The organism is Mesorhizobium sp. STM 4661, assembly GCF_000359125.1.
Lineage (GTDB): Bacteria > Pseudomonadota > Alphaproteobacteria > Rhizobiales > Rhizobiaceae > Mesorhizobium.
Genome location: NZ_CAAF010000081.1, coordinates 1 through 55,243 on the forward strand (window position 1 = coordinate 1; position 55,243 = coordinate 55,243).

Below are 55,243 nucleotides of genomic sequence, written 5' to 3' on the forward strand. Positions count from 1 at the left end.
AGGTCGGTTTGCCCATGCCGCGGCCATATTTTCCGACTTACATGACGCCATGTCGTCCCTTATAGAATCGGCCTGGCATGCGGTGGCGCTTCCGTGCCTGGCCGCGCTTTCGATAATGCAATCGCCCACGGCCAGGTGATGAGGCGCAAACTTACGCTCCCAAAGACGCTGCTGCTAGCCGGCGCTGTGCTTCTGATGGCGATGCTGCCGACGGCGCTGCCGGCCAGGGCCCAGGAGGCGCAGATCGTCTCCATCGTGACAGGTCTTGCTCCGGGCGATCTGCTGAACATCCGCGCCACGCCGTCGGCGGTCGGCAAGATCGAGGCACGCCTGCCCAATGGGTCGAGCCTGAACAATCTCGGCTGCAACGACGTCAACGGCCATCAATGGTGCAAGGTCGCGGAGATCGACAACCCGCAAATGAGCGGATGGGCGCCCGCGCGCTACCTCAGTTCCATCAATCCCCAGCCAGTGGCCGACATGGAAACGACCGGCGAAGGCGCGACCACGGCTGCCCGGGTCGCAAACCCCGCTGCGCCGCTGCCCGACCTGACGGAACGCCTGGGGGGGACCAGTGCCGAAACCCCGCCGACTCCCGCCGAGGCAATCGGCAAGGCCGCCATCGAGGATGCTTACCGCCTGGCGCTTTCGGCCAATGAAGACCCGTCGACCGGCGAGACGGATGCGCCCGCGGCGGACGCCGTCCAGAATCTCGCGGTCAATGCGGCGCCTCCGGCCGATGCACAAACCGTTGCGCGGCTGCAGCCGCCAGGGCCGCCAGCCGCTGGCGCCAAAAACAAGATTCCTTGCGCGCGCTATGTCGGCCAGCCGATGACCAGTTGCGAAGTAAGCATCGTGCGCCCGGGCGACGGCAAAGTCGCCGTCACCGTGACCTGGCCCGACGGCGGCACGCGCGTCATCAGCTTCGCTGCCGGCCTGCCGGCCAGTTCCGATGCAACAGACGAATTCCGCTTCACCCGCGAGGGCACCCTGAACATGATCCGCGTCGGCGTTTCCGAACGCTTTGAAATCCCTGATGCTTTGGCGACCGGAGGCTAGGTGGATTCGGAACGCTGGCGGGACAGCGCCCCCCTCTGTCCTGCCGGACATCTCCCCCACGAGGGGGGAGATTGGCTGTTTCGCCGACAGCGCCTCTTTTTTCGAGGTTGGCGATTGGCGAAATCGAAGATGAAGGCCGATCTCCCCCCTCGTGGGGGAGATGCCCGGCAGGGCAGAGGGGGGCGCGACGGAATGAGACGCCTGTTTGCTCAGGCAGCCCCACACAACCCGCATTTTAGGGGGTTACATCGGGCAAAACTCTTCCCTATAAGGCCCTCCTAGCCTGATACCAGAATCGCGAGCACAACCGGCCGGGTCTTCCCGTCCCGGCTTTTCGTGCAAGCCGCCCGCCGAACGGAACGCCCGAGACATGCCAAGACGCACCGACATCAAGTCGATCCTGATCATCGGGGCCGGCCCCATTGTCATCGGTCAGGCCTGCGAGTTCGACTATTCCGGCACCCAGGCCTGCAAGGCGCTGAAGGAAGAGGGTTTCCGCGTCATCCTGGTCAATTCCAACCCGGCCACCATCATGACCGACCCGGAACTGGCTGACGCCACCTATATCGAGCCGATCACGCCCGAAGTCGTGGCCAAGATCATCGCCAAGGAGCGGCCGGACGCGCTGCTGCCGACCATGGGCGGCCAGACCGCGCTGAACACCGCGCTCTCACTGCGCCGCATGGGCGTGCTCGAGCGCTACAATGTCGAGATGATCGGCGCCGACGCGCACGCCATCGACAAGGCCGAGGACCGCGCTTTGTTTCGCGAGGCGATGCACAAGATCGGCCTGGAAACGCCAAAGTCGATGCTGGCCAACGCCACCGACGTCAAGAACGCCGACCGCAAGACGCATGAGGCCGAGCGCGCCGCGCTGAAGGCCGAGAAGCCGGCCGATCTCGACTCAGCGCTCGACGCGCTGGAAACCCGCTGGAACCTCGGCGAAGGCGACCGCAAGCAGCGCTATATCAGCCATGGCATGGCGATCGCCGCCCAGGCGCTCGACCATGTCGGCCTGCCCGCCATCATCCGCCCGTCCTTCACCATGGGCGGCACCGGCGGCGGCATCGCCTACAACCGCGCCGAATTCTACGAGATCGTCCAGTCCGGCCTCGACGCCTCGCCGACCACCGAAGTGCTGATCGAGGAGAGCGTGCTCGGCTGGAAGGAGTATGAGATGGAGGTTGTCCGCGACAAGGCCGACAACTGCATCATCGTCTGCTCGATCGAGAACATCGACCCGATGGGCGTGCATACGGGGGACTCGATCACCGTCGCCCCTGCCCTGACCTTGACCGACAAAGAGTATCAGATGATGCGCAACGCCTCGATCGCGGTGCTGCGCGAGATCGGCGTCGAGACCGGCGGCTCCAACGTGCAGTTCGCCGTCAACCCGGCCGACGGCCGCCTGGTGGTCATCGAGATGAACCCGCGCGTCTCGCGCTCGTCTGCGCTCGCTTCGAAGGCGACCGGCTTCCCCATCGCCAAGATCGCCGCAAAACTCGCCGTCGGCTACACGCTGGACGAACTGGAGAACGATATCACCGGCGGTGCGACGCCGGCCTCGTTCGAGCCGAGCATCGACTATGTCGTCACAAAAATCCCGCGCTTCGCCTTCGAGAAATTCCCCGGCGCCGAGCCGGTGCTGACCACCGCGATGAAGTCGGTCGGCGAGGTCATGGCCATCGGCCGCACCTTCCAGGAATCGCTGCAGAAGGCTTTGCGTGGACTGGAAACCGGCCTGACCGGTCTGGACGAGATCGAGATCCCCGGCCTCGGCCACGGCAGCGCGCCGGCCAGCCATGTCGACGACCGCAACGCCATCCGCGCCGCACTCGGCACGCCGACCCCCGATCGGCTGCGCATGGTGGCGCAGGCGATCCGCATGGGCACCTCGCTGGAGGACGTGCACGCCATGTGCAAGATCGACCCGTGGTTCCTCGAACAGATCGCCGGCATCCTGGCGATGGAAGCCCGCATCCGCGAGCACGGCATTCCCGAGGACGCCGCCAATCTGCGCATGCTGAAGGCGATGGGCTTTTCCGACGCCCGCCTCGCGTCCCTGGTCAGGAAAGACGCGGAAGAGATTCAGAAGATTCGCGAAAAGCTCGACGTTCATCCGGTTTACAAACGCATCGACACCTGCGCCGCCGAGTTCGCCTCGCCCACCGCCTATATGTACTCGACCTATGAAGTGCCCTTCGCCGGCGCGCTCGCCAACGAGGCGCAGGTGTCAGCGCGCAAAAAGGTGGTCATCCTCGGCGGCGGCCCGAACCGCATCGGCCAGGGCATCGAGTTCGACTATTGCTGCTGCCATGCAGCCTTCGCGCTGCGCGACGCTGGCTATGAAGCGATCATGATCAACTGCAATCCCGAGACCGTGTCGACCGACTACGACACATCGGACCGGCTCTATTTCGAGCCGCTGACGGCCGAGGACGTGCTGGAGATCCTGCGCGCCGAACAGGCCTCGGGCGAGCTGGTCGGCGTCATCGTCCAGTTCGGCGGCCAGACGCCGCTGAAGCTGGCGGATGCGCTGGAGAAGGCGGGCATCCCGATCCTCGGCACCTCGCCCGACATGATCGATCTCGCCGAGGACCGCGACCGCTTCCAGAAGCTCTTGCACAAGCTCGGCCTCAGCCAGCCGAAGAACGGCATCGCCTATTCGGTCGAGCAGGCCCGCCTCGTCGCCGGCGAGCTTGGCTTCCCGCTGGTGGTGCGCCCGTCCTACGTGCTCGGCGGCCGCGCCATGCAGATCATCCATGACGAGGGCATGCTGCAATCCTATCTGCTCGACACGGTGCCCGGCCTGGTGCCGGAGGACATCAAGCAGAAATACCCCAACGACAAGACCGGCCAGATCAACACGCTGCTGGGCAAGAACCCGCTGCTGTTCGACACCTATCTCTCGGGCGCCATCGAGGTCGATGTCGACTGCCTCTGCGACGGCAAGTCGACCTTCGTCTCCGGCATTCTGGAACACATCGAGGAGGCCGGCATCCATTCGGGCGACAGTGCCTGCTCGCTGCCGGTGCACTCGCTGCCTTCGGAGCTCGTCGACGAGCTGGAACGCCAGACGGCCGCCCTCGCCCGCGCGCTCAATGTCGGCGGGTTGATGAACGTGCAGTACGCGATCAAGGACGGCACGGTCTATGTGCTGGAGGTCAACCCGCGGGCGTCACGCACCGTGCCCTTCGTCGCCAAGACCATCGGCCGGCCCATAGCCAAGATCGCCGCCCGCATCATGGCCGGCGAGAAGCTGGAAGACGCCTTCGCCCATTACGGCGCCATGCCCGACCCCAGGAACCCCGGCCACATCGCGGTCAAGGAAGCCGTCTTCCCCTTCGCCCGCTTCCCCGGCGTCGACATCTTGCTCGGCCCGGAAATGCGCTCGACCGGCGAGGTCATGGGCCTCGACCGCGACTTCGCGCTCGCCTTCGCCAAGAGCCAGCTCGGGGCGGGAGTTGATCTCCCCCGCGCGGGCACGCTGTTCGTCTCGGTGCGCGACGAGGACAAGAAAGGCATCTTGCCGGCGGTCAAGCGCCTCGCCGGCCAGGGCTTCAAGGTGCTGGCGACCTCGGGCACGCAGCGTTTCCTCGCCGAGAACGGCGTCGACGCGCAGAAGATAAACAAGGTGCTGGAAGGCCGCCCCCACATCGAGGACGCCATCCGCAACCGCCAGGTGCAGATCGTCTTCAACACCACGGACGGCCAGAAGGCGGTGTCGGACTCGAAGTCGCTGCGCAGGGCGACGCTGATGCAGAAAGTGCCGTATTACACGACGCTGTCAGGCGCGGCCGCGGTGGCGGAAGCGATTGCAGCGCTGCGGGCGGGGAGTTTGGAAGTGAGGCCGCTGCAGGAGTATTTTGCCTAACTTTTCTCCCCGCTGGGACTGCCTGGGGGAAGCCGAGAAGATGAGGATTGTGCGTTTACTTTATAGCATAGATCGTTAGCGCTAAACCAATAATGCTCGCGATGCTGGCAAAAAAAGCAACAAGTTTGTTTTCAAGAACCCAAGAAGCCATAGTTCGAATGCGGCCACCATGCATCTCCCAGCGTGTAGTATTGGTCTTAAGAGAACGATCCCTCACCAATGTTGCAATATTTGCGAGGATATCCGCTTTTCGCAATGTGGACTGATGAAGACCACTAAAATTACGCTCCTCGAACGCCGCCGCTTCCTGCGGCCCAGTCATAAAATCCAAAGGTCTGATCTTGTTTTTTTCAATTAAGGATTCCATCCGCGGATGAGAGATGTATCCTTTTCCGTAAATATTTATAATAATCCTCGACAAGTCATGCTTTCGTTCGTCGTCAATTATAACAGGAGTACCGCTGAGAACTGTATACCTATGTTCTATTGCTGCGAAGCCATAGTTCGCATCGCGCATATTCCAATGCAAAAAATGACTGTTCCGGTAAGAGCCCACAAATGAAAAGAACGCGTCCAGCATGAGGCGTTCCAATCGATCATAGTGCTGGTCAATCTCCCCAAATGCCACGCCTTGGCGCTCAGCAATTTGATGGATGGAAAAAGAATGCGTCTGCGCATCGCTCAACTTACGAACTGCGATAGACGTAACCCTAGGCGAACGTCCCTCGGCTCGGTCATAAAAACTTTCGCAGGAGTAATGAATCACCCACGTGTTTTTTGCGTCTGAAAAAATACTGTCAATCTCTCGCCACGCTTCCTTCTGTCGCGTCGCGTCCGGGGCGCTCATTGGATACCAAACCTGTTGGGAGTAATTTGTTTGCAACAATAGGGCTTGTGAGCTATCGTTGCTAGGCCTGCATTTAACGGGCAAAGAGGGCCGCTGGACATCGGCTTTGGACGCCGAGCCAGCGGCTCCCGTGGTCTCAGCTGGGCTGAGCTAATTTCCCATTTGGACTGGGAAACTATTCTGTAGACGCCATCGCCCGTATCACATTCGCAATCTTGTTCGCTTCCGCAGGCGTCAGATCATAGGGAAGCCCCTGGATATGGACGACTAGCTCCGGTCTTATAGGAATCGGCAAGATCGAGACAGACGCTGGTGGCGGACTAGACACGCTGGCTGTCGGGCGGGATATAGATCGGTCAGCCGCGGTCTCCCCTTGCCCAACTCTCGAGCGCTCAGTGACCTTTCGCCCGTTTGACTGTATCGAAGGGCGGAAAGCCATTGGATTGTTCTGGTAATTTTTGAAATCCTCAATCGCCGCCTTCAAGCGCCCCCTGTAGACATTAAGACTTTCGGGCTTATATTTCGAGCCCGCAAGGTTGGCATATCTGGCAAAAAGCTGATCGATGTCGATGATCGTGACATCCTCGGCCTCATTACTATCTAAGATGCTTAGCACTGTATTTGCTGCAGCCTTGCGGGCGTTAGCTGTGGCCTTGTTCATTAAGCCTTTTTTTGCGAGGTAGTCGAGGAATTCCAGCAACGCCTCGCGAGATCGCTTTCCGTCCATGTGGCACCATCCTTTAGATGATACGTACCACAGTTCCGGCGGCATGCAACAGATATTTGTCTAACAGACTATTTTTATGTCTATCAGACAATGCGCTTTTTTCTGGCTGCCGGCGCGTTAGCCCGGCGCAGACAAGATGCTAGTTAAGAAACCCAATAAATCGTCCGGCGAACAGCACGGCCGTCCACAGCACCAACGAAAGCCCCGCCAGCATAGCGGCGCCCCCACCAGCCGCCTCCTCACCGCCCCTTGCTCGGCACAACCGCACAAACGCGAGAAAATTAACCCCAGCGAGCAGGATAAGCCCCATCTTGGCGAGGAAAACCGGCATCGCCGCATACTCCCTCGCCCGGACCGAAAACAGTAGCGCCCCGGTGAAAAGCGCCCCAGTGAACGCGCTCAACGCCACCCGGCGCAACAGCGTGACGAACGCCGCCTGCGGCAGCGCGCGGAAGGCGCCGATGACCCTGAGGTCCATCAGCATGACGCTGGTCAGCAGCGCGCCGATCGACATTATGTGCAGCGCGTTGACGATGGGGTAGGCGACGAAGGAGGCCTTCAGCCCCTTGACGAGAGCGAGTTGCTCGATGCCGGCCAGCAGCCCGTCCATTCAGGCCGGCGGCACACGGTCGGGATAGACATCGTAGGTCTTGCCGCCGACGATGATGCGCACCGCTTTCATGCGCTTTTCCTTCTCGTCGAGCGAGCGGTTGCCGATCGCGGTCACCTCGTCGCCGACCTTGGCGACCTCCTCGGTGAATCCGGCGGCGATCGTGCGCGACGGCGGCGCCATCTCCACGCGCCAGGCCTCGCCTTCCGCGTCGACATCCAGCGTGGCGTGCGGATTGCCGATATAGATGGCCGTGATCTTGCCCCGGAGTTCGAAAAACCCGTCCTGCGTCCACGACCAGCCGTGGTGGGCGTAAGCCGCGGTGCCGCCGGCGAGCATCACCGCCGCTGCCAGTGCGGCCCTGCGAATCCCGTTGAAAGGCGACTGCATCGCTCGTCTCCTGGGTTCATCCCCTTGGAGAGTAGGCCACGCCACGGCAACGTCAAATCACATCGGGACAAGAGCCCTCGGCGAAGCTGCCGATCTCCCCCCTTGCGACCCCACGAGGAGGGAGATCGGATGACGCTTCGGCTTTCGCCAACCACCAACGCTGGAAGGCACGGCGATGAGGATCGGCGCCAACCTAAAGCGATTGCCCACCGGCATGAACGCTTGCTTATGACGTCCATGCACGCCATGCTTGGTCTCACCAGCCGCTCTCCCCGGATGAAGGTCGGAGACTCAACCCCCGAACGAGGCAAACCATGAGCAGTATGAGAGACCGTCAGGAAGGCTTCGAAAAGAAGTATGCGATGGACGAGGAAACCAAGTTCAAGGCCATGGCGCGCCGCAACAAGCTGCTTGGCCTGTGGGCCGCCGAAAAGCTCGGCAAATCAGGCGCGGACGCCGACGCCTATGCCAAAGAGGTGGTGCGGGCGGACTTCGAAGAGGCCGGCGACGAGGATGTGTTCCGCAAGGTACGCGGCGATTTCGACGCGGCCGGCGTCGCCCAGACGGATATTCAGATTCGCGGCGCCATGGCCGAACTCCTGATAACCGCGGTCGAGCAGATCAAAACGAGCTGAGCACCGCTCGGTCCGGCTCGGCGCCGACACGCCGGTAGGTAGAGGCCGCGTTTCGTCGCGCCCCCCTCTGTCCTGCCGGACATCTCCCCCACGAGGGGGGAGATCGGCAGCTTCTGCGGCAACTCTCACTTGTGAACGTCAGCGATTGGCGAGAGCCGTCGTGACAGCCGATCTCCCCCCTCGTGGGGGAGATGTCCGGCAGGACAGAGGGGGGCGCCGTAGACCGCCAACCTTCCCTTTCCCACAAGGAGCCCTCGTGGGGAGGGGTTAGGGGTACTCCCCTATGCGATTGCCCCCCAAATCAAACCATACTATTGCGCCGGCACCGGGCAGTTCGCATCGCCTTCCTGGCAGTTGAGGTAGCCCTGGAAATCCTTCAGCCGGTCGTCGGTGACGGCCTCCTGGCAGCCAGCGACGACCATTGGATACATGCTGCCGGCGCCCTCGCGCGGGCCACCCTGGAAGGCGCATTCGGCATCGCGGAAGGCGACCCAGGCGCGTTGCGCATCGACCAGCAGTTTCTTGCCCGCTGCATCGTCCTTCAGCCGGCCCTCGATCTGCTTGTAGGCGTCGTTGAGCTTCTTGTCGGCCGCGGCGAACGACTTGCCGGCGCATTCGTTCATGGTCGCCTGATCCATCGCATTGGCGCAATCGTCGGCGGCCCGCGCTGTGTTGGCGAATATCGGAACGGCTAGGATCAAGGTGGCGAGGCCGGTTTTGGAAAGCCGCATCGTGTTTCTCCGGTTTTCGAGAGCCCCCGCTGTAACAAAGCTTAACCGCGGGACGAATACAGGCAAGATGCAGTCTGTCGCCTTGGTGGACAGTTCCTTTCAGACCGGCTCCGACGGCTGCGAAGCAATAGCGTTGCGGAACGGGATGCATCTCACCGCATTCTTCGTTCAGGACCAGAAGTCCATATCGGGGAAAAATTATGCGCGAAGCCGACAATGACGAAATCGACCTGCGCTGCCCGCGGACCGTCGCCGACAACGCCGCCAGGGGCCTCAGGCTGCGCGGCATATTTGGCCGCGGCGGCACCGAGGTCGGGGTTGCGCGGGCGACCGAGCTCAAGAACCGCGATAAGCTTTCGCCCTCCACCATCCAGCGCATGGTCAGCTATTTCGCCCGCCATGAGGTCGACAAGAAGGGCCGCAACTACGGCAATGAGGCAAACCCATCGGCAGGCTACATCGCCTGGCTTTTATGGGGCGGCGACGAAGGCCGCGCCTGGGCGCTCGACCTCAAGCAGAAGATCGGCAACGCGCCCGACATCTGAGCGATAAAGCTGTCGGTCTGGGAACAGGAAGATTCGCGTGCGGTGCCTGGTAGCGCATAAGGTGGCGGGTCCCGAAACCCTCCTCGGGAGAGACCCCCTCGGGACCCGCCATGGAGTGTGGCTGACACATGCCGGCGCAGCCCCTCCGACACCTTCCGCTCGTTACCCCGACCGACCGGCGTGGCAGGTGGTTAGCATTTGCCGTTGGCGATCTATGTGAAGCGGTTCACATAGGATGCACTTTCCGCGGCGTGAGGGCAGGAAACGACCTGAGCCGCCCTAACCTTCCCAGCCAACCTCGAACATCCCCAGCCGTTCATAGAGCCGGACGGCTGCGGGGTTCTCGACCGTATTGGTCTTGAGATCGACATGCGCGGCGCCCCGCTCGCGAAATTCGGCGAAGGCGTGCCACATCAGCGCCTCGGCGATGCCCCGGCAGCGCGCCTCGGGATGGACGGCAAGGTCTTTGACGAAAGCCATCGCCCAACATAGTGAGGCACCCACCAGCCGGCCTTTGCCGTTGATGACGAGGAAGCACAGAGCGGGATCGAATTCCGCGTCGCCCGAAACGCGCGGCCACCATTCGTCGAACGGCCCATCGGTGCCGTCGTCGAACACTTCGGTCAAAAGCGCGTGCAAGGCGGGCGCATCGGCCGGTTCGAAGCCGCGCATGACGAAACCTTCAGGCCAGCGCGGCGGAACCAGCGTCTCGTCGAGGATCTTGCGCAGCCTGACATCGTTTGGCGCCGGCGGGCTCGGCTCGGGCATGGCGTCTATGCCTGTCGCGCAAAAGTGCGCAGCGGTTTTGCGATACCGACATGCATCAAAACCAGAACCTAAAAGCGCGTCGCATGAATCTGTCCAAACGCGGCGCTTTTAGGCATCGGGCTGCAGGCGACGCCGGTTGCGGTCGCGGCCGAGGCCGGTTTCCTCCAGCATGCCCTTGCGCTTGGCGTCGTAATAATAGCCGGTCTGGTAGAGCCGGTCGGCGCGCTTGGCATTGCCGTCGGACACCAGCCAGGCGCCGCGCAGATATTTCACCGCGTATTTCAGATTGGTCTCGGCGTCGAACAATCCGCGCGCCGGCCCGTCATAGCCCATGCCGCGCGCCGTCGCGTGCTTGATCTGCATCAGCCCCCAATGGCCACGATTATAGGCTTTCGGGTTGAAAGTGCTCTCGCGGTTGACGACCTGGCGCACCAGGTCGACGGGCACCTGATAGAACGCGGCATATTTCTCGATCAGCCGCTCGATCTCGGCGCGCGGCCCGCTCGCGGGTGCTTCCGGCGAACCGACCGGTGCCATGACGGTAGGATTCCGCGGCACGACATAGGCCACCTGCTGAACCCCTGATATACCGGCTTTCTCAGCGGTCGCCGGCACGACAAGCCCGGCGGTGGTATAGGCCGGCGCATTGACCGGTATGGCGGCAGGCCCGGCCTTGCTGGTCATGACGGCAGGCACGGCTGCCGCCCCCGGCGTCGGCCCCGCGAAAGCGGCGGCTGGCTCGACTGGTGGTGCTGCCGGATCGGCCGATACCGCAGCTGCCTGCACCGGCGTGTTGCCGGAGGGCGTGTTGCCGGAGGGCTCTGGCAGAACCGAAACGGTGTCCGGCAGCGCCAGCGCAAAGCCGGCGTCTGCGCCGGCGGCAGCGGCTGGTTCGGTAAAGGAAGGCGCAGGCTTGACCTGCGAGGTCGACGTGCAGCCGACCAGGCCGGCCGCCGCAAGGACCGCGCCGATCGCGATGAGATTGAGTTTTGCTGGCAAGCCGCGCTCGGGTCCGGTTCGTAGGTTGTTAAGAAATTTCTTACACCAGCGATTCCTGCCCGGCAATCGGGGCGAGCCGGTGGTTTTCGGGTGGCGAGACTCAGCTCCCGGTGCCATATTGTTCTGGATATGTACCTGTTTTTCGTCATTTTGCCTGGAGAACATGCCATGGAAACCCCCGCTTCGATCACCGCCGGCCACGCAGTGTTAGAAACAGTGATCGGCTTCATGGGTATTGCCTGGAGCGAAGCCGGCCTCACCCGGCTTTGCCTGCCCGAACGCAGCCGTGAAGCGGTGGAGCGCCGGCTGCTGCGCCACGCCGGCGTTTCACCCTCCACCGTCCAGCCGCCATGGGTCGTCGAGCTGATCGCCTCGATCAAGGCCTACGCGGCCGGCGAGGACGTCGATTTCTCCAACGTACCGGTCGATCTCGCCGGCATCGACGATTTCCGCCTCGCCATCTATGACGCCGCCCGCAAGCTCGCCTTTGGCGAGACCACCACCTATGGCGAACTGGCCAAAAGCGCCGGCCATGCCGGGCTGGCGCGGGAAACAGGCGCCGCGCTTGGCGCCAACCCGGTGCCGCTGGTCATCCCGTGCCATCGCATTCTCGCCGCCGGCGGCAAGATCGGCGGTTTTTCCGCCCCCGGCGGCTCGGCCACCAAGGAAAAGATGCTCGCGATGGAAGGCGTGCGCGTCGGCCCACCGCCGCCGGCGCAAGTGTCTTTCGGCTTCTGAAACAAGTTCTCTTTCGGGTTCTGAATTCAGTGGCGTCGCGGGATGCGCCGGCGGAAATGGTCGACCTCCACCCGCTTGCAAATGTAGACCGGGCAGGATTTCGCATCGGCGCTCGGCACATAGGCACGTGTCCTGACCTCACCCATGGTGCAGAATTGCTGGCTCTGCACATAGCGGTCGTAGAGCGGCAACCCCGGCACGCGCTTGGACTGATAGCGCAGGATCACAGCACCCTGCCGGGCGATCGTCGCCTGCACCCTGCCGCAGCTCATGCGGGTCGGATCGTAGCGCGAGATCGCCTGCGCCTCGGCGGCTACAAGCGTCAGGCAGGCGGCAAGCAGAACAGTTTTCATGGTTCCTCTCCCAAAACCGAACCGGCGCCCGAAGGTATGTTGCCCCCTTCCCGACGCGCAATTCCTCAACGCTTTCATGCGATTGGGGCGGCCGTTGGGCGGCGCCGCGTCAGCGCCATTCTCACGCAGACTTGTTTTTCGCGCAAAACCAGCCTATATGCGTTCCATTGATATTTCGGCCGATCGATCCGGGCCTCGCGATATTCGCGTTTGCTGACGTCTATCTCCAAAATCTCGATGCACACCGGCTGGACTTCGGTCCGGTCAAACTAAAGCAAATGTGAAGGACTATCGAAATGGCAACTGGTACGGTCAAGTGGTTCAATTCCACCAAGGGCTTCGGCTTCATCCAGCCTGACGCGGGCGGCGCGGACGTTTTCGTCCACATCTCCGCAGTCGAGCGCGCTGGACTGTCGACCCTGGTCGAAGGCCAGAAGATCAACTTCGAGATCGAGCAGGACCGCCGCACTGGCAAGTCGTCGGCTGGGTCTCTGAGCAAGGCAGCCTGATTTTGAAAATGGCGCGCGCCGGGCGAGAGCTCGGGGCGCGCGGCAAGTCACGGATGTACTGACGGTCGCGCGAGAAGCGCGCCGGAGCGGAAAGACCCCGACAAGCCGAAGCAGCAGATTGCTGCCGGCCCGGCCAAAACGCTCCAGTCAGGCTACCAAGCATGGGAAGGCGGGATTTTGTCCCGCCTTTTTATTTGCCTATATGCTCCATATGAAGAGCGCCCTTGGCCTCCTTGTGCCGACCATGTTATTTTCTAACCATGACCAAGCTCGAACAGATCGAAAAATCCGTCGCCGCCCTCAGCCCCGAGGAGTTGAAGGCGTTTGCCGCATGGTTCGAGGAGCTTCAAGCGGATATCTGGGATCGCCAGATCGAAGCCGATGCCAAGGCAGGCAGGCTGGACAAATTTGCTGAGCAGGCCCTGGCTGATCATCGTGCCGGCAGGACCCGGCCTCTGTGAATCACGTCGCCTCTCCCTCATTTTGGGAGGCTTACAGCAAATTACCTGCGTCGATCAGATCCAAGGCAGATAAGCGTTTCGAAAAACTGCGCTCTGATCCGTTCCATCCATCGCTGCATTTCAAACAGGTCGGACGCTATTGGTCGGCGCGGGTTGACCTCAACTACCGCGCTGCGGCCATCCGCGACCATGACGATATGATCTGGTTCTGGATCGGTACCCACTCGGAATATGACCGCCTTCTAAAATAGGGTGTCCACCAAGGCCCTTGTCCCGGTGGCAATAGGGTGCGGACAACCTACCCCAGCCATTCCATCGGTTTATGCCCCGGATCGGCCTCGACCCGCTTCAGCCAGGCCGCCACCGCCGGATAAGCGTCGAGCTGGAAGCCGCCCATCTCTGCCGTATGCGTATAGGCATAGAGCGCGATATCGGCGACGCTCAATGCATCACCGGCGAAGAAGGTGTTGCCTTCCAGATATTTGTTCATCACGCCGAGCGCCTTGTTGCCGCGCTCCAGCGTCATTGCCAGTCGTTCCGGCGTCGCATCCCTGGCTCTTTCTGGAAAAGTCAGCAGCGCCCTGCGCACCGCTATGTAGGGCTCGTGGCTGTATTGCTCGAAGAACAGCCATTGATAGGCCAGCCCCCGCTCGTATTTGTCGGACGGCAGGAAGCGTGTGCCTTCAGCGAGATAGAGCAGGATGGCGTTGGATTCGGCAAGTCGCCTGCCGTCGTCGAGTTCGAGCAGCGGCACCATGGCGTTTGGGTTCTTGGCGACATAGTCGGGCTTGCGCGTATCGCCGGTATGCGAGCTCACCTCGACATTGGTGAAGGCGATGCCCAGCTTCGCCATCAGTAGGCGCGGCTTATAGCAATTGCCGCTGTCGATCATTCCATAGAGTATGGTCATTTTGTTCCCCTGCGGCCGCCCCGACGCAATTATGGTGGCGGCGGCAGCCTGATCCAGTGATTTGTTTTGGCGCGACCATCAGCGCCGCTGATGCATTCAGGCCGGCATCACCCTAAAATATCGGCATACCCTAACCGAACAACGGGATGACCTTGTTGTTCATGCCGAGCAACCTGTCGATGGACAGCGGCTCCTCGTCGAAGACCGTGCCGGCCAATGCCGGCCGCCCCAGATGAAAACCCTGCAAGAGATCGACGCCGCCATCCAGCGCGACGCGCAGATGGGTGGCCTGCTCGATCCCCTCGACCAGCACCTTGGTGCCGCGGTCGTGCAGCGCCGAAACCAGCGGCCGGAAAAATCGTTCGGCGGCGGCATGGCGGCAGAATTCCGCGAACCATGTGCCGTCGATCTTGACGATGTCGGGCTGAATGAGCGCAACCCGTTCTTCCGTCGAATGTCCGGTGCCGAAATCGTCGATGGCGATGCGGATGCCGTCACGCCGCATCTCGCGTACCAGGCTGACGAGCACCTCGTCGTCGGCCGCCTGTTCGGTGATCTCGCAGATCAGCATGCCTGGATGCAGGTCGAAATCAGCGAGATGCCTGGTCATCAGCCTGATTTCGGCCAGCGCCCGCCCGGGGTGATCGTTGACCAGGGGATTGTAGTTGAAGAACAGGTCGAGCCCGTCGACGCCGATGTTGCGGAAGTTCCTGAGGTGCAGCACCCGGCACATCGTCTCGACGAACAGGCGATCGGCCGCGGGCAGGCCCTCGAAAAACACCGGTGGCGCCACCTGCCTGCCGGCGCGGTGCGGCTCGATCAGGCCCTCGACCGCGACGGCTTGTAAAAACCTGCCGCGCGGCGCGAAAATCGGCTGATAGGCGCTCCTCAGCCGGAATGCGCCATAGACGCCGTATTCGATCCCGACCTCGTCGGCAAAGATCGCCTCGCCGACATTGCGCCGCCTGTCGGGCCGCCCGGTCATTGTGCCACCCGGCGCCCGAAAGCCCGCGCCGGCCGCGGCGAAGGCGCCACGGGCACAGGCGCCCCTCCGACATTGGCGACGGCCACAGGCGTCTGACTGTCCTTGCCGAAGACATGAAAGCTGGTCGGCGCAAGTTCGGGACGCGCCAACGCAAACCCCTGCACCATCGAGGCGCCCGACTTCTCGGCCAGTTCAAGCTGCCAGCCCTCCTCGATGCCCTCGAACACGGTGCGGATGCCCTGTTCCTCGAAGCTCGCCACCATGGCCGTCAGCAGCGCGAAGCCAGCACCGGACTCCATCAACTGCATGATCCAGTGGGCATCGAATTTGACGATATCCGGCCTGAGCTCCTTGATGCGGTTGATGTCGGATTCTTCAGCGCCGAAATCGTCGACAGCGATGCGAAAACCGTTGCCCCTGAGCGCCTCGACGAAATTGTAGAGGGTTTCCTGCGATGCCGATTTCTGCTCGGTCACCTCGCACACGACGCGGTGCGGATCGATGTCTGCTTCGTGCAGCACCAGCCGCATCTCGCGCAACGCCTTGTCGGCGATGCCGCGGTCGGTGAACACCGACGGGTCGAAATTGATGAAGATGGACGCCTCCCGCGGCAGGCAGGCGCCAGCGTTCAAGAGGTGCAGCGTCCTTGTCAAAGCTTCGATATGCAAGCGGTCGGCCGCCGGGCACGTGTTGAAAAAACTCATCGGCGGTTGCGGCTCGCCGTCGCGAAACGGCCGGATCAGCCCCTCGAAGGCTGCGACCGAAAGCTTGCCGGCCTTGAAGGCGAAGATGGGCTGGAAGGCGCTTTGCAGCGTGTAGATGCCCCAGACACCGCTGGCGGTGCCGTCATCATGGCGGATGATATGGGCAAGCCCGATACTGCGCGACAAGGGTTCCTCGCTCCGCAAGACTGGCGGAATTGGATTGCGATCCTGCCTCTCAAGGGTTTACCCGCCGTTGATGAATTTATTGTTGCCGAGGATTTGAGCCCTGGCTCATCCGACTGCGCTTGCACTTGACAGAATGATGCGACATGAGAGGCGCCGCGGCCACCCTTGGCCGCAGCCGCTCTCTGGAGACACCGTTTCATGGCCTTTCTTGCCGACGTTCTTTCCCGCGTAAAGCCTTCCGCGACCCTGGCGATGACGCAGAAAGCGCGTGAATTGAGAAATACCGGGCGCGACGTCGTCGACCTGAGCGCAGGCGAGCCGGATTTCGACACACCAGACAACATCAAGGACGCGGCCATCGAAGCGATCCGCGCCGGCAAGACGAAATATCCGCCGGTCTCCGGCATCGTACCGCTGCGCGAGGCGATAGCGAAGAAGTTCAAGCGCGAGAACAATCTCGACTACCAGCCGGAGCAGACCATTGTCGGTACCGGCGGCAAACAGATCCTGTTCAACGCCTTCATGGCGACGCTCAATTCTGGCGACGAGGTCATTATCCCGCGGCCCTACTGGGTCAGCTATCCCGAGATGGTGGCGATCTGCGGCGGCACCGCGACGTTTGCCGACACCTCCATCGACAACGGCTTCAAGCTGACGGCGCCAGTGCTGGAAAAGGCGATCACGCCGCGCACCAAATGGCTGTTGATGAACTCGCCGTCCAATCCGTCGGGCGCTGCCTACACCGGGGCGGAACTCAAGAGCCTGGCCGACGTGCTTATAAAGCATCCGCATGTCTGGGTGCTGACCGACGACATGTACGAGCACCTGATCTATGGCGACTTCGTATTCAAGACCATCGCCGAGGTCGAGCCCAGACTCTACGAGCGCACGCTGACCATGAACGGCGTGTCGAAAGCCTATGCCATGACCGGCTGGCGCATCGGCTATGCGGCCGGCCCGCTCGCGCTGATCAAGGCGATGAACATGATCCAGGGCCAGCAGACATCCGGCGCCTGCACCATCGCCCAATGGGCGTCGGTCGAGGCGCTCAACGGCCCGCAGGATTTCGTCGCCAGGAACAAGGCGATCTTCCGGGGCCGGCGCGACCTCGTCGTGTCGATGCTCAACCAGGCGCGCGGCATTTCCTGCCCCTCGCCGGAAGGTGCTTTCTACGTCTATCCGTCCTGCGCCCAGTTGATCGGCAAGAAGACCAAAGCCGGCAAGACGATCGACAGCGACGAGACCTTCTGCTCGGAACTGCTCGAGGCCGAGGGCGTCGCGGTCGTGTTCGGTTCGGCCTTCGGCCTCGGTCCGAACTTCCGCATCTCTTACGCCACATCGGAGGCGTCGCTGGAGGAGGCTTGCACGCGCATTCAGCGCTTCACCGCCTCGTTGGTCTGATCAGGATCATTCTGTAGAAGGAAAACCGGCCGCAAGCCGGGTTTTTCATATCGGCCCGAAAAGGCTCAACCGCCATACTGCGCGTCGGTCACCTGCTCCAGCCAGTCGGCATGGACGCCGTCGAGCGCCTCCTGCATGGCGATATGCGCCATTGCCGATTTCGGAGCGGCGCCGTGCCAGTGCTTTTCATCTGCCGCGAACGAGATGACGTCGCCGGCCCTGATCTCCTGCATCGGCTCGCCCCAGCTTTGCGCGAGGCCGGCGCCTGAGACGACATAGAGCGTCTGGCCGAGCGGATGCGTGTGCCAATGGGTCCGCGCGCCGGGCTCGAAACTGACCATCACGGCCCTGAGCCGCGCCGGCGCTTCCTTCTCGATGATCGGCGTCTGCAACACGCGGCCAGTGAAATATTTTTCCGGTGCGATGATGGTCGGCACGCTGCCGCAGGCAATGATCTTCATCGAAGCGGTCCTTGGGCTGGCGGCAAAATGGTCGGTACCTGAACGAAGACCCGGAGCATGCGCTAGGTCCGCATCCGGAGGCTTCGCCAATCACGGCTAAGGCGCGGCCAGAACAGGCCTGTGCGTGCGCGGTAGGCCTCATAGGCGCCGGCCAGCGCGGTGCGCGAAAACTTCCTCTCTTCGTCCAGCGCGGCGATCGTGTAGATCGCAATGATCCCGGCGACAGGCACCACCGCCCAGATCGACCAGGTCGCGATGCCCCATCCGATCCAGAAGATGATGTAGGACGCATAGAACGGATGGCGGACATAGAAGTAAGGCCCGTCGGTCAGCAGACTGTCGGGATTGTCGGCATCGAATGCGAAGCGCAGCCGCGCCTTGCGCGAAATGACGATCGCCCACCAGAACAGGGCCGAGCTTGCCAGTTCGATGGCGAGCCCGCCGAGCTTCGCAGCCACCGGCTGCCGCTCGATCCACAGGATCGCCATAAAGAACACCGCCACACCGATCACCACGGCGGAAATGATCATGGCGCCTGGAGGCATGGTCGGCGACTGGAAATGAGCCCGCATGGACCAGGCGTATTGACCGAGCGCCGCAATGCTGCTGATCGAGACAAGGAGATCGAGCACGCCTTCCATTATCGCAATCCCCCGTTTATCGCATTGGCCCCGAAAATCGGAATCGATTTCGCAAAGCACGTGCGCAGATTCTAAAGTGCCGGAGCGTATTTTTTGCCTCCGAATGGACGCATGTCGCTCTAGCCGTGGATTCGCTCATCATATCCTGTTGCCGCGGAGAAATCCTTTCTTAACCACAAACCTAAACAACATAGTGACTGTGGGATGCGATGTTGGCCGTCGGGCAATCTGAGGGTCTAATCCAGCATGGTCGTTTCCCACCGGACGGTCCGCACCGAGCAAGCGGATTTGCGCCTCAGCCAGTCGTCGGGCTTCGGCATTCCCATTGTGTTGATCCATGGCTCGGGCAGTTCGCGGGCCGTGTTCGCCCGCCAGTTCGACAGTCCTCTGGCTGCCGCCCACCGGTTGATCGCCTTCGATCTGCCCGGCCATGGTGAATCGTCCGACGCCCGCGATCCGGCAAACGCCTATACGATCGCCGGCCTTGCGCAATCGACGGCTCAGCTCCTCGACGAACTAGGGATCGACCGCGCCGTCGTTTTCGGCTGGTCGCTCGGCGGGCACGTCGCCATCGAACTCGCGAGCTTTCACCCGGTGGTCGCCGGACTGATGCTGACAGGCGCGCCGCCGGTGTCGAAAGGGCCGTTCGGCATGCTGCGTGGCTACCATGCCCATTGGGACATGTTGCTCGCGTCCAAGAAGATCTACTCGGAACGCGATGCCGAGCGCTTCGAAACACTATGCTTCGGCGACACTGCCGATCCGTCGTTCCGCCAGGTCATCCTGCGCACCGACGGCCGGCTGCGCTCCGCTGTGACGCGCGGCATGTTCACCGGCAAGGGCGCAGACCAGAAGCAGGTGGTTGAGCAGGCCACGTTCCCGGTCGCGATCGTCAACGGCGAGAACGACCCGTTTGTCCGGCTCGGCTATTTCGAAACCTTGGCCTACGGTTCGCTGTGGGAGCATTGCCACGTCATATCAGGTGCCGGGCATGCTCCTTTCTGGGAGCGTCCGGATCTGTTCAATCCGCTGCTGGCGCGCTTTGTCGATACAGTGGCGATGCAGGGCGCGGACGAAACCACGCTGGCGTCACGCCGAAGCCGGGCCGGCTGAGCACCTCAACACAGGGCTATGTCCGCCCTGCGTCCGCGGCTGCGACTTTACCTCTCCCTCAAATCCCTTGCCCTCCCGGCTAACCCGTGGGACGATGCTTTCGGGTAGGTGGTGAACTAAAGCCCCGCCCGCGACGGTCGACAGGCCGGCCGCCGCTCCCAGGGAAACGCCTGAGTGGAGGTCAGTCATGGGAACTCGCGCCGGAGGACGACGCACGGGACCGAAATGCATTGCCATAGTCGGTCCCTTCGCAAGCGGTAAGACGACACTTCTCGAAGCAATACTCGCCCGCGCGGGCGCCATTCCCCGCCAGAATCCCGTTTCGTCGGGAAGCACCGTTTCCGATCATTCGCCCGAGGCGCGCGCCCACGCCATGAGCGTCGAGGCGACCGTCGCCACCACCGACTTCATGGGCGAGCAACTCACCTTCGTCGATTGTCCCGGCTCCATCGAATTCTCCTTCGAGGCCGAGCCGGTGCTGGCCGCCTGCGACATCGCCGTGGTCGTCGCGGAGGCCGATGAAAAGAAGATCCCTGCCCTGCAGCTCATCATGCGCAAGCTCGACGATCTTGGCGTGCCACGCATCCTGTTCCTGAACAAGGTCGACAAGGCGATAGCAGGCGTGCGCGACACGCTGAAGATGCTGCAGCCGGCAAGTTCGATGCCTTTGCTGCTGCGCCAGATCCCACTGCGCAAGAACGGCGTCGTCATCGGCTCGATCGATCTCGCGCTGGAGCGCGCCTATGTCTATCGCGAATATGCCGAAAGCGAGGTCGCCGAGATTCCGGGCGACGACAAGGCACGCGAGCTGGAGGCACGCTTCTCCATGCTGGAGACGCTCGCCGACCATGACGACCAGTTGATGGAGCAGCTTCTCGAAGAGATCGAGCCGCCGAAGGACGCGATCTTCGACGACCTTGCCGCCGATCTGCGCGCCGGCGTGGTGACGCCGGTGCTGATCGGCACCGCCGAGAAGGGCAACGGCGTGCTGCGCCTGTTGAAGACGCTCCGCCATGACGCACCCGACATAGAGGCGACCCGCAAACGTCTCGGCGCACCCGATGGCAATGCTACCGTGGTCCAGGTGATGAAGACTATCCACACCGCGCATGGTGGCAAACTGTCCGTTTCGCGCATCCTCTCCGGACAGCTCGCCGACGCTTCCGAGCTCTACCTCTCGAATGGCGACACGGCAAAAGTGTCCGGCATCTACAGAATGCTCGGCAAGGACCAGACCAAGCTCACCTTGGCCAAGGCCGGCGACACAATCGCGCTCGGCAAGCTGGACGACGTCAAGACCGGCCAGACGTTGAGCTCGGCCAAGGGCGGCGTCGGGCCGCTGCTGACGCTGACGCCGCCGCAACCGGTCTTTGCCTTCGCGCTGCGGCCGAAGGAGCGCAAGGACGAGGTCAAGATGTCGGCGGCCATCCAGCGCCTTGCCGAGGAAGATCCCTCGCTCAGCTTGCACCACAATCAGGATTCGGCCGAGACCGTGCTCTCGGGCCATGGCGAGATGCATCTGCGGGTCGTGCGCGAGCGGCTGGAAGGCAAGAACCAGATCCCGGTCGAAGGCCATGCGCCGGCCGTGCCTTATCGCGAGACGATCCGCAAACCGGTGCAGCAGCGCGGCCGCCACAAGAAGCAGTCGGGCGGCCATGGCCAGTTCGGCGACGTGGTGATCGAGATCAAGCCGCTGCCGCGCGGCTCCGGCTTCCAGTTCACCGACACCATCACCGGCGGCGTCGTGCCGAAAACCTATATCCAGTCGGTCGAGACCGGCGTGCGCGACTATCTGAAGTCCGGCCCGCTCGGCTTCCCTGTGGTCGATGTCGCCGTCAACCTGTCCGACGGCTCCTACCATGCGGTGGATTCGTCGGACATGGCGTTTCAGATGGCGGCGAAGCTGGCGATGAAGGAAGGCATGGCCGCCTGCTCGCCAGTGCTTCTGGAGCCGGTCATGAAGGTCGAGATCGTCACTCCCTCCGATGCGACCTCGAAGATCATTGCGCTCATCCCACAGCGGCGCGGCCAGATCCTCGGCTACGACGCGAGGCCCGATTGGCCGGGATGGGACGTCGTCGAGGCGACCATGCCGCAGGCCGAGATCGGCGACCTGATCATCGAGCTGCGTTCGGCTACCGCGGGCGTCGCCAGCTATCGTGCCGCCTTCGACCATATGGCCGAACTCACCGGCCGCCTAGCCGACGAGGCGATGAATACCAACGGCAAGGCCGCATAACATTGACGCATGTCGGCCAAAAGCATGCCCTCGGGGTTGACCGAGGGTGCGCGGCACTTTGGGATATTGCATCGAATGGCGAGGGCACGAGGAAACGGCGTCCGGATGATCCGGACGCCGCTCTCTTGCGGACCGTCTTCGTGGGAGGCGAAACGGCAGGTCCGCCGCACTTGCCGCCAGCCCCTGATGGCTTGGCGGTGGAATTGGTTCGGACGCGGTAGCCGCCTGAGCCCGGATCGTCCGAGTGATGCCCCCATCTCCCGCACGAACCACACCGCGTCCTATGATTTGCTTACTCGATACAACGTGTCTGCAACATGTTACCTAGGGTTACATGTGACTGTTACGCGATAATTTCGGTCGGTTTTTCAGAGCACTGCGGATTTCGGGCAACAAAAAAGCCGGATCAACGAAGATCCGGCTGAGTTTGATTGGAAGTGCCTGTTAAGGCTAACCTCCAGAGGGGAACACTCAAGGGCGCTAATGGGAGGAGAACGCGCCCAGGAGATGATCTACATATGTGCTCATCATGCTCAAGAAACAAGCATCTATTTTGCAACACTCGCATGCAAAAAGAGGCAGGCTGTGGTCTAACCCATTCCTTGGGCCCATAGGACCAGCAGAATCGTCGAAATGCAGCGCGTCGCGAGCCGGAATCGCAGCAGGAGAAGCGAATCGGAATTGATTCCCGGCCGAAACGCGGAAAACGCCGAATGGCGTGGAATCGGGCAGTCCGCGTTCATTTTTACGGCAATCGGGCAAGGAGGCATCAGTGCGGACACGTCAGGCGATCGCCGGCAGCGCGCTGTTCTTCGTTGCAGCCCCCGGCGTGGTCGCGGGACTGATGCCCTGGCTGCTGACCGATCGTTATCGTCTGCCATGGTCGACCGTGCCCGGCTTCGTGCCGATCGGCTGGGTCCTGATCGCCACCGCCGCGGCCTTGCTGCTTCATGCCTTTGCTCGCTTTGCCCTGGAGGGCCTGGGCACACCCGCCCCGGTTGCGCCAACCGAGAGACTGGTCGTCGGCGGCATCTACCGCTATGTCCGCAACCCGATGTATGTGGCGGTGCTGTCGATCGTCCTCGGCCAGGCGTTGCTGTTTTCGAGCTGGGCTCTCGTCGCCTACGCCGCCATCGCCGGCACCGCCATGGTCTCGTTCGTGAAGCTTCATGAGGAGCCGACGCTTGCCCGCCGCTACGGCGCTGAATACGATGCCTACCGGCGCGCCGTGCCCGGCTGGCTACCCCGCCTGACACCGTGGCGCGGCTGAGCCCGAAAAACGAAAGCGCTTCATTTCAGGGAATGTCTAGATTCAGGTCAGGCCGGCCTCATCTGAATATCGGCACACACTAGAATGACCAGCTTCGGGCCTTGGCTATAATGAAATCGCGAAAAACATGCAGCTTCGCCTGATTCTTCATCGCATCGGGATAGGCGAAATATGTGTCGAAGGACGGCACCTCGGTCTCTGGCAACAATTGCACCAGTCCCGAATCCTTGGAGATAACATAGTCGGGCAGCATGGCGATGCCGGCGCCGCCCTGCACCGCGCGCTTGATCGACAATATGTCGTTAATCTGCAGTGTCGGCACCCTTTGCCCGCCCTCGAAATCGCCGACCGTCTCCAGCCAGTTCAATTCCGACAGATGCGCGGGCACCGGCACGCCGAAGGTGACGATGCGATGGCTCTTCAGCTCGGAGATCGAAGCCGGCTTGCCAAATTTGTCGATATAGGACGGTGCCGCGTAGAGATGGAAATGCACCGTGAACAGGCGGCGTTGGATAAGGTCCGGCTGCTGCGGCTGGCGCAGCCGAATGGCGCAGTCGGCCTGGCGCATGGTGAGGTCGAGCTCCTCGTTCGCCAGGATGAGCTGCAGGCTGACCTCGGGATAGAGCTCGATGAATTCCTGCACGCGTTCGGTCAGCCAGCCGGCGCCCAGCCCCACCGTGGTCGTCACCCTGAGCACGCCGGAAGGCCTGTCCTTGGTCTCGGTCAGCCGTGACTTGATCGTCTCAAGCTTCATCAGCACGTCATGCGCCGTGCGGAACAGCATCTCGCCCTGCTCGGTCAGCACCAGACCGCGGGCGTGACGGTTGAACAGCGGCACACCGACGTCATGTTCGAGCGCGCTGACCTGCCGCGAGATCGCCGATTGCGACAAATGCAGGGTCTCGGCCGCATGGGTAAACGACCCAGCTTCCGCCGCGGCGTGAAACACGCGTAGCTTGTCCCAGTCCAGCGCCATGATTCCCCTCGTGCTTTCTTTGGCGTCTGCGCGTTCTTAACGTCTGCCCACTCTTAGCGTCTGGAAGTAAAATCAGGCTTTTGCACGGCTTTTCTCAGCCGCTTCTTGAACTTTTACTCCGCCGCTTCGCGGTGAACCTCTATACCGGCGAGATATTTTTCCGCCTCGAGCGCGGCCATGCAGCCAAGTCCAGCCGCCGTTACCGCCTGGCGGTAGATGTCGTCGGTCACGTCGCCGGCGGCGAACACGCCCGGCACGTCGGTGCGGGTCGAATTCGGTGCCGTCCACAAATAGCCATTCGGCTTCTGCTTCAGCTTGCCGGCGAACAGCTCGACCGCCGGCGCATGGCCGATCGCCACGAACACGCCGTCGACCTTGAGATGCGTCACCTCACCGGTTGCCACATTGCGCAGCTTCAGCCCTTCGACCGACGGCGGCAGCGGCATCTTGCCGGGCTGGCCGGTGATCTCGTCGACGACCGTGTCCCAGATGACGCGGACATTGTCCTTCTTGAACAGCCGCTCGCGCAGGATGCGCTCGGCGCGGAAATCGCTACGCCGGTGAATGACCGTCACGCTCTTTGCCAGGTTGGAAAGGTAGAGCGCCTCCTCCACCGCCGAATTGCCGCCGCCGATCACCGCGACATCCTTGCCGCGATAGAAGAAACCGTCGCAGGTGGCGCAGGCCGACACGCCGAAGCCCATGAAAGTCTGTTCGCTCGGGATGCCCAGCCATTTCGCCTGCGCGCCGGTGGCGATGATCAAGGCGTCGGCGGTATAAAGGGTGCCGGAATCGCCCTTGGCGCGGAACGGCCGCACATTGAGATCGACCTCGGTGATGATGTCGTTGATGATGTCGGTGCCGACATGCTCAGCCTGTTTCAGCATTTGTTCCATCAGCCACGGACCCTGGATCGGATCGGCGAAGCCGGGATAGTTTTCGACATCGGTGGTGATCATCAACTGGCCACCCTGCTGCAGGCCGGCGACCAGCATGGGCTTCAGCATGGCTCGGGCAGCGTAGATCGCCGCCGTATAGCCGGCGGGACCGGAGCCGATGATGAGAACGGGTGCGTGCTTGGTGGTCATAGCAGGGCTTTCACAACAACCGGACGCGAATGGGCGTCCGGCACAGGGAGCGATATCGCGCCTAATCTAGGTGTTGCGGACGACGCCAGCAAGACGACCTGACCTTCGTCCCCGGAAAGCTTCGGCGCGAACAGACGATCCATGAACATCTTGCGCGGTGACTGTGAGAAAATCGCCGATTGATGCGAGATACCGAAGTCGTTTAATTGCAAGATCACGAAAGATTCTTGCGCGAAGCGCCGAAGGGTATCCATGCCGCTCAAAGCCGATCTCGACGCCATCGACTGGAAGATCCTGCGCGAGCTTCAGCAGGACGGGCGCATGACCAATGTCGAACTGTCCAGCCGCGTCGGCATTTCGGCGCCGCCATGCCTGCGCCGCGTCAGGCGGCTGGAAGAGGCCGGCATCATCCGCGGCTACCGCGCGCTGCTCAACGCGCCGGCACTCGGCATGGACGTCGTCGCCTTCTGCCTTATCGGCCTGCATCACCAGGCCGATGCCGAGCTCAAGACCTTCGCCGAACGCACGCGCGGCTGGCCGATCGTGCGCGACGCCTGGATGGTGTCGGGTGAATCCGACTTCCTGCTGCATTGCGTGGCGAGCGATCTCGGCGCCTTCCAGACCTTCGTCATCGAGCAACTGGCCTCGGCGCCGAATGTCGACACAGTACGCACTGCGCTGACCATCCGCCGCGTCAAGGATGAAGGTCTGGTGGCGTTCTAGGCTTGAGTGGATTGCCGATTTGGGAGCATCGGCATCGCAAACTAAGAACCGACGTTGAAAGACAACAAAAACAATGACGTATGGCGGGATGCTATCTGGTTGGAGCGAGGTTATAGCGCCTCGATGGCCGCCAGCAAACTGGTCATGTCGTTGCGGTCGTGCAGGCGCATGGTGCTGAACCCGCCTTGATTGGACGCCTCGCCATCCACCAGCCAGCCCCGCGACAGGCCGGCGCGCCGCCCCGCTTCCATATCCGCCGGCTTGTCGCCAACGATGAGCGAGCGCTTGAGATCGAGCCCAAGATGCTTCGCTGCCTCAAGCAACATGCCCGGATTGGGCTTGCGCATCGGGTGGTCGGCGATGGCCAGCGACCCTGTACCCGCCTCGTGATAGGCGCAGGCAACAACCATATCGACAAACCCGTTGCTGCCCCGCAGCAAGTCGAGCACGCGAGCGTTGACTGCAGCGAAAACGCTCCAGCCGAAATAGCCGCGCGCGATGCCGGACTGGTTGGTCACCACGACGACCGGAACATTGGCCCCGTTGGCGGCCTCGATCACCGGGACGATGTCGCCGCGCAGCACAATGTCCGCCGGATCGCTGGGATAGTCGGTATCGACATTGATGGTGCCGTCGCGGTCGAGGAACAGCGCCGGCCTGCCGGCCGGAAAGATCTTGCTGCCAATCCGCTTGACCCACAGGCCCGGCTCTTCCAGCGGGTATGGGTTCGGCGTCCCGATGGCGCCCATATCAGCCATCGCTGAGGCGCGCTTCGACCATTTCGCACAGATGATGATAGAGGCACAGATGCCCCTGCTGGATGATCGGCGTCGAAGTCGAAGGCACGTTGAGCAGGATGTCGGAAAGCGGCTTGAGCTTGCCGCCGGTATCGCCGGTCAGGCTGATCACCGTCATCTCCATCATGCGCGCCTGTTCGGCGGCGGCGAGAATGCTCGGCGAATTGCCGCTGGTCGAGATGGCGAGCAGCACAGCACCCGCCGCGCCATGCGCCTCGACCTGGCGCGAAAACACCGTGTCGAAACCATAGTCATTGCCCCAGGCGGTCAGCACCGCCGCATTGGCCGGCAGCGCGATGACGTTGTAGGCCTTGCGCTCCTTCAGGAAACGACCGACGAGCTCGCCGGCGATATGGATGGCGTCGCTGGCGGAGCCGCCATTGCCGGCTATCAAAAGTGCCTTCCCCGACGAAAGTGCGGCGACGACGGCACTCACCGCGCGCTCCATTTCGCCGGTGAGGTCGCGCTCGACCATCGCCGAGATCGCGGTCGCCGAGCGAGCCAGATAATCGTTCAGTTCGGACATGAATTCCTCAATTGGTAGCGCCGCCGGCGCGCAGTTTGCCGATCGTGCCGGTGGTGCTCTTGCCGGCGACGAGGTCGACCAGCACGACGCGCCCGCCGGCCTTCTGCACCACATCGGCGCCGACCACGGTGTCGACGGTATAGTCGGCGCCCTTGACCAGTATGTCGGGCAGCAGGGCTTCGATCAGCGCCAGTGGCGTGTCCTCTTCGAAGACGACGACGGCGTCGACCGAGGCAAGCGCGGCCAGCACGCAGGCGCGGTCATGCTCATTGTTGACCGGACGCCCCGGCCCCTTCAGCCGCCGCACCGAGGCGTCGCTGTTGAGACCAAGAACCAGCCGGTCGCACTGGCTGCGCGCCGCATGCAAAAGGCTGACATGGCCGGCATGCAATATGTCGAAGCAGCCATTGGTGAAACCGACGCTCAAGCCCTCGTTCTTCCACGTCGCCCCCAGCCTTGCGACGGCGGCGGCATCGAGGATCGCACTGTGATGAGCGACCGGTCCATGCGAGCGAAACAGCGCGCCGGTCAATTCCTCGACCGTCAACCGCGCAGTGCCCCGCTTTCCCACCACCACGCCCCCCGCGGCATTGGCGAGGGAGGCGGCCATGAAGCGGTCGGCGCCTGCCGCAAGCGCCAACGCAAAGGTCGCGATGACGGTGTCGCCGGCGCCTGAAACGTCGAACACTTCCCGCGCCTGCGTGGCGATATGCCGGGCATCCTCCGCACCGACGACGCTCATGCCCTTTTCGCTGCGCGTCGCGACGACGTAGTCGAAGCCATGCGCCGAAATCAGCTCACGCGCCGCAGTGACGATCTCGTCGTCGGCAAACACCGCGCGTCCGACCGCTTCGCCGAGTTCCTTGCGATTGGGCGTGATCGCGGTCGCCCCGGCATAGCGCGCATAGTCGCGGCCCTTCGGATCGACCAGAACCGGCTTGCCCGCTTCACGGCAGATCGAGATCAGTTCGCCGGCGACGCCGTCGTGCAATATGCCCTTGCCGTAATCGGACAGGATGACGATGTCGGCTTGCGCCAGTGCTGCGCGGACATGCCGGATCAGCGTCGCTCGCTCGGCGTCGCCCAGCGGCTTGATTTCCTCCTCGTCGAAGCGCAGCACCTGCTGGTTGAGCGCGCTGAAGCGGCTTTTCGACGAGGTCATGCGCTCGCGGCCCCGCGCAAGGCCATCGGTCCCGACGCCCAGCTCTCCCAGCATGCCTATCAGATTGTTGCCGGCATGGTCGTCGCCGATCACTGAAACCGGTATGGCTGCAGCGCCGAGCGAAACGATGTTGGAGACAACATTGCCGGCGCCGCCCATCGCCAGCATCTCGCCGCGCCCATGCAGCACGGGGATCGGTGCTTCAGGCGAAATCCGCTCGATCACGCCGTTGACGAAGCGGTCGAGGATGAAGTCGCCGACCACCAGCACGGTGACACTGCCGAACCGCGAAATGGCGCGGTGCAAGGGTTCGGGAGAAGGCGGATTGTGCTTGATCATGTCATTTGCAACGCGCGGGAGAAGCCGATCTCGATGTTCTTGGAAACGTTTGCCGAAACAATGAACCGGTAGGTCGGTTTTTCATGGCGAAGCCGATATACCGCAATTCCACACAGTGCAACGGCAGGCGGCGGGCGGTCCGGCCAACGCCGGTTGGCGGATCAGCTTTTCTGCAAGGCGACATGAACGCCCAATCCGACGAGCACCGCGCCGCCGGCCCGCCGCATCAGGCGCTGCGCCTGGCTGGAGCGCCGCAACCTGCCGACCACGGCGCCGGCCAGGAACACGCACACGACATCCGCCGAGGAAAACATCAGATTGACCACCGTTCCAAGCACGACGAACTGCAGCCAAACGGGAAACGCCGCCGACGCATCGACGAATTGCGGCAGGAACGCCATGAAGAAGATCGCCGTCTTGGGATTGAGCACCTCGACGGTGATGCTCTCGAAGAAGGCACGGCGGGCGGATTTCGGCTCAATGCCCGGGATGACGGCATCGCCTTCCGCCCTGGCGCGCAACAGCGAGATGCCCAGCCAGATCAGATAGAGCGCACCGGCCAGCTTGACCGCCACGTAGAGCGTCGGCACGGCATGGAAGAGCACTGATAGACCCGCGGCGGCGGCGATGACATGCACATAGCCGCCAAGATGAATACCGAACGCCGCCGTCAGGCCGGACCACCGCCCGCGCGCCATGGTCTGCGCGGCGGCATAAAGCATGGCCGGCCCAGGAATATAGGCGAAGATCGCGGTCGTGGCGAAGAAGGCAATAAGCAGTTCGCTCGACGGCATTTGTCTTGCTCCTTCGCGATCCCGGTCGTCGGCTTGCCGACTGGCCCGGCGGATCGGCGACTGAAGCGAGAGCTTTACGGCGGCACTGTGGCAACTGCCCAGCCGACGCCTGCCAACGTGTTTTATCGACAGCCCCGCCAGCCTCCCCTATAAGGGCCGGAATCGGCAGACGAAACCGGAGGCCTTCATGATCATCGTCACGGGCGGCGCCGGTATGATCGGCTCCAATATCGTCGCCGCGCTCAATGCCGAAGGCCTCAGCGACATTCTCGTCGTCGACGATCTCACCGACGGCCACAAGATCGCCAACCTCGCCGATCTCCAGATCGCCGACTATCTCGACAAGGACGATTTCCTGGCCCGGCTGGAGGCGGGCGACCTGGGTCGCATCGAAGCCGTCTTTCACCAGGGGGCCTGCTCGACCACCACGGAGTGGAACGGCAGGTTCATGATGGAGGTGAACTACACCTGGTCGAAACGGCTGCTGCATGCCTGCCTCGCACTGCGCGTGCCCTTCCTCTATGCCTCCTCGGCTTCCGTCTATGGCGACGGCGCCGAGTTTCGCGAGGATCCGCAATGCGAACGGCCACTCAACGTCTATGCCTATTCCAAGAAATTGTTCGACGATTATGTCCGCCGCACAGTATTTGATACCGATCATTCGCAGGTGGCGGGCCTGCGCTATTTCAACGTCTACGGACCGCGCGAGGCGCATAAGGGGGCCATGGCCTCGGTCGCCTTCCATCTGTTCAACCAGGTCGAGCAGGGCCAGAATCCGAAGCTGTTCGGCGCCCATGACGGTTTCGGACCCGGCGAGCAGAGCCGCGATTTCATCCATGTCGGCGATGTCGCCGACGTCAATCTGTGGCTGTGGAAGCGTGGCTCGAGCGGCATCTTCAATTGCGGCACCGGCCGGGCGCAACCGTTCCGCGCCATTGCCGAAACCGTGATCGACACGCTGGGCCAAGGGCAGATCGAATTCATCGACTTCCCCGACCACCTCAAGGGCAGCTACCAGAGTTTTACGCAAGCTGATATGTCCCGGTTGCGCGCAGCCGGCTACAATGGCCAATTTCGCACAGTGGAAACCGGCGTTAGAGACTATGTCGAATGGCTGAAAGCCCAACGATCCTCGTGATCGGCCCACGCTGGGTGGGCGACATGGTCATGGCGCAGTGCCTGTTCTCGGCGCTGAAGGAGCTTCACCCGAATGCCGCGATCGATGTGCTGGCGCCGGCATGGGCGGCACCGCTGGTCGCACGCATGCCCGAGATACGCCAGCAGATCGACTTGCCGCTGAAATCCGGCGCGCTGGAGTTCCGCATCCGCCGGCGCTTCGGCCGGCTGCTGCGCGGCCGCTACGACATGGCCTATGTCATGCCGGGAAGCTGGAAGTCGGCGCTGATCCCCTTCTTTGCCCGCATTCCGCGCCGCGTCGGCAATTTGCGCGAAATGCGCTACGGCCTGCTGACCGACATCGTGCCGTTGCCCGACGCGGTGAAGCGGCGTACGGCGCAGGCCTATTTCGGCCTCGCCCAGGGCGGTACATTCCGCGCTCCAAGGCTAACCGTCGACGCAGCCAACCAGACGGCATTGCTCGGCCGGTTCGGGCTGGGGGTGAAGAAATTCGTCGCGCTGATGCCCGGCGCCGAATTCGGACCGGCCAAACGCTGGCCGAGCGAACACTATGCCGGCCTTGCCCGCGACATGATGGTCAGGGGCCTGAAAGTTGCGCTGTTCGGGTCGAAGAACGACGCCGAGGTGACGGCGGAAATCGCAGCGCTGGCACCGGGTGTTGTCAACCTCGCCGGCAAGACCCGGCTGGAGGACGCCATCGACCTGATATCAGCCGCCAGGCTGGCGGTGTCGAACGACAGCGGCCTGATGCATGTCGCCGCCGCGGTCGGCACGCCGATCGTTGCGGTCTACGGCTCGACCTCGCCCGACAACACGCCGCCGCTTGCCGAGCGCCGTGAACTGGTCTGGCTCGGCCTGTCCTGTTCGCCTTGCCACAAGAAGGTCTGCCCGCTCGGCCATCTCAATTGCCTGAAGACGCTCGAGGTCGCACGGGTCGCGGCGGCAGCGGATCGGTTGCTGGAAATGCCGGCCACCGCATGAAGGTGCTCATCGTCAAAACGTCCTCGATGGGCGACGTCATCCACACCTTTCCGTCCGTCGAGGATGCGCGCCGCAATCGGCCCGAAATATCGTTCGACTGGTGTGTGGAAGAGGCTTTTGCCGGCATCGTCGCCTTGCATCCGGCGATCGGCACCATCCACACCGTAGCGATCCGGCGCTGGCGCAAGAACTTGCTCGACCGCGGCACCTGGCGCGAGGCAGCGGGCCTGCGCCGCGCCTTGCGGACTTGTGGCTATGATCTCGTCATCGATGCGCAAGGCTTGCTTAAATCGGCTCTGGTGGCAAAGCAGGCCGCGGCGCCGATCGCCGGCTTCGACCGGACGAGCGCGCGCGAACCAACGGCCACCTTGTTTTATGATCGCCGCTTCGCCGTGCCGCGTGAACTGCATGCGATAGAACGCACAAGGCGGCTGTTCGGGCTGGCGCTCGGCTATGAGCCGGATCTTTCCGCGCTTGTTTCAGGCATTCAACCGCCGGCTGGCGGTTCTACCTTTGCCAGCGAAAAAAACGCCTTCCTGCTGCACGGCACCAGCCGCGAGGACAAGAAATGGCCGGTCGGCGACTGGGTCGAGACCGCCCGCCTTCTGGTCGAAAAAGGCATCACACCGGTCACCACCTGGTCGAACCAAGCTGAAAAGGCGGTTGCCGAAGCGATCGCAAAGGCCATTCCGCGGACCGAACTGGTGCCGAAATCATCGCTTGCCGAGATCGCCGCGCTCATCGGCCGGTCAACGCTGGTGATTGGCGCCGACACCGGCCTCACCCATCTCGCCAGCGCCTTCGGCCTGCCGACCGTCGCCGTGTTCCTGGCGACCGAGCCAGGTCTGACAGGTCCGCGTGGACCGTTCTCGTCGACGCTTTTGGCCCCGCCCGGCGGCGGCATTGTGCCGGATGCCGTGATGGCGGAAGCCGAAAGACTGCTAGAGCTCAAATCGCAAGCCGCGGCGTAGAGGCCCTAGATGAACTGCACCTGGACGATCTCATAACCCCGCGCGCCGCCGGGCGCGTTGACTTCGATCGCATCGCCGACCTCCTTGCCGATCAGGGCGCGGGCGATCGGCGAGGAGATCGAAATGCGGCCCGACTTCACATCCGCCTCCTGGTCGCCGACGATCTGGTAGGTCTTCTTCTCTTCCGTGTCCTCGTCGACCAGCACAACCGTGGCGCCGAACTTGACCTTGTCGCCGCTGAGCTTGGCGACGTCGATCACCTCGGCGCGCGCGATGAAATCCTCGAGCTCGTTGACGCGGCCTTCATTGAGGCTCTGCGCCTCTTTCGCCGCGTGGTATTCGGCATTTTCGGAAAGGTCGCCATGCGAGCGCGCTTCGGAGATCGCCTCGATGATGCGCGGGCGCTCTTCCTGCTGACGCCAACGCAGTTCTTCCTTCAATGACGCGAACCCCTCGCCTGTCATCGGGACCTTGTTCATGATGCCTGACCTTTCCTGCCGCCACCCCCGCATTTTCGGGGATAACCTTGTCGATGGGGTACAAAAAGAAAACGGTCCGGCAGCCTCGGGCTAACGGAACCGTTTCACCACAATTTCCCAAGATATAGCAATCTTTGCGCGGTTTTCACGCCCAAAAAGTCGGTTTTCAAAAATTCATCCGCCATTTGTGGAAATGCCGTTACGGCAGCGAGGCTGGCGGAGCGGGAGGCGACAAAAAACCGGCCGCGATTGCTCGCGGCCGGTTGAGAAGCGTTGGGGATAGAATCAGCTCCTTATGAAACGGTCGATCTGCTCGGACAGCATGCCGTATTCGCGCGATCCCTTGCCGGTGCGCTTTTCAATCTCGCGGAGCTGTTCCTGGGCGCCGGCAAGGTCGCCGATCTGCAGATGCGCTTCGCCCAGATACTCGCGCACCAGCGTGTAATCGGGATCTATGCGCAGCGCTTCCTCGTAGTAGCCAAGACCGACGGTGACGCGGCCGGAATGGCGGTGCGAATAGCCGAGATAGTTGAGGATGCGCGGATCCTGCTTGTTGGCGGCCAGGCTGAGCACGGCGATCGCCTCGTCATATCGTCCGGCCATCGCCAGGTCGTGGCCGGCCTCATAGATGTTGTCGTCGTCCAGCATGCCTTGCTGCGGTGGCACACATTTCTGCTTCTTCTTGTCCCAAACCTCACCCTTCTTGCACTTGGTGGTGGTTTCACCACCGCCACCGCCTTCACCGGCTGAAAACACCGGAACCGCAAACAGCGGCAGGGCGGCAACCGCCAGAACCTGGATCAGCAATCGTCTGCGCATCGAAGCCTCCTTGAAAAGAACAATGCAACACTAACGCCGGGCGAAGGCCGTTTCATCCCGCAAAAGCCAGGAACCGACAACCAACCGCCCGCTCCTCGAACTCCGATCGAAGCCGACATGCCGACAGGCCCGCCGGAGTTTGCCAATGGTAAAGACTGTGAGCGAACGTGACGTGACGCGCGCTGCAAATTCGCTATCATAAAACGGAGTATGCGGAGAAGGCCAGTGCAGCAGCGCCTTGAAAGGGAATGGGAGCTTTCGATCGGTCCCGACACCGTGCGCCTGTTCATCCTCAAGGCAAAGGCGCTCAGCGCCGCCGTCAACGAAGACTATGCCGATGGCGCCGAGCACGAGATAGAACTCGACGGGCAGGCGCACGACAACCACCATCATGACGGCCTGGCCGAGGAAAGTTCGGAAAACCTCACCGAGGAAGAACTGCGCGAACTGATCAACGACCTCAATGTCGACGAGGCCGCCGAGCTCGTGGCACTCGCCTGGGTCGGCCGCGGCGACTATGACGCCTCGGAATGGGCGGACGCGCTGGCGGACGCGCGCGAGCGCGCCAACAAACGAACCGCCAAATACCTGCTCGGCATGCCGCTGCTCGCCGACTGGCTGGAGGAAGGGCTGGAAGCCATCGGCGCGTAACGCTGGCGTCACCGATCGTGATCGGCCCACCCCTCATTTCAGGCAACTTCCACAGTCGCCCGCCGTTAGGGACGAATGGCGGCGCTGACCCTTTTGAGATTGGCCGGATTGAGCAGAGCGGCGCTGACTTTGGCGGCGACCCTGCTTGCCGGAGCGGCCTTGGCCAAAGCACCGAAACTGCCTGAAACCGTACCCGTCCCGGTGCTCAATCAATCGCAGCCAGCGCAAGAAGACGCTCCGGCCGACGTGCCGGTGCCCGAGCCGCGCCCCGCTGACGCGCCAAAGCCCGATCAGCAGGAGCCACCGGCGAGCGCTCCAAAGCCGACCGAAAAGCCCGGGCCGACCGAAAAGCCGGTTGAAGCGGAACCCGAGGCGCAACCGCCCACGATCGCCCCGCAACCGCCGGAGAAGCCGGACGAGGCGCAAGAGAAAAAAATGCAGCCCGATCCGCGCTCGGCCGACGTGCCGGATGAGAAAATGCCGGACGAGGAGCTTGCCTGTCGGCGGCGGCTGAAATCGATGGGCGTCGACTTCGAGGAACACAAGCCCGAGCACAATCCGGAAATCGGCTGCTCGATCCCCTATCCGATCACGCTGAAGACGCTCGGCAAATCGATCGCCATCGGCCCGCAAGCCGAGCTGAACTGTGAAATGGCCGAGGCTGCCGCGCGCTTTGCCGCCGATGTCATCCAGCCGGCGGCCAAGGCCGAGTTTGGCGCCGACCTCAGGTCGATCAGCCAGGCATCCGCTTTTGTCTGCCGGCCGCGCCACGGCACCCGGAAACTGTCGGAACACGCCTTCGGCAACGCGCTCGACATATCAAGCTTCACCCTTTCGGACGGCAAGAAGATCGAAATTGGCCCGGCGCCGCCGGAGAAGGACGGCAAGTTCCTCAATGCCGTGCGCAAGGCAGCCTGCGGGCCATTCAAGACCGTGCTGGGGCCAGGCGCCGATCCCGACCATGCCTTGCATTTCCATTTCGACCTCGAACCACGCCGCAATGGCGGCACCTTCTGCCAGTAGACGAACGCCGCTAGCGAAGGTCGCGCCGCAATTCAGCCGCAGGCGTGAACGCCGACGCTGATCTTTCCTTTACCGTTGATCGTTAAAATCCCGACTATCTGGAAAGGGATTCCGCCGATGGACGGGATATTTCGCGCAAGGTCGGTGCTCGCGCGGCAATCGAGGCGCGTGCGAGTGACCGCCGGCGGGCTGGCCGCTGCGCTTGCCATTGCGGCGATCTCGGCTTGCACCACCGGCAGCGTGCTTTCACTAGAACCGGCCGTCGATGTCGGCTCGCAGACGGCCGCCGTACCGCAATATTCCGGCATGCAGAGGCTCGTCCCATCCAATCCCGACATGATGACAGCCGCCTATCCGCGCATGGATGAGCCGATGTCGCCTGTCGAGCAGATGCCGGCCAGTGAGACCGACTGCCGCCAGCAGCTGAAACGCCTCGGTGTCGTCTACACCGATCTGGCGCCCATCCACGAGAGCCAGTGTGGCATCGACTATCCCGTCAAGATCTCCGCCATCGGCAACATCCAGATGAAGCCCGCCGCGACGCTGACCTGCGACATGGCCGCCACCTTCGCCATCTGGACGAAGAACGAACTCGTTCCCGCCGCCCGCTGGCGCTATTTCTCGGGCGTCAAGACCATCCACCAGGGCTCCAGCTATTCCTGCCGCAGGATCGCCGGCGAAGGCGTGCTGTCGGAGCATGGCAAGGGCAACGCCCTCGACGTCATGAGCATCGAGCTCAACAATGGCGACGACATCGATGTGCGCAAACCAGGCCTGTTCGCCTTCCGCACGCGCGGTTTCCTCAACAATGTGCGCGCCGACGGCTGCCAGTATTTCACCACCGTGCTCGGCCCCGGCTACAATTACGACCACCGCAACCATTTCCATTTCGACATCAAGAACCGCAAGAACGGCTACCGCGCCTGCCGCTAGGCGGCAGTCTTTCAGATTGGCGGAAGCTATATCCCTTCGTCATCCTTGGGCGGAGCGTGAGCGAAGCGAAGCGCGCAGACCCGAGGATCCATGCCGTGACCTGCGAGCGTCGCTGCGCTGCGGAAGCTGGGATTTTTTATGAAGACGACGACAATGGCGGACGCCGTCCTTTGTCCGGGTGGCAAAGAAAAATGACGACAATGCCCGTTTCTGGACCTTGCGCCTTTCGGCCCGCCTCACGGCATGGATCCTCGGGTCTTCGCAACGTCGCTTCGCTCCTGCTCCGCCCGAGGATGACGAAGGCGTGGTAAGCTCTAACCAGGTAGAACTAGGCATTAAGCTATCTCATGAGCCAACGAAGCCTTAGACGGCGCGCAACAACCTGGCTGGTGGCATTCCTGGGGGGCTATCTCGCACTCGCCTATTTCGCCGCGCCGGAATTCTGGACATTCCGGGACCGCAACTTCCGCACGCACCGCTTCGAGATGGTGACGCATACGCCGCAGGGCATTCCGGGCGACCCCATCAATGTCGGCCTCGTCGGCACCAAAAAGGAGCTGGTCCACGCCTTCGCCATCGCCGGATGGGATACGGCCGACGCCATCACGCTGAAGACCGCGATCGAGATCGGCGAAAGCGTGCTGTTCGGCCGCCCCTATCCCGACGCGCCGGTCAGCCGGCTGCTGTTCGAAGGCCGCGCCCAGGATCTGGCCTTCGAAAAACCGGTCGGCGACAGCGCCGACCGCCGTCACCACGTCCGCTTCTGGCACACCGACACGACCGGCGACGATGGCCGGCCGCTCTGGCTGGGTTCGGCAAGCTTCGATCGCGGCGTCGGCCTCAGCCACGACACCGGCGCGATCACCCACCATATCGGCCCCGACATCGACGCCGAGCGCGATTCCCTGATCCACGACCTTTCCGCCGCCGGCATGCTGATCTCGACCAGCGAGATCCCCGGTATCGGGGCGACCAGGACCGGGCGCAACGGCGAAGGCGATCCCTATTTCACCGACGGCAAGGCGATGGTCGGCGTGCTGCGGCAGTTGCCGTAGGCCGATGACGAACGGCTGGCCAGAAATCCGCATCAGGACCCGGCGATCACGATCTTGCCGAACGGACCTTTTTCCAGCCGTTCGAATGCCTGCGGCACTTCGTCGAAGCCATGGACCTTGTCGATCACCGGCTTGATCGCAAGCGCTTCGATGGCCTGGTTCATCCGCTCGAAGGCGCGGCGGTGACCGATCGATATGCCCTGCACGACAATCCGATTTTGCAGGAACGGGATGATCGGAAAGCTGAGTTCCATGCCGCCCAGAAGGCCGATGACCGACAGCCGGCCGTCGGCGCCCAATGCATTGAGCGATCGCCGCGCATTGTCACCGCCGGCCATTTCCAGCACATGCTTGACGCCGGCGCCATCAGTCAGCTCACGCGCGCCTCGTCCCATGCCGGCTGGGTGCGATAGTTGATCACCTGCCAGGCGCCGAGTTCCCTTGCCCGCTCAAGCTTCTCGTCGCTGCTCGACGTGACGATGGCGCGCAGTCCGAATGCGGCGGCGAACCGCAGAGCAAACAGCGACACGCCGCCGGTGCCCTGGATGAGAACGGTTTCGCCCGGGATCGGCTTTGTCGCCTCGACCAGAGCGAACCACGCCGTCAAAGCCGCGATCGGCAGCGTCGAAGCCTCGGCATCGCTGAGGGACGCCGGAGCCATCACGGCGGCGTCTTCATGGAAGAGCACATAATCGGACAACATACCGGGCAGCGACGACCCCAGCGTGTGCTTGTGCAGCACCGGTGGTGCGTCCCCATCCGGCCAATCGGCGATCACCTGACCAAGCACGCGCTGCCCGATGCTGAAGCGGCTGACCTCGCTGCCGACGGCCACCACCTCGCCGACGGCGTCGGATGTCGGCACGAAGGGAAAGGCGAGGTCCGGGATCAGCACGCCGTCCACGATCATCCTGTCCTTGTAATTTAGCGACACGGCTTTGATACGCACCCGAAGGTCGCGTGGACCGGGCTCGGGCATCTTTCCCTCCGCCGGCTTCAGTCTGGACAGGCCGAAACCGCTCATCTGCCAAGATCTGTTGATGTCAGTGCTCATCTCGTTCCGCGCTCCGCGATTGGTGGTTACGCGAGAAACCTATGCAATCTCACTATGGAAAAAAGTGCTCCCATGCGGCATATTCGGAAACAGGTTGAGGATCAGAATTCTACAATTGGAAAAGACCTATGGAATCAGCCAAGCTGCAAGGCATTCTCGCATTCGTCCAAGCGGTCGAAGCCGGCAGCTTCACCGGCGCCGGCCAGCGGCTGCATGTGACGAAATCGGCGGTCGGCAAATCGGTCGCGCAACTGGAACAGCGATTGGGTGTTCGCCTGCTCAACCGCACGACCCGCAGCCTGAGCCCGACCAGCGAGGGCTTGGGCTACTACGAAGCCTGCGTCAGGGCGCTGTCCGAAATCGAAGCCGCCCAGTCATTGCTCGCCGCGCGCCGGCTGGTGCCTTCCGGCCGGCTTCGCGTCGACGTGCCCCTGGCCTTCGGCCGCCGCTGCGTCGCCCCCGTTCTGTTCGACATTTCCACGAAATTTGCGGATCTGACGGTGGAAATCTCCTTCAACGACCGGCGCGTCGACCTGATCGAGGAAGGCATCGATCTCGCGGTCCGCATGGGCGATCTCGACGACAGCCTGTCGCTCGCCGCGCGCCGCATCTATGCCCAGCGCTCGGCCATCTGCGCGGCCCCCGCCTATCTCGAAGCGCATGGCAGGCCGCGATCGATCGAGGACCTCGCCAACCACAGCGTCATCGGTTACGGCCGCGACGGCGTCGTTCGTCCCTGGACGGTGAGGCATGCCGACGGCCACCTTGGAAAATTCCTGCCGCGGGCGCGGCTTGTCCTCGGTCACGGCGAACCGATGCTGGATGCCGCCCTTGCCGGCTGCGGCATCGTCTTCCTGCCGACCTGGCTGGCGGCCGACAGCCTCAAGCGCGGCGAACTCGAGATGGTGCTGTCGGACTGTCTCGTCGAAGACATCGTCGTGCAGGCCATCTGGCCGGTCACGCGCAATCTGACGCCAAAGGTCCGCGTCGTCGTCGACGCCCTGGTCGAGCATTTTTCGTCGCCGCCATGGGATGCCGCCTGATGGCCAGAGTCCGCCCTCTCTAAAAATGGCGGTTGTCTATTTTCGAAGGCGCCGCCGCAATGCTATTGACCCCTCATGCTTTACGCTGAAATCGCTATCGTGGTCGTCCTCATCTGTGTGAACGGCCTTCTGGCAATGTCCGAACTTGCCATCGTCTCGTCGCGGCCCGCCCGCCTCAAGGCGATGATCGACCGTGGCGTCAAGGGTGCCGGCCGCGCGCTGACGCTTGGCGCCAATCCCGGCAAATTCCTGTCGTCGGTGCAGATCGGCATCACCCTGGTCGGCGTCCTGTCCGGCGCCGTTTCCGGCGCCACGCTCGGCGAGCGGCTGTCTGTGTTCCTGGTATCGACCGGCATCCACGAAAACGTCGCCGACCCGCTCGGTGTCGGCATCGTCGTCGCCATCATCACCTATTTCTCGCTGATCGTCGGCGAACTGGTGCCAAAGCAGATCGCGCTGCGCGATCCAGAACGCGTCGCCGCCAGGGTCGCTCCGGCGATGACCATCCTCGCTACTTTCGCGGCTCCCTTGGTCTTCCTGCTCGACATTTCCGGCCGCGCCATCCTGTGGCTGCTTGGCCAGCGCGGCGAAAGCGAGGAGAAGGTCACCGACGAGGAGATCAAGATGCTGGTCGCCGAGGCCGAGCATCACGGCACCATCGAATCCGACGAGCGGCGCATGATCGCCGGCGTCATGCGGCTCGGCGACCGCGCCGTGCGCGCGGTGATGACGCCGCGCACCGAGGTCGACTGGATCAACCTGCAATCCGACGATGCGACGATCAGGAAGCTTTTGATGGAGACCCAGCATTCGCGGCTGCCGGCCGGCGATGGCGGCGTCGACGCCATGATTGGCGTCGTCCAGACCCGCGACGTGCTGGCCGCGATGCTTGGCGGCCGCGGGCTCGACCCGCGCCGGCATGTGCGCGCCGCTCCCATCGTCCATGACCAGGCCGACGCGCTGGATGTCCTTTCGAGGCTGAAGGAATCCGACGTGCCGATGGCACTGGTCCATGACGAATATGGCCATTTCGAAGGCATCGTCACGCCGGCCGACATACTGGAAGCCATCACCGGCGTCTTCCGCGCGGATCTCGACGCCGGCGACGAGGAGAACGCGGTCAAGCGCGAGGACGGCTCATGGCTGCTCGCCGGCTACATGCAGGCCGACGAGATGGCGGATGTTCTGGGCATCGACCTGCCCGAGAACCGCGACTACGAGACCGTCGCCGGCTATGTGCTGTCGCACATGCACCATCTGCCGGCGACCGGCGAATGCGTCGACGCGCAAGGCTGGCGCTTCGAAGTGGTCGACCTTGACGGCCGCCGCATCGACAAACTCATCGCCACGCGCCTGCCAAGCGGCCATCGCGAGGTCGTGCGGTGATGCATCGACCGACAGTGTGAAGAAGTCGGCCCAACGCGGACCTCCGGCACTCAATTCCAACGGCCGCTTTTTATACCAAACCTGGCCCGAGGGGTGGCCCCGGCGGAGCAACTCTACTCCCAGGTGCCTGGCGGCAATCCGCTTGAACATGGCTTACGAGGCCGCCGCGATAACAAAGCTGCGCCAGCCACCGAATGACGAGATATCGGAGGCATCGGTCAGGCCAGCGGTTTCGACCAGAAAACCCTTGGCCGCGCTGCCGTCCTCGAGCTCGATCGTGCCAATGCCAAGCGGCGGCGGAATGGACGCGACGAAACGGCCGAAGGCGTCGGCGCAAAGCCGCCAGACCTCGACGTCGACCGCGGTGCCGCCATCGGCAACGCGGATCAGGCCGGGTTTGGGCACCGACTGACCGGCCAGTGCGTAGAGCTTGTAGGATGCCGTGGTCCTGGTGGCGCGCAGGAATTGCGCGCCAAGCTGGTTGAGCTGGCCGTTGAGCGGCATGCCCGACAGATGCGCGCCGACTACCACCAGGTCGAACATGCCGTCGCAGGGCGGCAGGGCGGCGGGCGGCAGGCCGGGCTGCGACCAGCCGGTGGCGCCGAGCGAAAGGCCGCTCGCCACATGCAGGTCGCGGGCGAGCGCCGCCGTCAACGCATCGCGGCCGGCTGCCGCCAGCAAGGTGACGCTCATCGGCAGGCCGTCGCCGCGCCTGCCGGTCGGCACGGCGATGCCACACATGTCGAGCAGGTTGACGAAGTTGGTGTAGGTGCCGAGCCGGCTGTTGGTCTCGACCGGGTCGGCGAGCACGGCGGCGGTGGTGTAGTGCGTCGGCGCGGTCGGCACGCAGAACAGGTCGACCGAGGCAATCACCGGGCCGAGCTTCGCCTTGTAGGCCTGCAAGGCATAGAGGCCGCGGAAGGCGTCCGCTGCCGAGAGGTTCCTGGCGCCGCCGATGATTTTGCGCGTTACCGGATGCAGGGCCGCTTCGTTGGCCTCCATGAAATCGCGGATCGCCGCGTAGCGCTCGGCCACCCAGGCGCCCTCGTAGAGCAGGTTGGCGGTGGCGTAGAAATCGCCGAAGGGGATTTCGACCAGCCGGCAGCCGAGCTGCGACAGCATGGCAAGCGAGGCCTCGAAGCCGGCCTGCATCGCCGCATCGCCGAAGAACTTCAGGTCGGCCTTTGCCGGGATACCGACGCTCAGTACCGGTGGGCGCGCGGCGAGCGGCTGGACGGCGATGTCTCGCGAATAGGGATCGGCGGCGTCGCGCGCCGCGGCGACGGAGAATATCCTGTAGGCGTCGTCGACGGTCAGCGCGAACACCGAGACGCAGTCGAGCGTGCGGCAGGCCGGCACGACGCCGGCCGCCGACAGCGCGCCGACCGTCGGCTTCAGCCCGACGATGTTGTTGAGGCCGGCGGGAATACGGCCGGAGCCGGCCGTATCCGTGCCGAGCGCGAAGGAGACGATGCCGCGCGCCGTCGCCACAGCCGACCCCGAGGATGAGCCGCCCGGCACCAGCTCCTCGTCGATGGCGTTGCGTGGGATCGGCCAGGGCGTGCGCACGCCGACGAGGCCGGTGGCGAACTGGTCGAGATTGGTCTTGCCGACGACCAGTGCGCCGGCCGCCTTCAGCCGCGCCACCACGGTGGCGTCTTTGTCGGGCCAGTAGGTGTATTCGGCGCAGGCCGCCGTCGTCGGCATGCCGGCGACGTCGATGTTGTCCTTGGCGGCGAAGGGAATTCCCCAGAGCGGCTTTGCCACGGGATCGAACGGGCCGAGCGCCGCGGCCGCGGCCAGCAGCGCGGCCTTGTCGGCCAGATGGATGAAGATGCCGGGATCGTCGGCGGCCGCAAGGCGTGCATAGACGGCGTCGATCACCTCCGCGACGCCGGTGCCTGCCTGATAGGCGCCATGCAGGCAGCCGATGTCGAAGTGGATGTCGCTCATTTGGCCTCCCCCAGAATGATCACCGGCAGGTCCCACTGGATCAGCACGACGCAGCCGTCTTTCGTCCACACCGAATGCTCGGTCCCGACCGGGTTCAGGACGACGCTGCCAGCCGGATAGTCGCCGTTCTCGTCGCTCTGGGTGCCGTCCAGCACGACGATGGTCTCCAGCCCGGCATGGCGGTGGCGCGGCACGCCGGCGCCGGGCCGATAGTTGAGGATGGCGACCGACGGCTCGACCGGCCCGCCCTTCAGCAGCCAGTGCACGCTGATACCATCGCGGAACGGCTTGAACGCGAGATCGCGCCAGCCGTCGTCGAGCAGGCCGGCAAAACTCAGATTAGGCATTGGCAATTCCCTCGAGCACCTGGTCGGTGGTCGCAGTCCAGCCGACGATGGCGCCCTGCGCCCGGATCATGGCTAGTGCCGCCGCCTTGAACTCGGGGAAATAGCTTTCCGTCGCATCCTCGGCGAGCAGGCAATCATAGCCGCGGTCGTTGGCCTCGCGCATCGTCGTCTGCACGCAAACCTCGGTGGTGACGCCGGCAAAGACCAGCTGCTCGGCGCCGAGCTTCCTGAGGTCGTCGCCGAAGGAGGTGGCATAGAACGCGCCCTTGCCGGGCTTCTCGATGACGATCTCGCCGGGCAGCGGCGCAAGCTCGTCGAGGATCGCCGTGCCCGGCTCGCCGGCGATCAGCACGCGGCCCATTGGCCCGGCATCGCCGATGCGGATCGACGGATTGCCGCGATTGCGCTTGGCCGGCGGCAGGTCCGAAAGGTCGGGCCGGTGGCACTCCATGGTGTGGATCACCGGCAGGCCGGCGGCGCGAAAGCCTTCGATCAGTCTCTTCACCGTCGGCACGATCGCGATCACGCGGCTGACGTCGTTGCCGAGGCTGGCGCCGAAGCCGCCGGGCTCGGCGAAATCGCGCTGCATGTCGATGACGACCAGCGCCATGGTCCGCGGCTTGAAGGCGAATGGAAACGGCTGCGCTGCGATTTCAGCCATCAATGATGTCCCGCCATGTGCTCACCGATGGTCTGCACACTCGCCAGCGCGATCGGCGTCTCGTAGACGAGCGCTCCGTCGGACATGACGAAGATGCGGTCGGAGAGTTCGAGCAATTCGTCGAGGTCTTCCGACATCAACAGCACGGCGGCACCGGCATTGCGCGCCTTCATGATACGGGCGCGGATTTCGGCCACGGCCGAAAAGTCGAGGCCAAAGCACGGGTTGGAGACGATCAGAAGGTCGACCTCGCCGGTCAGTTCGCGGGCAAGCACGGCGCGCTGCACATTGCCGCCCGACAGCGAGGCGATCGGCGAGGACAGCGAGGCGGTCTTGACCTTGAACTGCTCGACCAGCCTGGCGCTGAACGCTCGGATGGCGCCAGCGCTGATCCAGTTCACAGGCTTGCCGTTGCCGTCGATATCGAAGGTGCGGAAGGAGATGTTCTCGGCCACCGTCATCTTCGGCGCGCAGGCGTTCTTCAGCGGCTCCTCGGGGATCAGGCGGACATTGAGCGCACGCGCCTCGGCGCGCGTCGCCGCATAGGCGGTGCCGCGAACCACGACTTCACCGGCATCGCGCGGGCGCTGCCCGGCCAGCACTTCGAGGAACTCCTTCTGGCCGTTGCCGGAAATGCCGGCGATGCCGACGATCTCGCCCGAGCGCACGCCGAGATCCTCGATCCGGATCGACTTCAACCCGGTGCGGTCGGGCGCCTTCAGCGCCTTGACCTTGAGCACGATCTCGGCGTCCAGCTTCGGCTCGGTACGGCTGTCGAGCGCCGCGATCGGCTGGTCGCCGATCATCATCGCCGCCATCTGCTTGTGGTCGAGGTCGGCGACGCGGCCGGTGCCGGTCAGCCTGCCCTTGCGCAGCACGCTGACGTCGTCGGCGAACGCCGTCACCTCGTGGAATTTGTGCGAGATCATCAGCACGGTGAGGTCGCCCGCCTTGGTCATGGCGCGCACCAGTCCCAGCACTTCCTGCGCCTCGCCGGGGGTGAGCACCGAAGTCGGCTCGTCCAGCACCAGGAAGGAGCGGCCGAGATAGAGCTGCTTGACGATCTCCAGCTTCTGCTTCTCGCCGGCGGCGAGTTCGGCCACCTTGACGTCGAGCGGCAGCTTGAACGGCATCCGCTCCATGAACACGGCAAGCTCGCCGCGCTCGTTGCGCCAGTCGATGATGCCAGGCACCTTCTCGCGCGAAATGACCAGGTTCTCGGCGCCGGTCAGCGACGGCACCAGCGTGAAATGCTGGTAGACCATGCCGAGGCCGAGTGCGGAGGCGTCCCTGGGGCTGGCGATCGCCACCTCGCGGCCGTCGACGAGAATGTCGCCGGAGGTCGGGTGGTAAAAACCCATCATGCATTTGACCAGCGTCGACTTGCCGGCGCCGTTTTCGCCGAGCAGAGCATGGAAGGAGCCGGCCGGAACCTTGACCGAGACATCGTCGAGCGCGGTGAAGGCGCCGAATCGCATGGTCATGCCGATGGTCTCGACGCCGACCGCCTTCCTGTTGGTGGTTGCGCTCATCGCGATGTCCTCACGGCAGCTGGGCGACGAGCGCGACCGAATTCGACACCGCGCCGAACACGCCGCCCTGCATCTTGATCATCTTGATGGCGGCGAGATGATTGCCGTGGTCGGTAGCGCCGCAGCAATCCTCCAGCATCACGCATTCGAAGCCGCGGTCGTTGGCCTCGCGCATGGTGGTGTGGACGCAGACATCGGTGGTGATGCCGGTGAGCACGATGTTTTCGATGCCACGCTGGTTGAGGATCAGCTCGAGGTCGGTGGCGCAGAATGAGCCCTTGCCCGGCTTGTCGATGATTGGTTCGCCTTCGGCCGGATAGAGGTCGGGGATGATGTCCCAGCCCGGTTCGCCGCGCACCAGGATGCGCCCGCAAGGACCGGGGTCGCCGATGCCGGCATTGATGCGGCGCGAGCGCCAGCGCTTGTTGGCCGGCAGGTCGGCGAGATCGGGCCGGTGGCCCTCGCGGGTGTGGATGATGGTGTAGCCCTTGGCGCGCATGGCCGACAGCACCGATTTGATCGGCTCGATCGGCGCCCGCACCAGCGAAAGGTCGTAGCCCATATGGTCGACATAGCCGCCCGGACCGCAGAAATCGGTCTGCATGTCGATGATGATCAATGCCGTGTTGTTCGGCCGAAGCTCGCCATTGTAGGGCCACGGATAGGGGTCGGCGTCGATGTAGCGCTGCGTGATCTCGGCTCTGGCGTTCATTGAGAAAAACTCCAGTTGGGGGCGGTCATTTGGTGATCGACAGTTCGCCCGGCGCGCCGGCGAGCGAACGGCTCGGCGACGAGGTGGCGATCATGATGATCAGGGTGAGGATGTAAGGGGCGGCGTAGAAGAGATAGTAGCCTTGCGTGACTCCGACCGACTGCAGTGCCGGGCCGAGCGCGCCGGCGCCGCCGAACAGAAGCGCGGCGGCAAAACAGCCGAGCGGGTTCCAGCGGGCGAAGATGACCAGCGCCACCGCCATCAGCCCCTGGCCCGACGAGATGCCTTCGGTCCAACTGCCGGGATAGTAGAGCGACAGATAGGCGCCGCCGATGCCAGCCAGCGCACCGCCGACCCCGGTGGCGATGAGACGCACCGTGTTCGGGTTGAGGCCCATGGCCCGCGCCGCGTCGGAACTGTCGCCGACGACGCGCACGATGAGGCCGGCGCGGGTGTTGCGGAAAGCCCACCACAGGAACACGGCAAGTGCGGCGCCGATCAGGAACAGCACATTGACGTTGAGCGCCGCCTGCACCTGCGGAATATCAGACCAGCCGCCGAGGGGAATGGCCGGCAGGTCGGGCGCCGAAGGCTGGATGAACGGTTTGCCGAAGAAGAAGGCGAGACCCGAGCCGAACAGCATCAGCGCAATGCCGATGGCGATGTCGTTCACCCCACGGAATTTGCAGATCCAGCCGTGGAACAGGCCGAAACAGAGACCGGCCACGGCAGCAGCCAGCAGGCCGAGCCATGGCGAGCCGGTCAAGACAGCCATGGCATAGGCGGTCATCGCGCCAAAGACCAGGGTGCCTTCGAGGCCGAGGTTGATGCGGCCGGAACGCTCGGTGATGGCTTCGCCAAGCGATACGAAGATGAAGGGCGTCGAAACGCGGATGGCGCCGCCGAGCATGGCGAGCGGAACACCCCAGAGGCCGATCTCGGTTGCGTCCATCAGGCAGTCCCCTTCAAGAAATCGGGCCTCTTCCAGAGGTCGGGATTGAAGGCCTTGAAGCGGCCGTAAAAGGTTTCGCTGAACAGGATGACGATGAACAGCATGCCTTGCAGCACCAGCACGGTGGCGTCGGGCAGGTCCATGCGTCGCTGGATCAGCCCGCCGGAGGCATCGATGCCGCCCAGCAGGAAGGCGACCGGGATGATGGCCAGCGGATTGTGGCGGGCGAGGAACGCGACGAGGATGCCGGTATAGCCATAGCCGGCGGCGAGCGAGGCGTTGGCGCTGCCCTGCACCGCCGCGACCTCCAGCATGCCGGCAAGACCGGCGAAGGCGCCGGCGAGCCCGGTGAAGCCGACGATCAGCGAACCGACGGCAAGCCCCTGCACCTGGGCGGCCCGGACATTGCCGCCGGCAATGCGGGCGGCAAAGCCCCAGCGGGTCTTTTCGATCAGCACCCAGGAGAGCACGCAGGCCAGCACGCCGACGGCAAGGCCCCAATTCACCTCCATGCCGGGCATGTTGCCGATGCGGTAGATATCAGCCAGCGGGTGGGTCGATGGCTTGTTGAGCGAGGCCGGGTCGCGCAGCGGCCCTTCGACCAGTTGGTTCATCAGGGCAATCGCGATATAGGCCATCAGCAGGCCGGAGATGGTCTCGTTGACGGCGCGGTAGTGGCGCAGCGCGCCGACGGCACCGATCCAGATGCCGCCGGCGGCCATGCCCGCCACGCCCATGGCGAGAATGACGATGAAGGATGGCGCACCGCTCAGCACCACCCCGATGGCGGCGGCCGCGACGCCACCGAGTACGATGGCGCCCTCGCCACCGATGACGACAAGGCCGAGCCGCGCCGGCAGCGCCACGCAAAGCGCCGCCAGCAGCAGCGGTGCGGCCCGCGACAGCGAGTTCTGGATCGAGAACCATGAGCCGAAGCCGCCGCGCCACATCGTTTCATAGAGCTGGACCGGCGACTTGCCGACAGCCAAGATGAACAGGCTGAACAGGGCCATGCCGACGACCAGCGCCGCGAGCGGAATGACGAAGGCCTCCGCCCGCCGGGCGATCCATTCCAGCGTCGCCGGATAACCCCTGGCGCCGAACGTCGCCGGCGCGCCGGCCCCTGCCACCATGTCTGTCATCCTACCGCTCCGTCCGATTCAGGCGGTCGAGCCGACGACGCCCTCGACGAGATAGTCCATGCTTTCGAGCTCGATGGCGGTCTCGGCGAAGGCCTGGCCTTCGGTCGCGACGACATCGCCCTTGTTGTTCTTCAGGGGTCCCTTGATGACGGAAAAGCCGCCCTTCATCATTTCCGCGAGCGTGCCGTCGAACTGCTTGCGCGCCGCCTCGCTGACGGCGGGACCGAGCGGGCTCATCTTGACGAAGCCGTCGGCCAGTCCGCCGCGGGTGAAATTGGGCAGCGGCTTGCCGGCGACGAGGTCGTCGACGAACATCTTGTAGACCTTGGCCCAGTTCCATTCCGCGCCGGTCAGGTATTTCTCGGGTGCCAGCGGGCTCTGGTTGGCGTGGTAGCCGCAGACGAAGGCGCCGCGGCCGGCGGCCGTCTCGACCACGACCTTGGGGCTGTCGACATGGCAGGTGACGACATCGATGCCCTGGTCGACCAGCGCGTTGGTGGCTTCCGCCTCCTTGACCGCCAGCGACCATTCGCCGGTGAAGATCACCTGGCAAGAGATGGTCGGGTCGACCGAACGCGCGCCAAGCAGGAAGGAGTTGATGTTGAGCAGAACCTGCGGGATCGGCTTGGCAGCGACGAAGCCGAGCTTCTTGGTCTTGCTGGTATAGCCGGCGACGACGCCGTTGAGATACTGGCCCATGCCGATATAGCCGAAATAGGAACCGGCATTCATCGGATGCTTGTCCTTGTTCCACATGCCGCCGCAATGGCGGAACTGCACGTCGGGGAATTTCGCGCACATGGCCAGCATGTGCGGATCGAAATAGCCGAATGAGGTCGGCAAAATCAGCGAGGCGCCGTCGAGATTGATCATCGATTCCATCGTCTTCTGGACGTCGACCGTCTCGGGGACGTTTTCTTCCTCGACAATGGAGATGCCCTCGATGCCCTTCAGCGCCGCGGCGCCTTCGGCATGCGCCTGGTTGTAGCCATAGTCGTCCTTCGGGCCGACATAGATGAAGCCGACGGTGGTGGCGGCAGCGAATGCCCTGCCGATGGGAAAGGATGCCGAGGCCAGCCCAAGTGCTGCTCCGGCGGCGGAGGTCTTGAGCAACTGGCGGCGGCTAAGCATGAATCTGTCGGTCATCTCTTATGCTCCCCTGTGGACCCTTTCCGGATCGGTTAACGCCTTCTCAACAAAGTGCATGCAATCGTTATGCCAGTTCCGAAGCTAAAATTTATTGAATAAAATCAATAGGGGTTTGAAAAGCGACTGCTCATGCTCGAGGCAATTGCATGCACTTTTTGCCTTGAAAATAGCCAGTTTGACAGGCAGATTAAAATAGAGGCATAGAGAGGTATATTGAGTCGATGGGCCGATGCGCCGACTGACTCCACGGAAGACCGGACGGAGGAGATTTGTCAGGGAAGCGCAGCTTGATCAGGTCGGGCACGACCGTCGATCAGATGGTGAGGGCAATCGGCGACCGCATCGTCACCGGCTTCCTGCGCCCCGGCGAAAAGCTCGACGAAGCCTCGCTCGCCGCCCGCTTCGACGTATCCCGCACGCCGGTGCGCGAGGCCCTCGGCCAACTCAGCGCCATGGGCCTTGTCGAAAGGCGGCCCAACCGGGGTGCCATCGTCGCTGTCGTAACGCAGGAGCATCTCGCCTCGATGTTCGAGAGCATGGCCGAACTGGAAGCGATATGCGCGCGCCTCTCGGCCGAGCGCATGACCAGCAGCGAGCGCCGCGCGCTCGAGGTCGAGCACCAGGCTTCGGCGCGGCTGGTGCGGCTGGGCGCCGAGGAGGATTACGAGTATTTCAACACCGAGTTCCACACCCGGCTCTATCGCGGCGCCCACAACGCCCATATCTACGAAATGACCGTGATGACACGGAGTCGGCTGGCGCCGTTCCGCCGCGCGCAGTTCATGCTGCCGGGCCGTCTGGCGAAATCCTGGCAGGAGCACGACGCGATCGTTACGGCAATCATGCGCGGTGACGGCGCCGCTGCTGGAAACGCCGCCAAGGATCACGTCGCCATCGTCAGCGAGGCGAGCGCTGTGTTTGTCGTTGGCGACCAACCGAGAGCCGGACCGCAACACCCATAAGGAGGGATTCGGATGGTTCCAACCTGGCCGCGTAACGCCAACGATCAGTGGCACGGTTGGAACGGCAGGATTTGGCACGACGTGCCAAGCGATGATTTTCTGCTAAGGGTCAAACGATCCCCATCAGGTGTGACGCGTATCTTCGATGACAGGAGAGTTGTGGCGCGGAGAGTCCCAATTTTGTCTTCTGGCGACGCATGTTGCAGGTCGCCACGCCTCAAGTTTGTTCGAAGACAGTCTGCGCGAGGAACGCGGCACCGAGGCTGGGGCACACGCGTTCCTTACCTTGCAAACTCGGGTGCCAATGCTGCCGCCCAAGACATGCAATTCAGTCAGACGTGGCGGCGCAATATTTCTTGCGCCGCCTGTCGAACCACACCCTCATGGCATGGCGGTTGAACTTCTACGTTCGAGGGAGAACTCCGTGCGTCACTTGCCGGCCCATGGGGCACGATCGGCGGGGCCGCTTTCGGGCTGCGCCTGGCTGTGTTCGGGAACCACGAATTGAGGCAGGGAGGCCGCATGCTTGATGGAAGAAGTAGTCTGGCTGTCGACACCGGTCGCGAATCCGCGGGTCGGGTCGCGGTCCGGGTTCTGGTTCGCAGCGAAGGAGATGCCTGTCGTTGCGACGAGGATCATCAGGGCGGTTACAAGCTTAGTCATCGTATTTCCTTTCTTGGAATGAGCAGATCCACCGATCGGCGCCACAACGGAATATTCGTTCCCGGCTTGGCAAACATTTCCCGGCTTCCGGTCACATCACCGTGATGAGACTTCCTGCTTACCCGTGAAATCTAAACTGCACATGTCGCAGGGGTTTGCCTGGATTCGATGAAATTGTATGAAAATGTACCCGGCGGCATCGCGGCACTGAACTTCTGTCGCTTCGGCATATTTGGCGACAATCTTGCTCGCCGGGGTGGCCGACCGCCCAACCATCCGCGCAAGCCGTTACCGGGTCCGTCGGACGGACGGCGGTGAGGGCTGCGTCGGGTGCCACGGCCGGGAAATCAATGCGGACGCCTTGGTGCGTCTGGCGAACGCACCAAGGCGAAGAACTTGTCTTGAAAGCAAATTGCCGAGAGGCCGGGTCAGCGGTCAGTCGCGGCATGCGCCGGCTGCTCATCGACATAGTCGGCTTTCCTGGACGGATTGAACAGCTTGCGGGTGGTCACGAAGAGCAGCGGGATGAAGAACACGCCAAGGACGGTCGCGGAAATCATGCCGCCCATGACACCGATGCCAATCGAATTCTGGCTGCCTGATCCCGGGCCATGCGCGATCGCCAGCGGCAGCACGCCGAGAATGAACGCCAGCGAGGTCATCAGGATCGGCCGCAACCGCTGACGGGACGCTTCGAGCGTCGCCGCCACCAGCTCCTTGCCGGCCTTCTGCTGGTCGATTGCAAATTCGACGATCAGGATCGCGTTCTTGGCGGCGAGACCGATCGTCGTCAGCAGGCCGACCTTGAAATAGACGTCGTTGGACTGGCCGAACAGCGTTGCGGCGGCCAGCGCGCCGAACACGCCGATCGGCACCGCCAGCATCACCGCAAAGGGGATCGACCAGCTTTCATAGAGCGCGGCGAGAGCCAGGAAGACGACGAGAATCGATATTGCATAAAGCTGCATTGCCTGGCTGCCGGAAAGCTTTTCCTGCGCCGAAAGGCTCGTCCACTCGTGGCTGAAACCTGGTGGCAGTTGCGATATCAGGCCATCGATCTCGTTCATGGCATCACCGGAGCTTGCGCCCGCCGCGGCCGATCCCTGGATCGCGACCGCCGAGGCGCCATTGTATCGTTCGAGGCGCGGCGAGCCGTAGGTCCATTTGCCGGTGGCAAAGGCGGAGAACGGCACCATGGCGCCATCGGAATTGCGCACATACCAGCGATCGAAATCATCGGGCTGCATGCGGAAATCGCGGTCCGCCTGGACGTAGACGCGCTTGACGCGGCCGCGGTCGACAAAGTCGTTCACATAGCTGCCGCCCCATGCGGTCGACATGGTATCGTTGATATCCGCCAGGCTGAGGTTCAACGCGCTTGCCTTTTCCTGGTCGATGGTAACAGCGTATTGGGGCGTGTCATCCAGACCATTCGGTCGTGTTCCGCTCAGGACCGGACTTTGCGCCGCCATTCCCAGCATCTGGTTGCGCGCCGCCATGAGTGCATCATGCCCTGCCCCGCTGCTGTCCTTGATAAAGAAGTCGAAACCGGCGGAGCTGCCGAAGCCGGGAATTGCCGGCGGCGCAAGCGCAATCACGCGCCCATCCTTGATTTTCGAGAATGCCGCCATCGCCCGTCCGGCGATCGCCCGCGCGCTCGATTGCGGCGTGGTGCGCTCGGCAAAATCCTTCAGGTCGACAAAGGCGATCGCAACATTCTGACCCTGACCGCTGAAGTTGAAGCCGACACTGCCGAAGACGCCGTCGACGTAATCCTTCTCCTGCGTGTTGAAGTGACTCATGACCTGGTTGAGTACTTTTCTCGTCCGATCAGCGGTAGCACCTGGAGGAAGCTGGATCGTCGTGATCAGCCGTCCCTGGTCCTCATCCGGAATGAAAGAGCTCGGCAAGCGGTTGAAAAGATAGCCGACAGCGACCGCGATCAGCACGAACACCGTGAGAAAGATGACGGAGCGCCGGATCATGCCGTGGATGCCGCGCTGGTAAAGCTGCGTGCCGCGCTCGAACCCCCGGTTGAAGATGCCGAAGACGCCGCGCTGCCGCGATCCGTGCGCGGGCTTTTTCAGGATGGTGGCGCAGAGCGCCGGCGTCAGGATCAGGGCAACGATGACCGACAGGATCATCGCCGACACGATCGTCACCGCGAACTGGCGGTAGATGACGCCGACCGAACCGGAGAAGAACGCCATCGGCACAAACACCGCCGACAGCACCGTGGCAATGCCGATGAGCGCCCCGGTGATCTCTTGCATCGACTTGATCGTCGCCTGGCGCGGAGAAAGGTCCTCTTCCTCCATGACGCGCTCGACATTTTCGACCACCACGATCGCATCGTCGACCAGAAGCCCGATGGCCAGCACCATGCCGAACATGGTCAGCGTGTTGATCGAGTAGCCGCAGACGGCAAGAACGCCGAACGTGCCAAGCAGCACGACCGGGACCGCGAGCGTCGGAATGAGCGTCGCGCGGATGTTCTGCAGGAAGACGAACATGACGACAAAGACCAGCACGATCGCCTCGAACAGCGTCATGACCACCTGTTCGATCGAGAGCCTGACGAAAGGCGTCGTGTCGTAGGGATAGGTGACCTCGACATTGGCCGGCAGCGTGCCGCGCAAACTATCGATCGTCGACTGAACGGCGGCGGCTGTGTCCATGGCGTTGGCGTCGCCCGCCAGGCTGATCCCAACGCCTGCCGCCGGCATTCCATTGAACACGCCGGAGGTCGTGTAGCTCTCGGCGCCGAGTTCGATCCTGGCGACGTCGGCCAGCTTCACCAGGCTGCCGTCGGGCTGGCTTTTCAGGATGACGTTTTCAAATTGCTGTGGCGACTGCAGGCGGCCGCCGGCTGTGATCGTCGCGTTGAGCTGCTGGCCGTCCCGCTGCGGCAAGGCGCCGAGCTGCCCGACGGAAACCTGGGTGTTCTGGGCCTGGATGGCGGCGGCGACGTCCGACACCATCAACTGGTATTGGGCCAGCCTGTCCGGATTGACCCAGATGCGCATGGCGTAGCGTGCGCCGAAGAGCTGGGTGTCGCCGACACCGGGGACACGCTTCAACGTGTCGTTGAGATTGTTGTCGATAAAGTCCGCCAGGTCATTGGGCGTCAGCTTGCCGTCGGTGGAAACGAAGCCGACAACCATGAAGAAATTCGATGTCGACTTCGCCACGGTGATGCCGGTGTTCTGCACCACTTGCGGCAATTGCGCCGTCACCAGCTGCAGCTTGTTCTGGACCTGCATCTGCGCGACATCGGGGACGGCCCCGTTCGTAAACGTCAGCGAGATCGACGTCTGCCCGGTCGATGTCGAGGTCGAGGCGATGTAGTCGAGATTGTCGATGCCGGTCATGCCTTGCTCGATGACCTTCGTCACCGAGTTTTCCACGGTCTGGGCGTCGGCGCCGGGATAGCTCGCGGTGATGCGCACGGTTGTCGGGGCGATCTGCGGATATTGCGAGACCGACAGCGTGGCGATCGACAGCGCGCCCGCCAGCATGATGGTGATCGCGATAACCCACGCGAAAACAGGGCGGTCGATGAAAAAGCGGGACATTGGTTAAGCTCAGCGCACGGAGGAAGTCGTCAGGGTGTGTCGCGGCGGCGAGAGCATCGCCTGGCCGGCAGGGTTCGGTCCGGAGCCAGCGTCCGCCTTCAACTCCCCCGTCGCTTCGTCAACAACGACCGCACTGACGGCCACGTCCTGCCCGTCCTGGACGCGCTGGCCGCCTTCGACAACGATCCGGTCACCGTCTTGAATGCCCCGGTTGACCAGCCAGTTGTTGCCGACAATGCGATCCACGGCGAGGCTGCGGGTCTCGATCTTGTTGGCGGCAGTGACGAACTTGGCGATCGGCTCGCCCCTGGCATTGCGCGAAACGGCGCGTTGCGGCAGCAGGAAGCCGTCGATCGCCGTGCCCTCCTGAATGCTGGCGCGAACATACATGCCAGGGAGCAGAACGCGGTCGGGGTTTGGAAACACGGCCCTCAGCGTCACGGTGCCGACGGTCTCGGCGACGGCGGTGTTGGAGAATTGCAATTCGCCCGGCTGGCCGTAG

58 protein-coding genes (1 of these 58 cut by a window edge) are annotated in these 55,243 nt (G+C 63.3%); 23 read left to right on the forward strand and 35 right to left on the reverse strand.

Features of this window, described 5'->3' with window-relative positions; all coding sequences use genetic code 11:
* The first annotated feature begins 195 nt into the window (after nt 1–195).
* Together MESS4_RS27025 and carB are read left to right on the forward strand one after the other, a co-directional pair.
* Nucleotides 196–1,059 carry an SH3 domain-containing protein gene (locus MESS4_RS27025; RefSeq protein WP_348259962.1) on the forward strand — a complete coding sequence of 288 codons (864 nt, stop codon included), beginning with the start codon at nt 196–198 and terminating at the stop codon, nt 1,057–1,059.
* 370 nt (nt 1,060–1,429) lie between these two features.
* Nucleotides 1,430–4,933, forward strand: coding sequence for a carbamoyl-phosphate synthase large subunit (gene carB / locus MESS4_RS27030; protein ID WP_006338245.1), 3,504 nt, complete (start codon nt 1,430–1,432; stop codon nt 4,931–4,933).
* A gap of 55 nt (nt 4,934–4,988) precedes the next feature.
* On the opposite strand, the gene MESS4_RS27035 is transcribed toward carB, so the two are convergent.
* From MESS4_RS27035 to MESS4_RS27050, 4 genes are all read right to left on the reverse strand, one after another.
* Entirely contained in the window at nt 4,989–5,780 is a 792-nt protein-coding gene (locus MESS4_RS27035; protein WP_036242296.1) for a hypothetical protein, read from the reverse strand.
* Between the two features lie 175 nt (nt 5,781–5,955).
* The gene (locus MESS4_RS27040) at nt 5,956–6,507 is read right to left on the reverse strand and encodes a hypothetical protein (protein ID WP_006338251.1); all 552 of its coding nucleotides are present in this window, start codon (nt 6,505–6,507) and stop codon (nt 5,956–5,958) included.
* Nucleotides 6,508–6,646: 139 nt separating this feature from the next.
* Nucleotides 6,647–7,117 carry a hypothetical protein gene (locus MESS4_RS27045; RefSeq protein ID WP_006338252.1) on the reverse strand — a complete coding sequence of 157 codons (471 nt, stop codon included), beginning with the start codon at nt 7,115–7,117 and terminating at the stop codon, nt 6,647–6,649.
* Nucleotides 7,118–7,507, reverse strand: a complete 390-nt coding sequence (locus tag MESS4_RS27050) for a DUF6152 family protein (RefSeq protein WP_006338253.1) — start codon at nt 7,505–7,507, stop codon at nt 7,118–7,120.
* A gap of 314 nt (nt 7,508–7,821) precedes the next feature.
* Between MESS4_RS27050 and MESS4_RS27055 the strand changes: the two genes are divergently transcribed.
* Nucleotides 7,822–8,142 (forward strand): DUF1476 domain-containing protein, encoded by a 321-nt coding sequence (locus MESS4_RS27055; protein ID WP_006338256.1) that lies wholly within the window; start codon nt 7,822–7,824, stop codon nt 8,140–8,142.
* A 311-nt stretch (nt 8,143–8,453) separates the two neighbouring features.
* Here MESS4_RS27055 and MESS4_RS27060 read toward each other — a convergent pair whose 3' ends face one another.
* Nucleotides 8,454–8,873 carry a lysozyme inhibitor LprI family protein gene (locus tag MESS4_RS27060; protein WP_006338258.1) on the reverse strand — a complete coding sequence of 140 codons (420 nt, stop codon included), beginning with the start codon at nt 8,871–8,873 and terminating at the stop codon, nt 8,454–8,456.
* Nucleotides 8,874–9,073: 200 nt separating this feature from the next.
* Between MESS4_RS27060 and MESS4_RS27065 the strand changes: the two genes are divergently transcribed.
* Entirely contained in the window at nt 9,074–9,418 is a 345-nt protein-coding gene (locus tag MESS4_RS27065) for a hypothetical protein (protein WP_006338260.1), read from the forward strand.
* A gap of 279 nt (nt 9,419–9,697) precedes the next feature.
* On the opposite strand, the gene MESS4_RS27070 is transcribed toward MESS4_RS27065, so the two are convergent.
* Complete coding sequence (locus MESS4_RS27070; RefSeq protein WP_006338261.1) at nt 9,698–10,186, reverse strand: GNAT family N-acetyltransferase; 489 nt, start codon at nt 10,184–10,186, stop codon at nt 9,698–9,700.
* A gap of 108 nt (nt 10,187–10,294) precedes the next feature.
* On the reverse strand, nt 10,295–11,185 hold the full coding sequence (locus MESS4_RS27075; RefSeq protein WP_006338262.1) for a lytic transglycosylase domain-containing protein: 891 nt from the start codon (nt 11,183–11,185) through the stop codon (nt 10,295–10,297).
* Between the two features lie 168 nt (nt 11,186–11,353).
* Between MESS4_RS27075 and MESS4_RS27080 the strand changes: the two genes are divergently transcribed.
* The gene (locus MESS4_RS27080; protein ID WP_006338267.1) at nt 11,354–11,923 is read left to right on the forward strand and encodes a methylated-DNA--[protein]-cysteine S-methyltransferase; all 570 of its coding nucleotides are present in this window, start codon (nt 11,354–11,356) and stop codon (nt 11,921–11,923) included.
* A 26-nt stretch (nt 11,924–11,949) separates the two neighbouring features.
* On the opposite strand, the gene MESS4_RS27085 is transcribed toward MESS4_RS27080, so the two are convergent.
* Nucleotides 11,950–12,276: a hypothetical protein gene (locus MESS4_RS27085; protein WP_006338268.1), complete on the reverse strand. Its 327-nt coding sequence runs from the start codon at nt 12,274–12,276 to the stop codon at nt 11,950–11,952.
* Between the two features lie 296 nt (nt 12,277–12,572).
* Between MESS4_RS27085 and MESS4_RS27090 the strand changes: the two genes are divergently transcribed.
* From MESS4_RS27090 to MESS4_RS27100, 3 genes are all read left to right on the forward strand, one after another.
* A complete protein-coding gene (locus MESS4_RS27090; protein ID WP_006338270.1) occupies nt 12,573–12,785 on the forward strand; it encodes a cold-shock protein in 213 nt (70 codons plus the stop codon).
* Between the two features lie 260 nt (nt 12,786–13,045).
* A complete protein-coding gene (locus MESS4_RS27095; protein WP_006338271.1) occupies nt 13,046–13,246 on the forward strand; it encodes a hypothetical protein in 201 nt (66 codons plus the stop codon).
* On the forward strand, nt 13,243–13,497 hold the full coding sequence (locus tag MESS4_RS27100; protein ID WP_006338273.1) for a hypothetical protein: 255 nt from the start codon (nt 13,243–13,245) through the stop codon (nt 13,495–13,497). The genes MESS4_RS27095 and MESS4_RS27100 overlap by 4 nt, the downstream gene beginning before the upstream one ends.
* A gap of 47 nt (nt 13,498–13,544) precedes the next feature.
* Here MESS4_RS27100 and MESS4_RS27105 read toward each other — a convergent pair whose 3' ends face one another.
* The 3 genes from MESS4_RS27105 to MESS4_RS27115 all read right to left on the reverse strand — a co-directional run bounded on the left by MESS4_RS27105 (nt 13,545) and on the right by MESS4_RS27115 (nt 16,031).
* The gene (locus tag MESS4_RS27105; RefSeq protein ID WP_006338275.1) at nt 13,545–14,156 is read right to left on the reverse strand and encodes a glutathione S-transferase family protein; all 612 of its coding nucleotides are present in this window, start codon (nt 14,154–14,156) and stop codon (nt 13,545–13,547) included.
* Nucleotides 14,157–14,286: 130 nt separating this feature from the next.
* On the reverse strand, nt 14,287–15,141 hold the full coding sequence (locus MESS4_RS27110) for an EAL domain-containing protein (RefSeq protein ID WP_006338276.1): 855 nt from the start codon (nt 15,139–15,141) through the stop codon (nt 14,287–14,289).
* Entirely contained in the window at nt 15,138–16,031 is an 894-nt protein-coding gene (locus MESS4_RS27115; protein WP_006338278.1) for an EAL domain-containing protein, read from the reverse strand. Before MESS4_RS27115 ends, MESS4_RS27110 begins: the two co-directional genes overlap by 4 nt.
* 198 nt (nt 16,032–16,229) lie before the next feature.
* On the opposite strand from MESS4_RS27115, the gene MESS4_RS27120 reads away from it, so the two are divergent.
* Nucleotides 16,230–17,432: a pyridoxal phosphate-dependent aminotransferase gene (locus tag MESS4_RS27120; RefSeq protein ID WP_006338279.1), complete on the forward strand. Its 1,203-nt coding sequence runs from the start codon at nt 16,230–16,232 to the stop codon at nt 17,430–17,432.
* A 65-nt stretch (nt 17,433–17,497) separates the two neighbouring features.
* Here MESS4_RS27120 and MESS4_RS27125 read toward each other — a convergent pair whose 3' ends face one another.
* On the reverse strand, nt 17,498–17,893 hold the full coding sequence (locus MESS4_RS27125) for a cupin domain-containing protein (RefSeq protein WP_006338280.1): 396 nt from the start codon (nt 17,891–17,893) through the stop codon (nt 17,498–17,500).
* 62 nt (nt 17,894–17,955) lie between these two features.
* Nucleotides 17,956–18,534 carry an isoprenylcysteine carboxylmethyltransferase family protein gene (locus MESS4_RS27130; protein WP_006338281.1) on the reverse strand — a complete coding sequence of 193 codons (579 nt, stop codon included), beginning with the start codon at nt 18,532–18,534 and terminating at the stop codon, nt 17,956–17,958.
* A gap of 246 nt (nt 18,535–18,780) precedes the next feature.
* Between MESS4_RS27130 and MESS4_RS27135 the strand changes: the two genes are divergently transcribed.
* From MESS4_RS27135 to MESS4_RS27145, 3 genes are all read left to right on the forward strand, one after another.
* Nucleotides 18,781–19,647 (forward strand): alpha/beta hydrolase, encoded by an 867-nt coding sequence (locus MESS4_RS27135; RefSeq protein ID WP_006338286.1) that lies wholly within the window; start codon nt 18,781–18,783, stop codon nt 19,645–19,647.
* Nucleotides 19,648–19,834: 187 nt separating this feature from the next.
* A complete protein-coding gene (locus MESS4_RS27140) occupies nt 19,835–21,886 on the forward strand; it encodes an elongation factor G (RefSeq protein ID WP_006338288.1) in 2,052 nt (683 codons plus the stop codon).
* A 772-nt stretch (nt 21,887–22,658) separates the two neighbouring features.
* Entirely contained in the window at nt 22,659–23,156 is a 498-nt protein-coding gene (locus tag MESS4_RS27145) for an isoprenylcysteine carboxylmethyltransferase family protein (RefSeq protein WP_006338289.1), read from the forward strand.
* Between the two features lie 79 nt (nt 23,157–23,235).
* Here the strand turns inward: MESS4_RS27145 and MESS4_RS27150 are convergent, their stop codons facing one another.
* The 3 genes from MESS4_RS27150 to MESS4_RS27160 all read right to left on the reverse strand — a co-directional run bounded on the left by MESS4_RS27150 (nt 23,236) and on the right by MESS4_RS27160 (nt 25,483).
* Nucleotides 23,236–24,132: a LysR family transcriptional regulator gene (locus MESS4_RS27150; protein ID WP_006338290.1), complete on the reverse strand. Its 897-nt coding sequence runs from the start codon at nt 24,130–24,132 to the stop codon at nt 23,236–23,238.
* Nucleotides 24,133–24,245: 113 nt separating this feature from the next.
* Complete coding sequence (gene trxB, locus MESS4_RS27155) at nt 24,246–25,220, reverse strand: thioredoxin-disulfide reductase (RefSeq protein ID WP_006338291.1); 975 nt, start codon at nt 25,218–25,220, stop codon at nt 24,246–24,248.
* Entirely contained in the window at nt 25,217–25,483 is a 267-nt protein-coding gene (locus MESS4_RS27160) for a hypothetical protein (RefSeq protein ID WP_157385691.1), read from the reverse strand. The genes trxB and MESS4_RS27160 overlap by 4 nt, the downstream gene beginning before the upstream one ends.
* On the opposite strand from MESS4_RS27160, the gene MESS4_RS27165 reads away from it, so the two are divergent.
* On the forward strand, nt 25,473–25,943 hold the full coding sequence (locus MESS4_RS27165; protein WP_006338296.1) for an Lrp/AsnC family transcriptional regulator: 471 nt from the start codon (nt 25,473–25,475) through the stop codon (nt 25,941–25,943). The two genes, MESS4_RS27160 and MESS4_RS27165, sit on opposite strands and share 11 nt — an antisense overlap.
* 110 nt (nt 25,944–26,053) lie before the next feature.
* Here the strand turns inward: MESS4_RS27165 and MESS4_RS27170 are convergent, their stop codons facing one another.
* The 4 genes from MESS4_RS27170 to MESS4_RS27185 all read right to left on the reverse strand — a co-directional run bounded on the left by MESS4_RS27170 (nt 26,054) and on the right by MESS4_RS27185 (nt 29,561).
* Nucleotides 26,054–26,692, reverse strand: a complete 639-nt coding sequence (locus MESS4_RS27170) for an HAD family hydrolase (RefSeq protein WP_006338297.1) — start codon at nt 26,690–26,692, stop codon at nt 26,054–26,056.
* Between the two features lies 1 nt (nt 26,693).
* Nucleotides 26,694–27,266, reverse strand: coding sequence for an SIS domain-containing protein (locus MESS4_RS27175; protein WP_006338298.1), 573 nt, complete (start codon nt 27,264–27,266; stop codon nt 26,694–26,696).
* 7 nt (nt 27,267–27,273) lie between these two features.
* A complete protein-coding gene (rfaE1, locus tag MESS4_RS27180; RefSeq protein WP_006338300.1) occupies nt 27,274–28,767 on the reverse strand; it encodes a D-glycero-beta-D-manno-heptose-7-phosphate kinase in 1,494 nt (497 codons plus the stop codon).
* A 161-nt stretch (nt 28,768–28,928) separates the two neighbouring features.
* Nucleotides 28,929–29,561 (reverse strand): LysE family translocator, encoded by a 633-nt coding sequence (locus MESS4_RS27185; protein WP_006338301.1) that lies wholly within the window; start codon nt 29,559–29,561, stop codon nt 28,929–28,931.
* A gap of 187 nt (nt 29,562–29,748) precedes the next feature.
* Between MESS4_RS27185 and rfaD the strand changes: the two genes are divergently transcribed.
* The 3 genes from rfaD to waaC are packed head-to-tail and all read left to right on the forward strand — an operon-like array spanning nt 29,749 to nt 32,650.
* Entirely contained in the window at nt 29,749–30,699 is a 951-nt protein-coding gene (rfaD, locus tag MESS4_RS27190; RefSeq protein ID WP_006338302.1) for an ADP-glyceromanno-heptose 6-epimerase, read from the forward strand.
* Complete coding sequence (gene waaF, locus MESS4_RS27195) at nt 30,672–31,679, forward strand: lipopolysaccharide heptosyltransferase II (RefSeq protein ID WP_036242303.1); 1,008 nt, start codon at nt 30,672–30,674, stop codon at nt 31,677–31,679. Before rfaD ends, waaF begins: the two co-directional genes overlap by 28 nt.
* Nucleotides 31,676–32,650 (forward strand): lipopolysaccharide heptosyltransferase I, encoded by a 975-nt coding sequence (waaC, locus tag MESS4_RS27200; RefSeq protein WP_006338309.1) that lies wholly within the window; start codon nt 31,676–31,678, stop codon nt 32,648–32,650. Before waaF ends, waaC begins: the two co-directional genes overlap by 4 nt.
* Before the next feature lie 5 nt (nt 32,651–32,655).
* Here waaC and greA read toward each other — a convergent pair whose 3' ends face one another.
* Both greA and MESS4_RS27210 read right to left on the reverse strand, forming a co-directional pair.
* Nucleotides 32,656–33,129, reverse strand: a complete 474-nt coding sequence (greA, locus tag MESS4_RS27205; protein ID WP_006338310.1) for a transcription elongation factor GreA — start codon at nt 33,127–33,129, stop codon at nt 32,656–32,658.
* A 285-nt stretch (nt 33,130–33,414) separates the two neighbouring features.
* Nucleotides 33,415–33,948, reverse strand: coding sequence for a tetratricopeptide repeat protein (locus tag MESS4_RS27210; RefSeq protein WP_006338312.1), 534 nt, complete (start codon nt 33,946–33,948; stop codon nt 33,415–33,417).
* A gap of 225 nt (nt 33,949–34,173) precedes the next feature.
* On the opposite strand from MESS4_RS27210, the gene MESS4_RS27215 reads away from it, so the two are divergent.
* The 4 genes from MESS4_RS27215 to MESS4_RS27230 all read left to right on the forward strand — a co-directional run bounded on the left by MESS4_RS27215 (nt 34,174) and on the right by MESS4_RS27230 (nt 37,610).
* Complete coding sequence (locus MESS4_RS27215) at nt 34,174–34,599, forward strand: DUF3775 domain-containing protein (RefSeq protein WP_006338314.1); 426 nt, start codon at nt 34,174–34,176, stop codon at nt 34,597–34,599.
* 75 nt (nt 34,600–34,674) lie between these two features.
* A complete protein-coding gene (locus tag MESS4_RS27220; protein WP_006338316.1) occupies nt 34,675–35,622 on the forward strand; it encodes an extensin family protein in 948 nt (315 codons plus the stop codon).
* Between the two features lie 117 nt (nt 35,623–35,739).
* Nucleotides 35,740–36,555 (forward strand): extensin family protein, encoded by an 816-nt coding sequence (locus MESS4_RS27225; protein WP_006338319.1) that lies wholly within the window; start codon nt 35,740–35,742, stop codon nt 36,553–36,555.
* A 347-nt stretch (nt 36,556–36,902) separates the two neighbouring features.
* Nucleotides 36,903–37,610, forward strand: a complete 708-nt coding sequence (locus MESS4_RS27230; protein ID WP_006338325.1) for an LssY C-terminal domain-containing protein — start codon at nt 36,903–36,905, stop codon at nt 37,608–37,610.
* A gap of 32 nt (nt 37,611–37,642) precedes the next feature.
* On the opposite strand, the gene MESS4_RS35070 is transcribed toward MESS4_RS27230, so the two are convergent.
* Together MESS4_RS35070 and MESS4_RS35075 are read right to left on the reverse strand one after the other, a co-directional pair.
* Nucleotides 37,643–38,005 carry a zinc-binding dehydrogenase gene (locus MESS4_RS35070; RefSeq protein ID WP_006338332.1) on the reverse strand — a complete coding sequence of 121 codons (363 nt, stop codon included), beginning with the start codon at nt 38,003–38,005 and terminating at the stop codon, nt 37,643–37,645.
* Entirely contained in the window at nt 37,981–38,664 is a 684-nt protein-coding gene (locus MESS4_RS35075) for an NAD(P)-dependent alcohol dehydrogenase (RefSeq protein ID WP_280110250.1), read from the reverse strand. Before MESS4_RS35075 ends, MESS4_RS35070 begins: the two co-directional genes overlap by 25 nt.
* Before the next feature lie 128 nt (nt 38,665–38,792).
* On the opposite strand from MESS4_RS35075, the gene MESS4_RS27240 reads away from it, so the two are divergent.
* On the forward strand, nt 38,793–39,707 hold the full coding sequence (locus MESS4_RS27240; protein WP_006338337.1) for a LysR family transcriptional regulator: 915 nt from the start codon (nt 38,793–38,795) through the stop codon (nt 39,705–39,707).
* 75 nt (nt 39,708–39,782) lie between these two features.
* A complete protein-coding gene (locus MESS4_RS27245; RefSeq protein ID WP_006338339.1) occupies nt 39,783–41,093 on the forward strand; it encodes a hemolysin family protein in 1,311 nt (436 codons plus the stop codon).
* A gap of 153 nt (nt 41,094–41,246) precedes the next feature.
* On the opposite strand, the gene atzF is transcribed toward MESS4_RS27245, so the two are convergent.
* The 8 genes from atzF to MESS4_RS27285 are packed head-to-tail and all read right to left on the reverse strand — an operon-like array spanning nt 41,247 to nt 49,538.
* Nucleotides 41,247–43,046, reverse strand: coding sequence for an allophanate hydrolase (gene atzF, locus MESS4_RS27250; protein ID WP_006338343.1), 1,800 nt, complete (start codon nt 43,044–43,046; stop codon nt 41,247–41,249).
* The gene (locus tag MESS4_RS27255; RefSeq protein WP_006338344.1) at nt 43,043–43,393 is read right to left on the reverse strand and encodes a cupin domain-containing protein; all 351 of its coding nucleotides are present in this window, start codon (nt 43,391–43,393) and stop codon (nt 43,043–43,045) included. The genes atzF and MESS4_RS27255 overlap by 4 nt, the downstream gene beginning before the upstream one ends.
* A complete protein-coding gene (locus MESS4_RS27260) occupies nt 43,386–44,054 on the reverse strand; it encodes an isochorismatase family cysteine hydrolase (protein WP_006338345.1) in 669 nt (222 codons plus the stop codon). The genes MESS4_RS27255 and MESS4_RS27260 overlap by 8 nt, the downstream gene beginning before the upstream one ends.
* Nucleotides 44,054–45,586 (reverse strand): ABC transporter ATP-binding protein, encoded by a 1,533-nt coding sequence (locus MESS4_RS27265; RefSeq protein ID WP_006338346.1) that lies wholly within the window; start codon nt 45,584–45,586, stop codon nt 44,054–44,056. Before MESS4_RS27265 ends, MESS4_RS27260 begins: the two co-directional genes overlap by 1 nt.
* Nucleotides 45,587–45,596: 10 nt before the next feature.
* Nucleotides 45,597–46,298, reverse strand: coding sequence for an isochorismatase family cysteine hydrolase (locus tag MESS4_RS27270; RefSeq protein WP_006338347.1), 702 nt, complete (start codon nt 46,296–46,298; stop codon nt 45,597–45,599).
* A gap of 25 nt (nt 46,299–46,323) precedes the next feature.
* Nucleotides 46,324–47,250, reverse strand: coding sequence for an ABC transporter permease (locus MESS4_RS27275; RefSeq protein ID WP_006338348.1), 927 nt, complete (start codon nt 47,248–47,250; stop codon nt 46,324–46,326).
* Entirely contained in the window at nt 47,250–48,383 is a 1,134-nt protein-coding gene (locus MESS4_RS27280) for an ABC transporter permease (RefSeq protein ID WP_006338350.1), read from the reverse strand. Before MESS4_RS27280 ends, MESS4_RS27275 begins: the two co-directional genes overlap by 1 nt.
* Nucleotides 48,384–48,410: 27 nt before the next feature.
* Nucleotides 48,411–49,538 (reverse strand): BMP family ABC transporter substrate-binding protein, encoded by a 1,128-nt coding sequence (locus MESS4_RS27285; RefSeq protein WP_006338351.1) that lies wholly within the window; start codon nt 49,536–49,538, stop codon nt 48,411–48,413.
* A gap of 290 nt (nt 49,539–49,828) precedes the next feature.
* Between MESS4_RS27285 and MESS4_RS27290 the strand changes: the two genes are divergently transcribed.
* A complete protein-coding gene (locus MESS4_RS27290) occupies nt 49,829–50,503 on the forward strand; it encodes a GntR family transcriptional regulator (RefSeq protein WP_006338352.1) in 675 nt (224 codons plus the stop codon).
* A gap of 429 nt (nt 50,504–50,932) precedes the next feature.
* Here the strand turns inward: MESS4_RS27290 and MESS4_RS27295 are convergent, their stop codons facing one another.
* From MESS4_RS27295 to MESS4_RS27305, 3 genes are all read right to left on the reverse strand, one after another.
* A complete protein-coding gene (locus MESS4_RS27295) occupies nt 50,933–51,166 on the reverse strand; it encodes a hypothetical protein (protein ID WP_006338353.1) in 234 nt (77 codons plus the stop codon).
* Nucleotides 51,167–51,594: 428 nt separating this feature from the next.
* The gene (locus MESS4_RS27300) at nt 51,595–54,741 is read right to left on the reverse strand and encodes an efflux RND transporter permease subunit (RefSeq protein WP_006338354.1); all 3,147 of its coding nucleotides are present in this window, start codon (nt 54,739–54,741) and stop codon (nt 51,595–51,597) included.
* 9 nt (nt 54,742–54,750) lie between these two features.
* On the reverse strand, nt 54,751–55,243 hold the 3' portion of the coding sequence (locus MESS4_RS27305) for an efflux RND transporter periplasmic adaptor subunit (RefSeq protein ID WP_244441232.1). It continues 752 nt past the right edge of the window; the window shows 493 of its 1,245 coding nt (coding positions 753–1,245); its start codon lies beyond the right edge, outside the window; its stop codon occupies nt 54,751–54,753.

Coding starts and splice junctions, on each gene's coding strand:
- MESS4_RS27025 (WP_348259962.1), top strand. CDS start 196: ATGGCGATGCTGCCGACGGCGCTGCCGGCCAGGGCCCAGGAGGCGCAG.
- carB (WP_006338245.1), top strand. CDS start 1,430: ATGCCAAGACGCACCGACATCAAGTCGATCCTGATCATCGGGGCCGGC.
- MESS4_RS27035 (WP_036242296.1), bottom strand. CDS start 5,780: ATGAGCGCCCCGGACGCGACGCGACAGAAGGAAGCGTGGCGAGAGATT.
- MESS4_RS27040 (WP_006338251.1), bottom strand. CDS start 6,507: ATGGACGGAAAGCGATCTCGCGAGGCGTTGCTGGAATTCCTCGACTAC.
- MESS4_RS27045 (WP_006338252.1), bottom strand. CDS start 7,117: ATGGACGGGCTGCTGGCCGGCATCGAGCAACTCGCTCTCGTCAAGGGG.
- MESS4_RS27050 (WP_006338253.1), bottom strand. CDS start 7,507: ATGCAGTCGCCTTTCAACGGGATTCGCAGGGCCGCACTGGCAGCGGCG.
- MESS4_RS27055 (WP_006338256.1), top strand. CDS start 7,822: ATGAGCAGTATGAGAGACCGTCAGGAAGGCTTCGAAAAGAAGTATGCG.
- MESS4_RS27060 (WP_006338258.1), bottom strand. CDS start 8,873: ATGCGGCTTTCCAAAACCGGCCTCGCCACCTTGATCCTAGCCGTTCCG.
- MESS4_RS27065 (WP_006338260.1), top strand. CDS start 9,074: ATGCGCGAAGCCGACAATGACGAAATCGACCTGCGCTGCCCGCGGACC.
- MESS4_RS27070 (WP_006338261.1), bottom strand. CDS start 10,186: ATGCCCGAGCCGAGCCCGCCGGCGCCAAACGATGTCAGGCTGCGCAAG.
- MESS4_RS27080 (WP_006338267.1), top strand. CDS start 11,354: ATGGAAACCCCCGCTTCGATCACCGCCGGCCACGCAGTGTTAGAAACA.
- MESS4_RS27085 (WP_006338268.1), bottom strand. CDS start 12,276: ATGAAAACTGTTCTGCTTGCCGCCTGCCTGACGCTTGTAGCCGCCGAG.
- MESS4_RS27090 (WP_006338270.1), top strand. CDS start 12,573: ATGGCAACTGGTACGGTCAAGTGGTTCAATTCCACCAAGGGCTTCGGC.
- MESS4_RS27095 (WP_006338271.1), top strand. CDS start 13,046: ATGACCAAGCTCGAACAGATCGAAAAATCCGTCGCCGCCCTCAGCCCC.
- MESS4_RS27105 (WP_006338275.1), bottom strand. CDS start 14,156: ATGACCATACTCTATGGAATGATCGACAGCGGCAATTGCTATAAGCCG.
- MESS4_RS27110 (WP_006338276.1), bottom strand. CDS start 15,141: ATGACCGGGCGGCCCGACAGGCGGCGCAATGTCGGCGAGGCGATCTTT.
- MESS4_RS27120 (WP_006338279.1), top strand. CDS start 16,230: ATGGCCTTTCTTGCCGACGTTCTTTCCCGCGTAAAGCCTTCCGCGACC.
- MESS4_RS27125 (WP_006338280.1), bottom strand. CDS start 17,893: ATGAAGATCATTGCCTGCGGCAGCGTGCCGACCATCATCGCACCGGAA.
- MESS4_RS27130 (WP_006338281.1), bottom strand. CDS start 18,534: ATGGAAGGCGTGCTCGATCTCCTTGTCTCGATCAGCAGCATTGCGGCG.
- MESS4_RS27135 (WP_006338286.1), top strand. CDS start 18,781: ATGGTCGTTTCCCACCGGACGGTCCGCACCGAGCAAGCGGATTTGCGC.
- MESS4_RS27140 (WP_006338288.1), top strand. CDS start 19,835: ATGGGAACTCGCGCCGGAGGACGACGCACGGGACCGAAATGCATTGCC.
- MESS4_RS27150 (WP_006338290.1), bottom strand. CDS start 24,132: ATGGCGCTGGACTGGGACAAGCTACGCGTGTTTCACGCCGCGGCGGAA.
- trxB (WP_006338291.1), bottom strand. CDS start 25,220: ATGACCACCAAGCACGCACCCGTTCTCATCATCGGCTCCGGTCCCGCC.
- MESS4_RS27165 (WP_006338296.1), top strand. CDS start 25,473: ATGCCGCTCAAAGCCGATCTCGACGCCATCGACTGGAAGATCCTGCGC.
- MESS4_RS27170 (WP_006338297.1), bottom strand. CDS start 26,692: ATGGGCGCCATCGGGACGCCGAACCCATACCCGCTGGAAGAGCCGGGC.
- MESS4_RS27175 (WP_006338298.1), bottom strand. CDS start 27,266: ATGTCCGAACTGAACGATTATCTGGCTCGCTCGGCGACCGCGATCTCG.
- rfaE1 (WP_006338300.1), bottom strand. CDS start 28,767: ATGATCAAGCACAATCCGCCTTCTCCCGAACCCTTGCACCGCGCCATT.
- MESS4_RS27185 (WP_006338301.1), bottom strand. CDS start 29,561: ATGCCGTCGAGCGAACTGCTTATTGCCTTCTTCGCCACGACCGCGATC.
- rfaD (WP_006338302.1), top strand. CDS start 29,749: ATGATCATCGTCACGGGCGGCGCCGGTATGATCGGCTCCAATATCGTC.
- waaF (WP_036242303.1), top strand. CDS start 30,672: ATGGCTGAAAGCCCAACGATCCTCGTGATCGGCCCACGCTGGGTGGGC.
- waaC (WP_006338309.1), top strand. CDS start 31,676: ATGAAGGTGCTCATCGTCAAAACGTCCTCGATGGGCGACGTCATCCAC.
- greA (WP_006338310.1), bottom strand. CDS start 33,129: ATGAACAAGGTCCCGATGACAGGCGAGGGGTTCGCGTCATTGAAGGAA.
- MESS4_RS27210 (WP_006338312.1), bottom strand. CDS start 33,948: ATGCGCAGACGATTGCTGATCCAGGTTCTGGCGGTTGCCGCCCTGCCG.
- MESS4_RS27220 (WP_006338316.1), top strand. CDS start 34,675: ATGGCGGCGCTGACCCTTTTGAGATTGGCCGGATTGAGCAGAGCGGCG.
- MESS4_RS27225 (WP_006338319.1), top strand. CDS start 35,740: ATGGACGGGATATTTCGCGCAAGGTCGGTGCTCGCGCGGCAATCGAGG.
- MESS4_RS27230 (WP_006338325.1), top strand. CDS start 36,903: ATGAGCCAACGAAGCCTTAGACGGCGCGCAACAACCTGGCTGGTGGCA.
- MESS4_RS35070 (WP_006338332.1), bottom strand. CDS start 38,005: ATGGGACGAGGCGCGCGTGAGCTGACTGATGGCGCCGGCGTCAAGCAT.
- MESS4_RS35075 (WP_280110250.1), bottom strand. CDS start 38,664: ATGAGCACTGACATCAACAGATCTTGGCAGATGAGCGGTTTCGGCCTG.
- MESS4_RS27240 (WP_006338337.1), top strand. CDS start 38,793: ATGGAATCAGCCAAGCTGCAAGGCATTCTCGCATTCGTCCAAGCGGTC.
- MESS4_RS27245 (WP_006338339.1), top strand. CDS start 39,783: ATGCTTTACGCTGAAATCGCTATCGTGGTCGTCCTCATCTGTGTGAAC.
- atzF (WP_006338343.1), bottom strand. CDS start 43,046: ATGAGCGACATCCACTTCGACATCGGCTGCCTGCATGGCGCCTATCAG.
- MESS4_RS27255 (WP_006338344.1), bottom strand. CDS start 43,393: ATGCCTAATCTGAGTTTTGCCGGCCTGCTCGACGACGGCTGGCGCGAT.
- MESS4_RS27260 (WP_006338345.1), bottom strand. CDS start 44,054: ATGGCTGAAATCGCAGCGCAGCCGTTTCCATTCGCCTTCAAGCCGCGG.
- MESS4_RS27265 (WP_006338346.1), bottom strand. CDS start 45,586: ATGAGCGCAACCACCAACAGGAAGGCGGTCGGCGTCGAGACCATCGGC.
- MESS4_RS27270 (WP_006338347.1), bottom strand. CDS start 46,298: ATGAACGCCAGAGCCGAGATCACGCAGCGCTACATCGACGCCGACCCC.
- MESS4_RS27275 (WP_006338348.1), bottom strand. CDS start 47,250: ATGGACGCAACCGAGATCGGCCTCTGGGGTGTTCCGCTCGCCATGCTC.
- MESS4_RS27280 (WP_006338350.1), bottom strand. CDS start 48,383: ATGGTGGCAGGGGCCGGCGCGCCGGCGACGTTCGGCGCCAGGGGTTAT.
- MESS4_RS27285 (WP_006338351.1), bottom strand. CDS start 49,538: ATGACCGACAGATTCATGCTTAGCCGCCGCCAGTTGCTCAAGACCTCC.
- MESS4_RS27295 (WP_006338353.1), bottom strand. CDS start 51,166: ATGACTAAGCTTGTAACCGCCCTGATGATCCTCGTCGCAACGACAGGC.
- MESS4_RS27300 (WP_006338354.1), bottom strand. CDS start 54,741: ATGTCCCGCTTTTTCATCGACCGCCCTGTTTTCGCGTGGGTTATCGCG.